Annotated in this window: 48 protein-coding genes and 1 pseudogene (1 of these 49 running past the window's edge); 37 read left to right on the top strand and 12 right to left on the bottom strand. The window is 39.2% G+C overall.

The window, feature by feature from the left end; all coding sequences use genetic code 11:
• Positions 1–29 precede the first annotated feature (29 nt).
• Genes ADICYQ_RS26065 through ADICYQ_RS26070 form a run of 3 tightly spaced genes read right to left on the bottom strand, consistent with a single transcriptional unit; the run spans position 30 to position 750 of the window.
• Complete coding sequence (locus ADICYQ_RS26065) at positions 30–320, bottom strand: sulfatase/phosphatase domain-containing protein (RefSeq protein ID WP_020890299.1); 291 nt, start codon at positions 318–320, stop codon at positions 30–32.
• Complete coding sequence (locus tag ADICYQ_RS30310) at positions 268–450, bottom strand: hypothetical protein (RefSeq protein ID WP_369073255.1); 183 nt, start codon at positions 448–450, stop codon at positions 268–270. The genes ADICYQ_RS26065 and ADICYQ_RS30310 overlap by 53 nt, the downstream gene beginning before the upstream one ends.
• A gap of 51 nt (positions 451–501) precedes the next feature.
• Positions 502–750 (bottom strand): hypothetical protein, encoded by a 249-nt coding sequence (locus tag ADICYQ_RS26070; RefSeq protein ID WP_020890300.1) that lies wholly within the window; start codon positions 748–750, stop codon positions 502–504.
• A gap of 167 nt (positions 751–917) precedes the next feature.
• Here ADICYQ_RS26070 and ADICYQ_RS13440 point away from each other — a divergent pair, with 167 nt between their 5' ends.
• Both ADICYQ_RS13440 and ADICYQ_RS13445 read left to right on the top strand, forming a co-directional pair.
• Positions 918–1892: an NAD(P)-dependent alcohol dehydrogenase gene (locus ADICYQ_RS13440; RefSeq protein WP_020890302.1), complete on the top strand. Its 975-nt coding sequence runs from the start codon at positions 918–920 to the stop codon at positions 1890–1892.
• A 389-nt stretch (positions 1893–2281) separates the two neighbouring features.
• Complete coding sequence (locus ADICYQ_RS13445; RefSeq protein ID WP_020890303.1) at positions 2282–2680, top strand: GlcG/HbpS family heme-binding protein; 399 nt, start codon at positions 2282–2284, stop codon at positions 2678–2680.
• Between the two features lie 140 nt (positions 2681–2820).
• On the opposite strand, the gene ADICYQ_RS13450 is transcribed toward ADICYQ_RS13445, so the two are convergent.
• Positions 2821–3699 carry an AraC family transcriptional regulator gene (locus tag ADICYQ_RS13450; RefSeq protein ID WP_020890304.1) on the bottom strand — a complete coding sequence of 293 codons (879 nt, stop codon included), beginning with the start codon at positions 3697–3699 and terminating at the stop codon, positions 2821–2823.
• Between the two features lie 154 nt (positions 3700–3853).
• Between ADICYQ_RS13450 and ADICYQ_RS13455 the strand changes: the two are divergent.
• The 6 genes and pseudogenes from ADICYQ_RS13455 (at position 3854) to ADICYQ_RS13480 (ending at position 14724) form a co-directional block, all read left to right on the top strand.
• Positions 3854–7350: pseudogene (locus ADICYQ_RS13455) on the top strand (PVC-type heme-binding CxxCH protein).
• Positions 7351–7372: 22 nt separating this feature from the next.
• Positions 7373–8233 (top strand): sugar phosphate isomerase/epimerase family protein, encoded by an 861-nt coding sequence (locus ADICYQ_RS13460; RefSeq protein WP_020890307.1) that lies wholly within the window; start codon positions 7373–7375, stop codon positions 8231–8233.
• A 38-nt stretch (positions 8234–8271) separates the two neighbouring features.
• Positions 8272–9384: a Gfo/Idh/MocA family oxidoreductase gene (locus ADICYQ_RS13465; RefSeq protein ID WP_020890308.1), complete on the top strand. Its 1113-nt coding sequence runs from the start codon at positions 8272–8274 to the stop codon at positions 9382–9384.
• A gap of 717 nt (positions 9385–10101) precedes the next feature.
• The gene (locus tag ADICYQ_RS13470) at positions 10102–11571 is read left to right on the top strand and encodes a potassium/proton antiporter (RefSeq protein WP_020890310.1); all 1470 of its coding nucleotides are present in this window, start codon (positions 10102–10104) and stop codon (positions 11569–11571) included.
• Positions 11572–12350: 779 nt separating this feature from the next.
• The gene (locus tag ADICYQ_RS26075; RefSeq protein ID WP_020890312.1) at positions 12351–14327 is read left to right on the top strand and encodes a sensor histidine kinase; all 1977 of its coding nucleotides are present in this window, start codon (positions 12351–12353) and stop codon (positions 14325–14327) included.
• Positions 14320–14724: a response regulator gene (locus ADICYQ_RS13480; protein ID WP_020890313.1), complete on the top strand. Its 405-nt coding sequence runs from the start codon at positions 14320–14322 to the stop codon at positions 14722–14724. The genes ADICYQ_RS26075 and ADICYQ_RS13480 overlap by 8 nt, the downstream gene beginning before the upstream one ends.
• A gap of 331 nt (positions 14725–15055) precedes the next feature.
• Here ADICYQ_RS13480 and ADICYQ_RS13485 read toward each other — a convergent pair whose 3' ends face one another.
• Positions 15056–16480: a sulfatase family protein gene (locus tag ADICYQ_RS13485; RefSeq protein ID WP_020890314.1), complete on the bottom strand. Its 1425-nt coding sequence runs from the start codon at positions 16478–16480 to the stop codon at positions 15056–15058.
• A 400-nt stretch (positions 16481–16880) separates the two neighbouring features.
• Between ADICYQ_RS13485 and ADICYQ_RS31235 the strand changes: the two genes are divergently transcribed.
• The 3 genes from ADICYQ_RS31235 to ADICYQ_RS13495 all read left to right on the top strand — a co-directional run bounded on the left by ADICYQ_RS31235 (position 16881) and on the right by ADICYQ_RS13495 (position 18768).
• The gene (locus ADICYQ_RS31235; RefSeq protein ID WP_020890315.1) at positions 16881–17036 is read left to right on the top strand and encodes a hypothetical protein; all 156 of its coding nucleotides are present in this window, start codon (positions 16881–16883) and stop codon (positions 17034–17036) included.
• A complete protein-coding gene (locus ADICYQ_RS13490; RefSeq protein WP_020890316.1) occupies positions 17030–18442 on the top strand; it encodes a protein adenylyltransferase SelO in 1413 nt (470 codons plus the stop codon). Before ADICYQ_RS31235 ends, ADICYQ_RS13490 begins: the two co-directional genes overlap by 7 nt.
• A gap of 68 nt (positions 18443–18510) precedes the next feature.
• Positions 18511–18768 carry a hypothetical protein gene (locus tag ADICYQ_RS13495; protein ID WP_020890317.1) on the top strand — a complete coding sequence of 86 codons (258 nt, stop codon included), beginning with the start codon at positions 18511–18513 and terminating at the stop codon, positions 18766–18768.
• A 46-nt stretch (positions 18769–18814) separates the two neighbouring features.
• Here the strand turns inward: ADICYQ_RS13495 and ADICYQ_RS13500 are convergent, their stop codons facing one another.
• The 6 genes from ADICYQ_RS13500 to ADICYQ_RS13525 all read right to left on the bottom strand — a co-directional run bounded on the left by ADICYQ_RS13500 (position 18815) and on the right by ADICYQ_RS13525 (position 28765).
• Positions 18815–20152, bottom strand: coding sequence for a sulfatase family protein (locus tag ADICYQ_RS13500; protein WP_051160213.1), 1338 nt, complete (start codon positions 20150–20152; stop codon positions 18815–18817).
• A 25-nt stretch (positions 20153–20177) separates the two neighbouring features.
• A complete protein-coding gene (locus tag ADICYQ_RS13505) occupies positions 20178–21656 on the bottom strand; it encodes a RagB/SusD family nutrient uptake outer membrane protein (RefSeq protein WP_040416264.1) in 1479 nt (492 codons plus the stop codon).
• A 44-nt stretch (positions 21657–21700) separates the two neighbouring features.
• Entirely contained in the window at positions 21701–25132 is a 3432-nt protein-coding gene (locus ADICYQ_RS13510; RefSeq protein WP_235114645.1) for a SusC/RagA family TonB-linked outer membrane protein, read from the bottom strand.
• A 157-nt stretch (positions 25133–25289) separates the two neighbouring features.
• The gene (locus ADICYQ_RS13515) at positions 25290–26270 is read right to left on the bottom strand and encodes a FecR family protein (protein WP_040416266.1); all 981 of its coding nucleotides are present in this window, start codon (positions 26268–26270) and stop codon (positions 25290–25292) included.
• 297 nt (positions 26271–26567) lie between these two features.
• On the bottom strand, positions 26568–27137 hold the full coding sequence (locus ADICYQ_RS13520) for an RNA polymerase sigma factor (RefSeq protein ID WP_020890322.1): 570 nt from the start codon (positions 27135–27137) through the stop codon (positions 26568–26570).
• 299 nt (positions 27138–27436) lie between these two features.
• Positions 27437–28765, bottom strand: coding sequence for a Gfo/Idh/MocA family protein (locus tag ADICYQ_RS13525; RefSeq protein WP_020890323.1), 1329 nt, complete (start codon positions 28763–28765; stop codon positions 27437–27439).
• 330 nt (positions 28766–29095) lie between these two features.
• Between ADICYQ_RS13525 and ADICYQ_RS27145 the strand changes: the two genes are divergently transcribed.
• The 23 genes from ADICYQ_RS27145 to ADICYQ_RS13625 all read left to right on the top strand — a co-directional run bounded on the left by ADICYQ_RS27145 (position 29096) and on the right by ADICYQ_RS13625 (position 51357).
• Positions 29096–29575 (top strand): hypothetical protein, encoded by a 480-nt coding sequence (locus ADICYQ_RS27145; RefSeq protein WP_051160214.1) that lies wholly within the window; start codon positions 29096–29098, stop codon positions 29573–29575.
• Positions 29562–30092: a 3-keto-disaccharide hydrolase gene (locus ADICYQ_RS27150; protein ID WP_020890325.1), complete on the top strand. Its 531-nt coding sequence runs from the start codon at positions 29562–29564 to the stop codon at positions 30090–30092. The genes ADICYQ_RS27145 and ADICYQ_RS27150 overlap by 14 nt, the downstream gene beginning before the upstream one ends.
• Before the next feature lie 360 nt (positions 30093–30452).
• Positions 30453–31559 (top strand): PepSY-associated TM helix domain-containing protein, encoded by a 1107-nt coding sequence (locus ADICYQ_RS13535; protein WP_020890327.1) that lies wholly within the window; start codon positions 30453–30455, stop codon positions 31557–31559.
• Between the two features lie 198 nt (positions 31560–31757).
• Positions 31758–32099 carry a zinc ribbon domain-containing protein YjdM gene (locus ADICYQ_RS13540; RefSeq protein ID WP_020890328.1) on the top strand — a complete coding sequence of 114 codons (342 nt, stop codon included), beginning with the start codon at positions 31758–31760 and terminating at the stop codon, positions 32097–32099.
• Between the two features lie 678 nt (positions 32100–32777).
• On the top strand, positions 32778–34640 hold the full coding sequence (locus tag ADICYQ_RS13545) for a DEAD/DEAH box helicase (RefSeq protein ID WP_020890330.1): 1863 nt from the start codon (positions 32778–32780) through the stop codon (positions 34638–34640).
• Positions 34525–35220, top strand: coding sequence for a DEAD/DEAH box helicase family protein (locus ADICYQ_RS28630; protein ID WP_235114660.1), 696 nt, complete (start codon positions 34525–34527; stop codon positions 35218–35220). Before ADICYQ_RS13545 ends, ADICYQ_RS28630 begins: the two co-directional genes overlap by 116 nt.
• An 86-nt stretch (positions 35221–35306) precedes the next feature.
• Positions 35307–36434, top strand: a complete 1128-nt coding sequence (locus ADICYQ_RS13550) for a PQQ-dependent sugar dehydrogenase (RefSeq protein ID WP_020890332.1) — start codon at positions 35307–35309, stop codon at positions 36432–36434.
• Positions 36435–36527: 93 nt separating this feature from the next.
• Entirely contained in the window at positions 36528–38198 is a 1671-nt protein-coding gene (gene betA, locus ADICYQ_RS13555) for a choline dehydrogenase (RefSeq protein WP_020890333.1), read from the top strand.
• Entirely contained in the window at positions 38195–39673 is a 1479-nt protein-coding gene (locus tag ADICYQ_RS13560) for an aldehyde dehydrogenase family protein (RefSeq protein WP_020890334.1), read from the top strand. Before betA ends, ADICYQ_RS13560 begins: the two co-directional genes overlap by 4 nt.
• 72 nt (positions 39674–39745) lie before the next feature.
• Positions 39746–41227 carry a high affinity choline transporter 1 gene (locus ADICYQ_RS13565; protein WP_262485373.1) on the top strand — a complete coding sequence of 494 codons (1482 nt, stop codon included), beginning with the start codon at positions 39746–39748 and terminating at the stop codon, positions 41225–41227.
• A complete protein-coding gene (locus ADICYQ_RS28635; protein ID WP_020890336.1) occupies positions 41211–41723 on the top strand; it encodes a nucleoside hydrolase in 513 nt (170 codons plus the stop codon). The genes ADICYQ_RS13565 and ADICYQ_RS28635 overlap by 17 nt, the downstream gene beginning before the upstream one ends.
• Before the next feature lie 14 nt (positions 41724–41737).
• Positions 41738–42175 carry a nucleoside hydrolase gene (locus ADICYQ_RS28640; protein ID WP_020890337.1) on the top strand — a complete coding sequence of 146 codons (438 nt, stop codon included), beginning with the start codon at positions 41738–41740 and terminating at the stop codon, positions 42173–42175.
• A gap of 84 nt (positions 42176–42259) precedes the next feature.
• Positions 42260–43900, top strand: a complete 1641-nt coding sequence (locus ADICYQ_RS13575; protein ID WP_020890338.1) for an acetolactate synthase large subunit — start codon at positions 42260–42262, stop codon at positions 43898–43900.
• Complete coding sequence (locus tag ADICYQ_RS13580) at positions 43897–45294, top strand: aldehyde dehydrogenase family protein (protein ID WP_020890339.1); 1398 nt, start codon at positions 43897–43899, stop codon at positions 45292–45294. Before ADICYQ_RS13575 ends, ADICYQ_RS13580 begins: the two co-directional genes overlap by 4 nt.
• Before the next feature lie 181 nt (positions 45295–45475).
• On the top strand, positions 45476–46075 hold the full coding sequence (locus ADICYQ_RS13585) for a YdeI/OmpD-associated family protein (protein ID WP_020890340.1): 600 nt from the start codon (positions 45476–45478) through the stop codon (positions 46073–46075).
• Positions 46076–46120: 45 nt separating this feature from the next.
• Positions 46121–46765, top strand: coding sequence for a YdeI/OmpD-associated family protein (locus ADICYQ_RS13590; protein WP_020890341.1), 645 nt, complete (start codon positions 46121–46123; stop codon positions 46763–46765).
• Between the two features lie 37 nt (positions 46766–46802).
• Complete coding sequence (locus ADICYQ_RS13595; RefSeq protein ID WP_020890342.1) at positions 46803–47345, top strand: DUF1697 domain-containing protein; 543 nt, start codon at positions 46803–46805, stop codon at positions 47343–47345.
• 138 nt (positions 47346–47483) lie between these two features.
• Entirely contained in the window at positions 47484–48299 is an 816-nt protein-coding gene (locus ADICYQ_RS13600; protein ID WP_020890343.1) for an alpha/beta hydrolase, read from the top strand.
• Between the two features lie 156 nt (positions 48300–48455).
• Positions 48456–49037 carry an O-methyltransferase gene (locus ADICYQ_RS13605; RefSeq protein WP_020890344.1) on the top strand — a complete coding sequence of 194 codons (582 nt, stop codon included), beginning with the start codon at positions 48456–48458 and terminating at the stop codon, positions 49035–49037.
• Positions 49038–49161: 124 nt separating this feature from the next.
• Positions 49162–49620, top strand: coding sequence for a DUF1569 domain-containing protein (locus ADICYQ_RS13610; protein ID WP_020890345.1), 459 nt, complete (start codon positions 49162–49164; stop codon positions 49618–49620).
• 142 nt (positions 49621–49762) lie between these two features.
• Positions 49763–50164, top strand: coding sequence for a hypothetical protein (locus ADICYQ_RS13615; RefSeq protein WP_200861898.1), 402 nt, complete (start codon positions 49763–49765; stop codon positions 50162–50164).
• A 90-nt stretch (positions 50165–50254) separates the two neighbouring features.
• Positions 50255–50620 (top strand): DUF1801 domain-containing protein, encoded by a 366-nt coding sequence (locus ADICYQ_RS13620; protein ID WP_040416269.1) that lies wholly within the window; start codon positions 50255–50257, stop codon positions 50618–50620.
• A gap of 224 nt (positions 50621–50844) precedes the next feature.
• The gene (locus tag ADICYQ_RS13625) at positions 50845–51357 is read left to right on the top strand and encodes a hypothetical protein (protein ID WP_146947179.1); all 513 of its coding nucleotides are present in this window, start codon (positions 50845–50847) and stop codon (positions 51355–51357) included.
• A gap of 104 nt (positions 51358–51461) precedes the next feature.
• Here ADICYQ_RS13625 and ADICYQ_RS13630 read toward each other — a convergent pair whose 3' ends face one another.
• Complete coding sequence (locus tag ADICYQ_RS13630) at positions 51462–52349, bottom strand: LamG domain-containing protein (RefSeq protein WP_020890351.1); 888 nt, start codon at positions 52347–52349, stop codon at positions 51462–51464.
• 257 nt (positions 52350–52606) lie between these two features.
• Between ADICYQ_RS13630 and ADICYQ_RS13635 the strand changes: the two genes are divergently transcribed.
• The 3 genes from ADICYQ_RS13635 to ADICYQ_RS29770 form a co-directional block, all read left to right on the top strand.
• Complete coding sequence (locus ADICYQ_RS13635; RefSeq protein ID WP_020890352.1) at positions 52607–54160, top strand: sulfatase family protein; 1554 nt, start codon at positions 52607–52609, stop codon at positions 54158–54160.
• A gap of 21 nt (positions 54161–54181) precedes the next feature.
• A complete protein-coding gene (locus ADICYQ_RS26090) occupies positions 54182–57280 on the top strand; it encodes a PVC-type heme-binding CxxCH protein (RefSeq protein WP_316929308.1) in 3099 nt (1032 codons plus the stop codon).
• 181 nt (positions 57281–57461) lie between these two features.
• A protein-coding gene (locus ADICYQ_RS29770) for a c-type cytochrome (protein ID WP_020890355.1) crosses the window boundary here: on the top strand, positions 57462–57671 show its start. The gene runs 357 nt beyond the window's last position; only the first 210 of its 567 coding nucleotides appear in the window; the start codon lies at positions 57462–57464; its stop codon lies beyond the right edge, outside the window.

The raw sequence follows: 57671 nt of genomic DNA on the forward strand, positions 1-57671 counted from the left end.
ACTATAGCTCCTTTTTCGGGAGTATTCATTTACTGGACGAAGGGCTTTGTAAATTCATAATAACGGATGTATTTGAAATGCTTATCTCTTACTGCGCGTTGCATGTCATAGCGCTCGTCCATACGGTCCCTGGAAGCATATACATAATCTCTTGCCGGTCTTAGATCAGTGCCAAGGAAAGCCCTTCTTTGCATGTTTTCTGGTATGAAAATGCCTGCTAGGTTTAAAACGGTAGGCGCCAAATCTACAAAAATAACCAATTCATCTTCAGCTTTTCCAGCACTTTGGGGGAACCAAATGGCGATAGGCTTCCGGCGCATATACGATTAAAGGTATTTTTAAACCTGTGTCATACAGCCACCTTTTATGCATTGGCACACCAGCGCCATGGTCGGGATAAAACAAGAAAATGGTGTTGTCTACTAAATCGCCTTCTTTTAATTCGTCCACAATAGCTGCAACATAATTATCAAGCGCTGTAATATTGTTATAATACCTGGTCTACAATTCATTGACTATTTCAGTATTTGGAAAATAGGTTGGAAGACGAACCGCTCCTGATTTTATTAATTGGTCTTCGGGTTTTGCTTCAACTACATCCAAATGCTTTGCTTTCAGATTTGTTGCACTTTCATGCGTACCTGTAAAGTTTAAAACTGCGAAAAACGGTTGGTCCTTGTTTTTTCTGTTTCTCCAATGCGCATTTTTACCTGACTCATTCCAAATAATTAGATTAAAATGCCATTGCAAAATATATATTGGTGCCTTTCATTGATTTTCTTTTGAAAAGAACAATTAATGGAGATTGTTTTCCTAAATATTCGTGTTTTGGCTATCTTACTTTTTTAAAGTTTGAATTGGTAATAGGAAGAGGCTGACATGCTATTTAACCTAACCTAAAATGCATTAGCTTAACTATGAAAGTCCTCATTTTTGAAAGATATGGTTTACCTGAAAAGGTATTAAAATTAAGTGAGCAAGTAACTCCAGTGCCAAAGGACAATGAAATCCTGGTGAAAGTCCATTGTACAGCGATCAATGACTACGACTGGAGCTTGGTCAGGGGAAAGCCATTTTTGTACCGCCTTATGTTTGGATTGACCAAGCCAAAATCGAAAATCATGGGAATGGAATTGTCTGGAACAGTGGTTCAGGTGGGTGCTGAGGTACAAGATTTCGCTGTTGGAGATGAAGTATTTGGAGACATTTCCAATTATGGGTTTGGAACTTTTGCAGCCTACATCAGCATCAATGCTAAAGCGCTTGTACGCAAGCCAAAATCCATGTCATTTGAATCAGCAGCAGCCCTGCCTCATGCTTCTTTGTTGGCCCTTCAGGGCTTAAGAGATATTGGCAAGATAAAAAAAGGCATGAAAGTACTGATAAACGGTGCTGGAGGAGGCGTTGGAACTTTGGCTTTACAGCTGGCAAAGATTTATGCTTGTGAGGTAACAGGCGTAGACAATAGGGAAAAACTAGCAATGCTCAGGGCTTTGGGATATGATCATGTTATCGACTATAAAGTGGAAGATTTCACCAAAAATGGTCTTCAATATGATTTAATCCTCGATTGCAAAACCAACAAATCCCCATTCTCTTACCATCGCTCCTTGAAACCTGAGGGCAACTACGTCAGTATCGGAGGTAACCTTATTGATCTGATAACTACCTTGATTTGGGGTAAGCTGCTGCAACCTTTTTCCAACAAAAAATTAAATATTCTAAGCCTTAAGCCCAATGCTGGTTTAGAAGAAATCGCAGGACTCTATGCCAAAAAACAGCTCAAACCTGTTATAGATGGTCCTTATCCCTTGGAGTCTGCCGCAGAAAAGCTACAGCTCTTTGGAGAGGGAAAACATATAGGAAAGGTAATTATCACCATTCACCCATAGTCACTACTAGGTTGCAAAAAAATGATCCTCTTTCAAGCCATTTTAGAAACCGACAGCTAAAATAAACTCCTATGGTAGGCCATTGACCTTAGCCTCTAGTTATCCTTACAACATCCCCACATTTTTACCATTCATTATTTTCATTTGATTTTTTGCTTTCTTATCAATTTTCAGCCTGGTATTTTTTCAAAAACAACCCTTTGGCTGAATAATAAACTTAAGTTTTAAAAGAAGTTTTGTATTAAGTTTTAAGTGCCATTGTCTCTTATAAACTTAAAGCTATGTGATTTTTGAGCGTTATTTATAAGCCCATTTTATAAATTATTCCTATATTTATTTGTTATTAAACAAAGCCAATTTTACTTAATTATTATTTAAACCCAAAATATATGAATATTACATTAGCTGATGCTGAAAAAATCATAACCGCCGCCAAGAAGAAAGCCAAGGCCATTGATACTAAAATGAATATCGCAGTAGTAGACGCAGGAGCCAATCTTCTTGCTTTTGCACGGATGGATGGAGCTTGGTTAGGTTCATTGGACATTTCCATAAAAAAGGCCAAAACAGCTCGTTTTTTTGACATGAACACTGGAGCAATAGGTGAGTTGTCACAACCAGGTGGGTCCTTATACAATATTGAGAATTCCAACAATGGACTCATCACTTTCCCTGGTGGTGTACCTTTAAAAAATAGCGCAGGGGACGTTGTTGGTGCAATTGGCGTCAGCGGAAGTGCTGTCGAAAATGACCATGCCGTAGCTGAAGCAGGAGCAAAAGCTTTATAAAGCTAAAATTTATTTTTGCCGGGAAATTTGCGAGAATTTCCCCGGCATTGTTTTACTTTATCATCGTTTCAATTCAATTTTCTTTTACAGACTAATCTACCAGATTCATCTCTTTCCACGATTAATTGAGGCCCTTTAGGTTATTCAAATGTCTTTTGAAAGTCCTTCTTATAGGATTTAGGAGTCATCCCCATTCTTTCTTTAAATTGCCGGTTAAAATTAGAAAGCGTATTGAACCCGCTTTCATAACTTACTTCACTGATATTAAGATTTTCGGTAGGTAACAGTTTACAAGCATGACTGATCCGGACTTCTGACAAAAAATCTGAAAAGGATTTATTCATCCTTGATTTAAAATAACGGGAAAAGGAACTGCTCGTCATGTTTATCATTGCAGCCACTTCTTCCTGTTTAATATCGTGTTGAAACTGGTCCATTACAAATTCATATACCCTACTCATTCGGTCCTTTTCAGATTCTTTATTGGCATTGGTATATCCTGCCTGAACAATCGGCTTGACTTCATTTGACCTGGAAATGAGCAATAATATTTCAAGCAGTCCGATAATTCTTTCCAAACCTTTCTTATGCACCAAATTTATCAATTGCATCTTGATCAGTTCATTGGTTTCCCCCATTATCTCCAGCCCAAGTGAAGCTCTTTTGAGCAAGGCATGCAACTCTTCATATTCCTCTTTTTCACCTAAATATTTTGGGCCTAAAAAATCTTCAGGAAAATAGACCACTATTCCCCTAGTCTTAAGCTTACTCTCCTTTTCGAAATATTCTTGGTCATTCCTCCACAGATGGGGTAAATTAGGACCAGTAACCACCAGGTCATTAGGTTTGAATGGACGCATATCATCACCTATAAATCTGGTCCCTTTTCCTTCGAGAACCAAAAAAAGCTGATACTCTGGATGGAAATGCCAATTTTTATCAAAAGTTGGTGCTATCAGTTCTTTTACCACAAAAGCACTTTGCTCTGGGATGCGTGATTTTTGGAAAGCTTTTTTCAATAGTAATTTTTTTATGTTACATATTCCAATAAAAATAGTTATAAATGATAAAAAACAGTCATAATAAGATAAAAAACAGTAAGCATGATGACAATAAAACGCCCAAATTAGTATCTTGAATAAGTAGTACAATATTACCCAATCAACAATTACAATGAAGAACCCAGGGATAATTGCCATTGCCATGCTTATATGGATGTCATGTGGCACCAAGTCTAACAAGATTGAGCTATCCGATGAGCCCAGAAGGGCGGAAATATTATTCCTCGGTCACGAAAGCACACACCATGATTCAGAAAAGTTAATGTCAATCCTTGGCAAGCATTTATTCCAACAGGGAATCAATCTAAGCTATACAACCGATCCTTCTGATCTAAATGAAGAAAAATTACGGCTTTATGACGGCCTAATCATCTATGCCAATCATGAAATGATTTCAGATGAACAAGAGATAGCCCTTAAAAATTATATTGAAAGTGGAAAGGCACTGATACCCATTCACAGTGGTTCCTTTGTTTCCAAAATTCTAATTGGTTTATAGAAGCTGTAGGAGGACAATTTTCCACTCATGGAACAGGGGAATTCTCTACTACCATTACTGATCCCTCTCACCCGGTAATGGACGGCATTTCTATTTTCACAACCTGGGATGAGACCTATATCCACAGCCGGTTAAATGATGACATGACCATATTAATGGAAAGGGCTGAAGGAGACAAGAAAGAACCCTATACCTGGGTAAGAGAACAAGGAAAAGGACGCGTTTTTTATACTGCCTATGGTCATGACGAAAGAACGTGGAATCAACCTGAATTTCAAAAACTAGTTGCGAATGGTGTATTATGGGCGATAGGAGATAAAGTGGCGGAGCAGGTAGCTGAATTTGATATTCCCCAGCCTCAATTTGAAGACGCTATTATTCCAAACTATGAAAACAAAGATCCTGCACCAAGATACCAACTTCCACTTTCTCCCGAAAAATCAATGAAATTGGTACAGGTTCCTGTGGGATTTGAATTACAGCTTTTTGCCTCAGAGCCAGACATTATCAACCCAATGGCCATTGCCTGGGATGATAGGGGTCGTCTTTATGCGATTGAAACAGCTGACTACCCCAATGAGGTAAGGCAAAATGGTGGCAATGATAAAATCAAGATTCTGGAGGACACCGATGGTGATGGAAAGGCTGATAAAATCACTGTTTTTGCAGACGGCTTGAATATCCCAACCAGTATGGTCTATGTCAATGGAGGTATATTACTTTCTATGGCACCAGATTTCATATTTCTAAAAGACACCGATGGGGACGACAAGGCAGATATAAGGGAAACCGTTATTACCGGCTGGGGTAAAAGTGATACCCATGCAGGCCCTTCTAATTTAAAATATGGATTCGACAATAAGATTTGGGGTGTTTTAGGCTACTCCGGTTTTAAAGGAGAAACAGAAGGAAAAGCCTTATCCTTTAGTCAAGGAGTGTACCGTTTTTCTCCTGATGGAACGAACCTGGAATTTCTTGGCAATACCAGTAACAACACCTGGGGTTTAGGCTTCACTGAAGATTTCAACACTTTTATTTCTACAGCAAATGGCCAGCACAGTGCTTATTTGGCTATGCCCAATAAATTTGTAAAACGACCTGTTAATGGTGGTTCGGTCAATGCCGTTCATGGTATAGACAGCCATTATGATATGCCGCACCTTACTCCTTTTTTACGTCAGGTGGATTGGCATGGTAGCTACACTGCCGCTGCAGGACACAATTTCTACACTGCAAGGAATTTCCCTAAAGCTTACTGGAACAGGATAGCCTTTGTAGCTGAACCTACGGGACGGGTATTACACAATGCCATCATAGAACCTAAAGGTTCAGGTTTTAAAGAGAAAAATGGCTTTAATCTATTGGCAAGTTCAGACGAATGGTTTTCCCCTGTACATGCTGAAGTAGGCCCTGATGGTGCCGTCTGGATCGCAGATTGGTACAACTTTATCATCCAGCACAATCCTACACCAAAAGGATTTGAAAATGGGGAAGGCAATGCCTACATCAATCCACTCCGAGATTCCAAACATGGAAGAATTTATCGCTTGATTTACAAAGGAGGGGAATACAAAACGATGAACATTGATCCTTCCATTAATAAAGACCTTGTTAGTGGCTTGAAAAGTGACAATATGTTTTGGAGGATGACCGCTCAGAAGCTAATTGTAGAAAATAACAATACCTCGATAATTGAAGATCTTCTTCAACTTATAGCTAACCAATCTCTAGATGAAATCGGTTTAAATTCTCCAGCCGTTCATGCCTTGTGGACCCTGCATGGGTTGGACGCACTTGATGGTAGCAATACTAAGGCTATTGATGCCGTGATAAAAGCTTTAAAGCATCCTGCTGCAGGTGTGAGAAAAAGTGCCATTCGGGTATTACCAAAAAGCGAGGCGACTCTACTAGCAATTTTGAATGCCAATCTCATCAATGATGAAAATCTTAATACCAGAAAGGAGGCATTGCTTGCCATTGCAGAAATGCCCATTTCTGCTGATGTTTCAGGTTTCCTTTTATCAGCCAGTCAAGACGAGAAAAATGCTTCGGATGAATACCTTCCTCAAGCATTGTTTGCTGCAGTAATCACACATCCATTCGCCTTCGATGCATCTTCAACAGCGCTTAATCAGATTGACAAAGTAGATTCTTTATTGACATTGGAAGAGCGGGTAGGCAAAAGCCTTATTGAGGAACAATACAGTTTAGATAGAAAGTCTGGGGTTCCATTTCCACCACAAATAGCGGGAAAAGAAATTCGCATCCAAGCCACAATAAGCAAGTCCGATGAAGCTCTGGAAGGGATAATCATGGCGCAGGGTAACAAGACCAATGGCTATAGTTTGTATATACTTAATAATAACATTTACTGGTTGGTAAAACAAAATGGCAAAACCTACCAGGCTGTTTTCAACGGCAAAATACCCGATCAGCAATTTGTATTGAACGCAAGCCTGGAGAATCGTGGAAAGATGGCATTAAGCATTGATGACAATCAGGTTTCAAAAAGCAAAGCAGCGGGTCTTTTCACCAAGGATTTTGATCAGGAAAGGGTTAGAATAGGTCATGACAATATGGGTACTTCCCAAGTAGGTAATTACAAGGATCGCTTTTATTTTAACGGAAGAATAAATCCCAGGTCTTCCTACCTAAACCTTAAACTTCCAATAGAAGGTGATGAACCTGAAACTACCGAGCCAGAACAAGGTCAGGCTCAAACAAACAATGTAGGTTCAGTTACCATCAAAATGGGGGTAATTGCACATGAAATGAAATTTGATAAGGCCACTTTCAAAGTAAAGGCAGGACAGCAGGTCACGATTGATTTCGTGAACAATGACTTTATGCAACACAACCTACTGGTAGGGAAATCGGGAAGTTTAGAAACCATAGGCAAGGCTGCGGATGCATTGGCGAGAGACCCAAATGGCATCAAAATGAATTTCGTGCCAAAAATACCCGAAATAATTGCTGCAACTCCTCTGGTTGATCCGGAAGGAAATGAAAGCCTTGTTTTTACTGCTCCCACCACACCGGGAGAATACCCTTTCCTTTGTACTGTTCCTGGACATTGGAGAATTATGAATGGAATTATGATTGTTGAATAAGATTTTAAACAAAAAATAAACAATGGCTTTAGACATTAAATTGGCAGTCAGTACCTGGTTGTGGACCTCCCCTTTTAGCTCCGACACCATATCCCTTTTTCCTAAAATAAAGCAAATGGGCTTTGATGCAGTGGAGATCCCAGTAGAGGATCCTTCTATAATTAATACAGAGATAGTAGAAAAGGCATTAAAAGACAATGGACTCAGCCCTATTATTTGTGCTGCTTTTGGACCAAGTCGGGACCTAACGCATGATGACCCTGGTTTTCATAAAACCAGTTTTGATTATATACAGGCCTGTTTTGATATAAGTGCTTCCTTAGGAGCTGAATTTGTGGCTGGCCCCATGTATTCTGCTGTAGGAAAGGCTCGGTTGGTCTCTCCAGAACAAAAGAAAATCGAATGGGATAGGGCTGTAAATAATTTGCACAAGGTTTGTCAGATGGCAGAAAAATCAGGTCAGAAAATTGCTTTGGAGGCTTTAAATCGATTTGAAACGGATCTGATCAACACAACTTCCGACTTGATGCAATTAATTTCTGACATCAACCATCCAGCTGCCAGGGTATTATTGGATGGGTTTCACATGAATATTGAAGAGCCCAGCATTGAAGCTGCAATTCTGCAGGCAGGTGAAAAGTTGATACATGTTCAGGTGTCGGAAAACAACCGTGGAACTCCCGGTACGGGCCAAACAAGGTGGGACGACTTTAAATCTGGACTTGAGAAGGTCAATTATCAAGGTGTGGTCACCATTGAGAGTTTTACTCCTGAAATAAAAGAGCTGGCCGGAGCAGTTTGCATATGGCGACCTTTGGCAGAGAGTCAGGATAAATTTGCTTCTGAAGGGTTCAATTTTCTAAAAAATTGGGCCAAAAACTAATAAAATTCAATCGTTTAACCCAAATAATTTGTTGACACATGAATAAAAAATTGAACATAGCGATCATAGGATTGGGATTTGGTGCAGAGTTTATTCCGATTTACCAAAAACATCCCTTGGCCAATATTTATGCTATTTGCCAGCGGAACAAAGAAAAACTTGACGAAATTGGAGATGCTTTCGGTATTGCCAAAAGATACACCGACTATGATGAACTGCTAAAAGACCCCAATATCGATGCAGTTCACATTAACACCCCCATCCAGGCACATGCGGAACAATCCCTTAAAGCATTAAGGGCTGGCAAACATGTAGCCTGTACGGTACCCATGGCCACCACGGTAGAGGAATGTCGCCAAATCGTAGCCGAAACCAAAAGAACAGGCCTTACCTATATGATGATGGAGACTGTGATTTACAGCCGGGAATTTCTTTTTGTAAAAGAAATGTACGAAAGTGGCGCTATGGGTAAATTGCAATTTTTACGTGCGAGTCATCAACAAGAAATGGCTGGCTGGCCTGGGTATTGGGAAGGCCTTCCTCCTATGCACTATGCCACGCATTGTGTCGGGCCAGTTCTGGCTTTGCCAAAAGCAGAAGCTGAATATGTCTCCTGTTTTGGATCAGGTAGGATCGATGAAAACCTGATTGAAAAATACGGCTCTCCATTTGCGGTAGAGAGTTGCCATATCAAATTAAAAGATTCGGATCTTTCAGCCGAAGTTACCCGCTCACTTTTCAATACCGCACGTCAATACCGAGAGAGTTTTGACGCTTATGGATCTGAGAAATCCTTTGAATGGACCTTAATCGAAAACGAAGACAGTGTGGTACATACAGGAGAAATACCTGAAAAGGTTAAAATCCCAGATTATGCCCACCTACTTCCAGAAGAAATTGCCCCCTTTACTACTGCAGGAGTATATGATGATGATGACAACCAGCACCTTTCTTTTATTCAAGGAGCTGGACATGGAGGATCACATCCGCATCTTGTACATGAATTTATAGCTGCATTACAGGAAGACAGAGCACCTTATCCAAACGCCCGGCAATCTGCCAACATAACTTGTGTAGGTATTTTAGCCCATGAATCAGCTATGAAAGGGGGCGAAAAAATCAAACTTCCTGATTTTACTTTCAATAAATAATCCCTCCTATTTCATCTTTCAGGCCCGGATTTCAATCAATCCGGGTCATTTTTTTGAATAGATTACCTTAGAATTGATTCTACCACAGCTGGTCAATTCCAAGAGATAAGATTGGTTTTTGGCACGATAAATTATCGGAGATTAAATATATTAGGACTATTCTATTTTTCTACTCCACCTTGATATTGAAACAGACGTAAAACCAGGCATACGCTTTAAAGTAACATTAACTCAAGTAAAACCTCAATTACAATTTTTTGGTTTTAAGACTTTATTTTTCTCGTCAACTATTATTTAAATTAATTGCGGTAAACCTTCTAAGAATTCTTATTTTTGCTATTAACAAGGATAACTCAACAGGTTTCATTGTGAAGGTCTCAATTCAAAAATAGAGGCGTTGAAATACCAGGTGCTAACACTTCTTATGTGAAACCGAAAACAGCGACGGTGAATCGAAATTAATGTGGTTTCAACAGGTTATAAAAAGGATAGTATTTAATTATACTGGGTTCAATCACCTCAACGGCTTTGGGGATAAAAGTGAAAGGAGTGTGATAGGCAAGCCCTTCAACTTCATTTCAGAAACAAAATAAAAAATTACTGAGTTCTAGCGGCTAATTCTTTTCTAGGAGTATTTATGAACACCCTTGAATAGGGGCTTTCAATCCTATAATAATAGCTGTCTGCCAAATATTTTATAGTAAAAATTAAGGTTGGATGAATATAACCATTGAGAATATAATACTGATAGGCTCTGTACTATTATTAATAAGCATTATTGCAGGAAAACCAAGTTACCGCTTCGGAATACCTACATTATTGCTCTTTCTTACCATTGGTATGTTAGCTGGCTCAGAAGGCATAGGTGGCATCTATTTTGACAATCCTGAAATCGCACAATTTATAGGCATTGTGTCCCTTAACTTTATACTTTTTTCCGGTGGATTAGATACAAGATGGCCTTCAGTAAAGCCGGTTTTGAAAGAAGGAATAGCATTGTCTACAATGGGCGTTTTGCTAACTGCTTTAGGTTTAGGCTATTTTGTCCATTTGATCACAGATTTTACCTTGTTTGAGAGTTTGCTACTGGGTGCCATAGTCTCTTCCACAGATGCGGCTGCAGTTTTTTCCATCCTCCGAGGTAAAAACCTTGCCTTAAAGAAAAACCTCCGCCCTACCCTGGAATTAGAAAGTGGAAGTAATGACCCAATGGCCTATGTGCTAACAATTGCATTTTTATCTCTAGTGCAACAACCTGACAAAGGGGTGCTCTCCATTATTCCTTTGTTTCTATTACAAATGATAATAGGAGCAATTTCTGGTCTCCTTTTTGGTAAACTTAGTAAATGGATAATCAACAAGATTAAGCTTGATTTTGAAGGGCTTTATCCAGTGCTTACCATAGCCCTTATGTTTATTACCTTCTCAGCTACCGATTCACTGTATGGCAATGGCTTCCTCGCCATTTACATATGCTCTGTCTACCTTGGAAATCAAAATCTAATTCATAAAAAGACTATTTTACGGATGTTTGATGGATTAGCCTGGTTGATGCAAATTGTTTTGTTTTTGACCTTGGGACTATTGGTTTTTCCTTCTCAAATAATCCCATACATAGGTCTCGGCTTAATCATTTCACTTTTCCTAATACTTGTAGCCAGGCCCCTGGCTGTATTTATTTCCCTTATACCCTTTAAAATGAAATTAAGGCGAAGGTTTTACATTTCTTGGGTTGGTTTAAGAGGTGCTGTACCCATTGTGTTCGCTACTTATCCTTTGTTAGCTGGCATTGACAAGGCCAATATTATCTTCAATATCGTCTTTTTTGTTGCGATAAGTTCGGTATTAATACAAGGTACAACCATTTCCTTAGTCGCTAAATGGTTGAAAGTTGGCTTACCAGAAGGTGCCAAAAAACCTACCCCAAGTGAGGAGTTTCTGGAAGAACATCCCAAAACAATTTTAAAAGAAATAATTCTCAAAAAAGATACCGATGCCATAGGGAGACAAATTGTAGATTTAAATTTCCCTAAAAATGCCATTATCGCAATGATCGAAAGGGATGAAAACTATTTGATGCCAAATGGTTCGACCACGTTGGAGGTCAATGATAAATTGGTTGTGTTGACTGATAAATTAGAAAACATCAAAGAAGTGTACAAATCCCTTAAAATTCAGGAAGAATAAAGCTTATTCGAATAAAAGGGTGAAAGAAGAATTCAGGCAGGACCCAGTTTAAAAAACCCCAATTTCTTAATACTTAAAGCATCCTATAAGAATTACCGAACAGGTTATCGCCATTTCTATAGCATGATTCAAGTTAAAAAAAGGATGCTAAATGTATTAACTTCTCTTTAATTAAAAGTTTAGATAAAATATTTTTTCACTTCCTGATTTAGCAGCACAATCAAATTTGTAAATATTGCAGCCATCTTTTCTGAACATAACTAATTAGGAAGATACAAAACGCCCTTGCTCAATTGATTCAAAATAAAGGATTAGGGGGAAATAGGCCTACTATTTCATTGGTTAAATATTACTCGACGTCAAATACCGAAGTGGTTCTTTCCTATGCCCGAATCAGGGATTTATCATTTAATCAGTCCAATTCCCTTTATTTGAAAGCTTTAACTGATCGAATCAAGCATTTAAAATATCAGTTTAATATCAGAAATCTAAAATATTAACTTAATAAATGGTATATTTTGAGAGTATCATGTATCATAAAAGATTGTTCTATTAAAAAAATAAAATAAAGAAGTGCTTTCATTTAAATAATAGATCCAAATGATCGCTTTCAAAACATGAACCTAGTCAATAAGATGCTATTAATTTAAAATTGAGCTAAAAATTGAATTCCTTATTTTACAATGAAACATTCACCCTAAAATAGAAGTCAGAGCCAATCAAGAATAAAAACTTTTTAATAGAAAAACAGTTACGATCATATTATATTTTTAAAACCTATGCCAATATCCATTTTTAAAAAACTTAATTTAGATAAAATTGAAAAGATATTCATTTCAATTTTTCTGGTGTTAAGCCTGGGGGTAATTATTGGCTGGTTTGTCGGGATTTATGAATTATTGGGCATAACACCTGAAGCTGCAGGTGCCACAATGAAATTTAATACTGCTATAATTATTCTTTTATCTGGTGTACTAATGTTCATCTGTCGAGAAAAAAAGACCAGATTTCGTGGCATCTACAAAATATTGGCCAGTATTTTAATTTTTATCGGTGTTATTACAATAGGTGAATACCTTGGTATGTCCTTCATTTCAATTGACAATATTTTTGTCACAGACGTTTTCTCAAAGAGTAATCCTGGCAGAATGTCCCCAGCAACTGCCATATGTTCAATATTACTTGGTATTGGATTCTTAGGAAACTTGTATCCAGATAGGATCTTTGGGAAAATAGGATTGTTAGCATTCACGTCAACAGCGATTCTAGCACTAGTAGGTATCATTTCTTTTATTTTGCTTATACCTATGGCAAACAAAACTTCGCTGTTTCAAACGATGTCAATTAATACTTCAATCCTATTTTTACTAATCTCTACTTTACAATTGTTTAAAAATCAAAATTCTCCTATTTACCAAATATTGACTGGAGATTTTGAGGGAAGCAAACTTGCCCGTAAAATTTTTCCCTCTCTTATTATATTTCCAATTGTATCGAGCTATCTGCTAATTGTTGGCATACATCAAAACATCATAACAATAGATTTCGGGCTGGTAGCCTATGCCGCCATATTCATACCGGTGGGCATAATATACTTGATATTCACAGCCTTGGGACTAAATAAAACAGATGAAGAAAGACAAAAATTGGCAATGGAATTGCAAAAAAACAATAGCTATTATCTCAAACGTTTCAAAGAAGGCGTAGATCAGGTCTCTAGTGTTTCACTAATGGACACCAATAAGGTGATAACCTACGTTAATGATTCTTTTTGTAAAACTACTCAATATTCAAGGGAAGAACATGTAGGAAATACACTTGAACTTCTGGATTCTGGTCATCACCAGGAACAGTTTTTTATACAGATGTGGGAAACCATTGAGTCAGGCGAAATTTGGGTGGGTGAAATAAAGAACAAGGCAAAGGATGGCTCTTTTTATTGGGTGTTTACTGCCATCATTCCCTTTAAGAATGATAAAGATAAAATTACTGAATACATGTCTATTAGCCAAGACATTACGGAACGAAAGGAAGCTGAGGAATTGAAAATGGACTATGTCAAGAAGCTTGAATACAAAAACAAAGAGCTCGAACAATTTGCCTATGTTGCCAGCCATGATCTTCAGGAACCATTAAGGACTGTAATTAATTATACAGACCTATTGACTAAAAGACGTGCAGAACATTTCGATGAATTAGGGTTAAAAAGTTTACAATTTATACAAGAGGCGACAGTTCGCATGAGCCAGTTAATCAAAAGCTTGTTGGATTATAATCGCATAGACAACGATAACAATCTAACGCTCGTAGATTGTAACGAATTGATAAATGGTATAGAAATTGAGCTAAGTAAGGAAATCAAGGATACGGAAACAACAATTATAGTAGAAAAACTGCCTTCGATTAATGGCTATGAATCCACTTTAAGAATGCTTTTTCAAAATTTAATTACCAATGCGATTAAATTTCGTAAAGAAGGAATCAAACCATTAATAACAATCTCAGCAATTCGAGATGGAATTGGTTGGGAATTTTCTGTAAAGGACAATGGCATAGGTATTTCTAGTGAACACAAAGAAAAGATTTTTGTTATCTTCCAACAGTTACACAATAAAAACAAATATGAGGGGTCCGGAATCGGACTGTCACATTGTAGAAAAATTGTAGATTTGCATGGAGGTAAAATCTGGGTGGAGTCAAAGCTAAATGAAGGAAGTATTTTTAAATTCACAATAAGAACCAAGGGTCATGAATAAAAAAGTTAACTGCATATTATTAATAGATGATGATGAACCTACAAACTTTTTGCATAAAATCATTATAGATGACAGTGGTTTAGCAAATAAGGTTGTGGCCGTGCAAAGTGGCTATGAAGCGTTAGAATATTTAGAGAATAAAGAAGATGGTGAGTACCCTCAGCCGGACCTTATTTTCCTTGATATTAATATGCCGGCAATGAATGGCTGGGAATTTTTGGAAGAATACAATAAGCTGGACGAAGGCATTAAAGGCAAAGTGGTAGTCGTGATGTTAACAACCTCTATTAATCCGGATGACAAAAAGAAAGCACTTAGTAAAGGGTTTATCAATGGATTTTTAAGCAAACCACTTTCAAAGGAAATGCTTGAAAAACTAATTGACAGTGAGCTTTAATTTTCATCATTTGAGAATATGACTTTGGTTTCATGAAGGTAAAACCTTCTATTATGGCTTATTAGACCATGAATGCTAATTTTAGGGTTTCCATTTTAAACAGCAATAGAAATACTTAGCTATTGCTGTTTAATTTCCGGTTTTTTCGCCCTTGTTTAGTGTGATGGATATTTGCGATGATACTTTTAAAAAGGTATAGATAATTTTGTTTTTTTTCGGCATCAAATGCTCCTCTACCCTATTTTATTGCCATTCATCCTTTTTCATATGTCAAATAACCGATCCCAAATAATAAAAACATCAGCTACTTAGGTTTAAATAACCAATTGATTTATTCTCTATAATCCATTCCTTTTCTACTGTTCTCAACAGATGTTAACCATTCTGACAATTCAGATTCTAATTGCTCTGCTACCTCTGGAAATTCGTTAATAATATTGTTCTTTTCTGATTCGTCCTTCAGCAAATCATAGAGTTCAAAATTCTCCAGATTTTCATCAGCTATAAGTTTGTACTGATGGGTGACCCATGATACATTTGGTGTGCATATAAAACCCATTGGTTTTGGTCTTTCTTTCACATTTCCTTCTATTGCATCCAATATACTAATGCCGTCTAATGGCCTCTCCTTTGGATATTCTATACCTAAAACATCCAGAATCGTAGGCAAATAATCACTGGTGAATGCTGGGAAATCTATTTTTCTGCCGCCTTCTATTTTGTTCTTCCAAATTACAAAAGCCGGCACCCTCACTCCGCCTTCATACAAACTCCTCTTTCTTTCCCGAAACAAGCCTGCACTACCTGGCGTCCCCTCTTCAGGGCCATTGTCACTGCAAAAGAAAATAATTGTTTCTTCTTCAATCCCAGCCTTTACTAAAGCATCCCATAATCGCCCAATTTGCCTATCCATCGCGGTAATGGATCCATAATACAATTGTTGCTGTAGATCCATGTCCGCATAAAGGCTCCTGTCTAAACTGTCACTGACTACCGGTAAATGAGGGGTATGAAACCAAATTGTGGAAAAGAATGGCTGTTCCATTTTAACGGAATTTTCAATAAATGGCAGCACACGATCCATGATAACGCGAGAATCATCTCCTTGCACATTACTGGTATCCATTAGATTTTCTCCCTTCCAATAAACGGTGCCGTAATTATTTGTGGAATCATGGTTTTCTACCGCTCTCCAGCCGTATCGCATGCTTTCTCCTGCTATGAATTCTTTTGGAGAGACCATAGGGTCATACGTTGGGACTTTTGACTCTGTACAAAAAAAGGAGTCATAACCATGTTCAGATGGAATGGTGTAATCCTTGTGAAATTTTTCTTTGCCTCCTCTATTGGCATCGGGGATAGTTTTGGTAAGTGTACCGAGGTGCCACTTTCCAAAATGCCCCGTTGCATATCCTTCCTCCTTTAAAAGTTCTGAAATGGTGATCTCCTCTTGCTTCATGTGACCAGTATTGGCATAGGGTATATCCATTCTTAATGGGTTTCTACCTGTAATTAAACTTGCCCTGGTGGGTGAGCAAACTGCCGAGGCCGAATAAAACCTATTAAAAACAACTCCATTGGAAGCAAGATCGTCCAAAAAAGGCGTCTTTATTGCTGTATTCCCATTAAAGCCTGCATCATACCAACCTTGGTCATCTGTCATGATTAAAATAATATTTGGCTTTTTCTCAGGGCTTTGACAAGAGGCAAAACCAAACATCCCTAATACAAATAAAACGCTCAGTCGGTTATTCATGGTATTGTAAATTGAATCAATTGCTAGAAAATTTAACTATTCAATATACTTACTTTATGCCGATAATAATATCAATCGCACCTTGAAACAAAATTTGCGCTAGTCAAACACCTTTTACAGCAAAACCACCAATTTTGATATTTTCCTTTAAATCCCCATCCCTACATACTTATTGGAAAATCATCAGTGAAAAAGATTAGCGGTATTTTAGGGATAAAAAATTGACAGCTATTTTCTTTCAACAAAGCTTTCTAAACCATACCTAGAACTACTTTTAAGCTTTAACCGTTGGTGTTTATAGAAAAGCGCTGAACTCAAAAATAGCGAAGAATAAATTACGCTTATCGGGTTAAAAAAACCGTTCAGTTTTTAAAATCCAGATGGTTTAATCTAATAAAAAATGAAACTCAACATAAAAAATACCTTCATAGAAGAATTACCGGCAGACCCTGTTTTAGACAACAATCGAAGACAAGTTAAAGAAGCTTGTTTTTCTTATGTTACGCCCAAAAAACAGCGAAACCAAAGCTTTTACACGTTTCTAATGAAATGCTGAAAAACTTAGGTTTAACAGAAGCAGATAGCAAAACCACCGACTTTTTAAATGTGTTGACAGGAAATACTGTAATGGAAAACACAAAACCTTATGCCATGTGCTATGGTGGCCATCAGTTTGGAAACTGGGCAGGTCAATTGGGTGACGGTAGGGCTATTAATTTATTTGAGGTAGAAAATGATCAAAAACAATGGACCGTTCAGCTTAAAGGAGCAGGTGCAACACCTTACTCAAGGACAGCCGATGGATTGGCTGTATTGCGTTCCTCCATCCGTGAGTATTTATGCAGTGAGGCCATGCACCACCTTGGCATACCAACCACCAGAGCATTATCACTAGCATTAACAGGTGACGAAGTAATGCGTGATGTACTGTACAATGGCAATGCGGAATATGAAAAAGGGGCTGTGGTTAGCCGTATTTCGCCCAGTTTTGTACGCTTTGGAAGTTTTGAGATATTTGCTTCAAGACAAGATACAGCCACACTAAAAACATTAGTAGACTACACCATAAATCACCACTTCCCTCATTTGGGCACTCCTTCGAAAGCCGTTTATATTGCTTTTTTTAATGAAGTAGTACAACGTACACTGAGCATGATTATCGATTGGCAGCGTGTTGGCTTTGTACATGGAGTGATGAATACTGATAACATGTCCATTTTGGGTTTGACCATAGATTATGGCCCATATGGCTGGTTAGAGGGTTTTGAAGAAGGTTGGACCCCAAACACAACCGACATGCAGCACAAGCGATACAGATACGGCAACCAACCCAATATAGGGCTATGGAATTTATACCAACTGGCCAATGCTTTGTATCCCCTGGTGGAGGAAGTGGAACCTCTAGAGGCTGCCTTAAATCAATACAGAGCTGATTTTGAGCTGGGTTCGATTCAAATGATGCGCAACAAGATTGGCTTAAAAACTGAAAAGCAACAGGACAAATCGTTGATTAAGGATTTGGAAACCCTTTTACAACTGACGGAAACCGATATGACGATTTTCTTTAGAAATTTGGCAGCCTTTAAAAAAGACAACCCGAATGAAGGCCTGGAATGGATTAAAGAGGCATTTTACTCTCCCACAGAAGTGACCGATACCATTAAGCAACAATGGAAAGATTGGTTTCAACATTACGCTACCCGTTTGCAATTGGAAACGGTCTCGGATTCGGAACGGAAAAAAGCTATGAACGCAGTAAATCCGAAATATGTACTTCGCAATTACATGGCGCAACTGGCCATTGACGATGCAGACAAAGGTGATTATGCACTTATAGATGAATTGTACCAATTACTAAAAAAACCCTATGCCGAGCAACCTGAAAATGAAAAATGGTTTGCCAAAAGACCTGAATGGGCAAGGCATAAAGTGGGTTGCTCCATGCTATCGTGTAGCTCATAATAGGTAAATATAGCAATGGATGGGTTAAGTCAAGGTTTTGGTAACCACTGATCTAAATAGGTAAAACTATGCTATTGGAATATATTCACAAACTTCCTATTGGGTTTTCAGAGGTGCTTTATGCAGATAAAAAGTATGGCCTTACCAGGACAGATTTTAATAAGGGAAAAAGTATAAAAATCTATGCTGAAGAATTAGGTGGCACCAATTTTATCAGTTTAAATTATTACGTAACCTCAAGTAAGGAATTTTTAAAACCCTGTGAAATGCCCGAAGAAAAAGTTATTCATTTTTTGAAAAACCTAAGTGTACTTCCATTAGGTTAAAAATCAAAAAAGCTGGAAAGGTTGAATTCCCTTTCCAGCTTTAGCATTATTTTCCCCACCAATTATCCAGTGAAGCGGTAAGTTTTTTCACCACATCCGGATGCTTGTTTGCGAGGTTATTCTCTTCCAATGGATCCTTTAGAATATTGTAAAGCAACACTTCCTGCGTATCCTCATTGGCCACCCCAGGGACAATAATCTTCCAGGGACTGGTAATAAGAATTCTGCTCTCCAAGGTTTCTTCCGGGACATCCACCCCTTTCATGTCATGAGAAAAATCCATACTGTAAATTTCTTTCCTCTTCTTCAATGCTTTCTTATCCATCACATTGATTCCGTGCATATCCGGCAGTGGATCCAAGCCAACAGCAGCCATAGTTGTTACGGCCATATCAATGCTACTTGTCAAATTGGAATGGTCCATCTTGGGTTTAATTTTACCCGGCCATTTGTAAATAATAGGTGTTCTAATTCCCATATCCTGTGGCGCTTGTTTGGAACCTTTAACAAATTTATTAGGCACATTTGGATCTTGTATCCAGCCGTTGTCTGTTACAAAAACCACCAGGGTGTTTTCAGAAAGCCCCTTTTCCTCCACCCTGTCCAGGAGCTGTCCAACAGTAATGTCAAACCATTCACACATAGCCCAATAGGCAGCAACTGACTTGGTAGGTGCTAAAGGCAAGTACTTCTGGAGTAATGAATCTGGTGGATTGTGTGGAGAATGAGGTAAAAATGGCGCATACCATACAAAGAATGGTTTGTCTTCATCAATTGCATGATCCATAAAATCGAATATAGGATCCATACCTTCCCGGCCTATTTTAAGCCCTTCATCTCCATGTCTTCCACCTCGGCTTGGATCACCATGTGTCATTCCATCCGTAAATCCACCTTCTTTGTAGTTTCCTCCCCACCATTTTCCGGCCTGAAAAGAAAGGTATCCCAATTTTTTCAAAACCATTGGTATGGTAGGATGTTTCTGAAATTCATCAAGGTAATCCTTGTAAAGTCTGGACCTTGCGATTTGCCAATTGTTATTGTAACGCTTCCCCTCAAATTTAAATTCGGGATCATTCCCTGAAATACCATGTTGGTAAGGGTATAATCCAGTAATGATACTGGCTAAGGACGGACTACACAGTGGAGCTGTCACATAGCCTCTGGTGAATGTATGTCCTTCACCCGCCAGCTTGTCTATATTTGGCGTCTCAATATGAGGATGACCTGTGAATCCGTAATCATTCCACGACTGATCATCGGAAAGAATATAGATAATATTGGGTTTTTCACCCTGTGCAAATGAGGTTACTTTGGTCATTGAAACCAATAGAAACACCATAAACACACATTTAAAAGGATAACTCCTAAATACTTTTTCCATCGTAAATTATTTTGGTTTTTGTTAATTAATAGCCTGTATTTTGGTCCAATCTATTGATTAAAATCTGCTCAGCAGGTATGGGCGCCAATAATTTATTTGCTGTCACATTAAAGGATGCATCAAATAGGAAAGGTTTCATTTCTTTTTCCCTGATTCCATGAGCCGACATGACCTCCACAGCTTTTCCACTTCTCTTTAAATCATACCATCTTTGGTTTTCGAAACAGAATTCCACCTGACGTTCTTTCAAAATCAACGCTTCTAAACTTGTTTGATCATAACCTATAAGCGCATCAGTCAGGCCAGCTCTTTCTCTAACCATTTCCACATAAGGAATGGCCTCTCCTGTTCTACCAAGCCCATTCAATGCCTCTGCATACATCAGCAACACATCTGAATAGCGCAATACGGGCATATTGTCACCACATCTATCATCAGGCGCAGAAACTGGCGGTTTGAATTTACCAATATAGGACAACTCTCTAATTTCACCGTCCCAATCAGGGCCTGTCCAGGTATTAATGGAAACAGCTTTCCTTTTATCACCCTCTTCGAAGGCGTTTATAAGATCCACTGTGGGCATATTCCAGCCTGCAGACACCATACTAATATTCGGCCTGTTTGTGATTTCTCCTTCAGAACTCCATGGAGCAAACATAAAAATATACCGATTGGCAAGTTCACTATTATTTTCAGAGTACTGAATAGCGAAAAGCGTTTCCGTAAAATCCGGATTGGAAGGATCATACAAATCAGCATAATCCATCAATAAACTGTACTGATTCGCATCTATCACTTCTTTGAGGACACTTGCGGCATCTGTATAATTGTTTTGGGTAAGATAAACCTTACCTAAAAGCGCTTGAGCGGCATATTTGTTCGCTCTGCCATCTTCATGAACCGCCGTGGCATTGGAGAAATGAGCTGCTGCGCTTTCCAGGTCGTTAATGATTTGTTGGTAAACCTGCTCTTCTGAAGACCTGTCTATATTCACAGCTTCTTGCGCCGTAATGGGGGTAATCACCAAAGGAACTCCTCCGTATTGTCTCACCAAATTGAAATAATAAAGGGCTCTTAAGAACAAGGCTTCCCCTTCTGATCTGTCCTTATAAGCTTCATTAGACCAGGATACACCCTCCCTATCAATTTCTGATAACAACTTATTACATCTTGTGATGCCATTGTAGGATTCATCCCAGAATTGACCATAACCACGGTTGTCAGAAGTGATGATAAACTGGTCAATCACACCTCTTACTGCTTCACCCGTTCTGATATTGTACTGAAAACTCGTATTGTCTGATATCAATTCTGCCAGCACCCAATGTAAATCTTTTTCGTAATTTCTCATGGGCACATAGCACCCGTTGGCCAACAGGATAAACTCCTCCTGGGTCTGATAGAAATTGCCTTCATTTAAAGTTGTCTCCGGGAAGATTTCCAGAAAATCCTCTGAACAAGAGCTCATTCCCAAAAAGACAAGTATATATAGTAACTTTTTCATGTCTGAATAATTTTTGTGAATCTCAGGTTTGAATTCAAATGCGTTTAAAAAGATAGATTAATACCTATGGAGGTGGTTCTTGAGAGCGGATAAGAAGTCATGTCAAACCCAGGAACCAAGGTATTGTTTTGGTTAGCTGCCTGCCCTTCAGGATTGGCACCTTTATAATTGGTAAACATGGCCAGATTTTGAACCGTCATGTAGATCCTTGATCCTTTTACCACCTTCAAACGCTCGAGAAAATCACTTGGCAGGGTATATCCCAAAGTAAGATTGGAAATTCTCACATAGGAAGCATCTTCTACCCATAAACTTGACACCCTGTGTCCCCAACTAGGTCTGACTTGAGGAATGCCTGAGTGAATGCCATCTCCAGGATTTTCTGTGCTTCTCCAACGATTTTCCCAGTCTTTGTCCACATTGAAAAAGCCCTGGAGGTTATCTGTCGTCTGGCGCAAACCATTCATTACCTGTCCACCACTTTGACCATTGACAATTATGCCCAAGTCAATGTTTTTGTAAGCAAAATTATTGGTGAAACCGAAAATAAAGTCAGGGTGAGGGTTTCCAATAATGGTATAATCCAAAACATCATTTATCAAACCATCCCCATTGACATCCCTATACTTCACATTTCCTTCGTAAACCTGAGGTGTTTTTACAATATCAGGATTCTCCATGTCCGCAGGGGTATAAACTCCCTCCAAGACAAAACCATAAAACTGCCCGATGGGCTGACCGACAACGGAAACGTGGGTAGGGTTGCCATCATTATTTCCTGCCAGGATTCTCACCGTATTGTCATTTAGAGACATTACTTTGTTCCTATTAAAGGCAATATTCGCATTGACATCCCAACTGAAGGTTCCGACATAAGGAGAACCACCCAAGGCGATTTCTAGCCCCATATTTCTAACATTCCCTTGGTTGATGGTTTGAGAATTAAATCCTGTAATGGTAGGAATGACATCATTCAGCAACATATTATTGCTCTCTCTTCGGTACAAGTCAATCAATAAACTAAGTCTGCTTTCCAGGAATTGAAAATCCAGCCCCAGGTCAAACTGCTTGGATTCCTCCCATGTCAAAAATGGATTGGCTAGCCCTACAGTGGAAGCAGTTACTTGATTGTTGCCAAAAACATATGATCCTGCACTAATGGAAGCAAGGTGAGCATAGTTACCAATATTATTGTTGCCACTTTTACCATAACTTCCCCGGATTTTAAACTCATCCACCCAGTTGATATTTTGGAAGAAATCTTCCTCTGAAACTCTCCATGCTGCCGCAATGGAAGGGAACATAGCAAAGCGGTTTTGATTGCCAAACCTTGAAGAACCATCAGAACGGAAGGTAGCTGTTAAAAGGTATTTGTCTTTCAAAGCATAATTCACTCTTCCCAAATAAGAAATCATACTCCATTCGTTGATTGCTTCCCCCCAGTTATCAATATTTTGAGCAGCATTAATGGTCGTTATCAAGTCGTTTGGAAAAGGGCTTGCGCCCAACGAAATACTATTGGAAGTAAACTTCTGCGTGGTATATCCAAGCAAAGCATTGATTCGGTGGTCACCTCTGGTTAAGTCATAATTAACGGTATTCTCTATTAGCCAATCGAAGCTATTGCTTCTCGAATTGGAAGAATAACCGGTCCCCGCAGTTGGAGGTCTGTTGGAAGCACCAATTGTACTTGGAACATATTGCTCGAACTTTGACACTTCAAAAATGGTATTCAAGGAAGACCTAAATCTTAAATTCGGCAAAATTTCCAATTCAGCAAAAGCCAAACCAAGGTTCTGAAAAGTGTTTTGCTGCATTTTCATCTCCTGCAAAGCAAATAAAGGATTCACAAAACTCCAGGCAGAGTGAAAACGGCTTTGAGGCGCTACGATGTACGGTTTAATGTTTCCATTGGCATCATAGGGTGTAGATATAGGGTTCGCCCAAATACTTACTCCCAAAATATCACTTCTATTTAGATTGGTACTCGCCCTGTCTTGTTTGATAAAGGTGGGTTGAATGGATGCCCCAATTTTAAGTTTGTTGGTGACATTGCTTTCAATCCCCAGGTTACTACTAAATCTTTCTATGCCGGTATGCTTCAATACCCCCTCCTGCTTGAAATAACCTAAGCTAAAATTAATTCTGGAATCCTTCGTTCCTTTTTGCATGCTAAAATTATGGTCCTGAATCTTAGCCGTTTGTAGTACGAGGTCATACCAGTCTGTTCCTTGACCTGAAAGTGCATCCAAATCCCTGTATTCCTCAGGATAATCCGCCAAGGTTGGTTCTCTACCTTCAGTTTGCCTAACTCCTATATCAATTCTATCTCGTTGGAATTGTGCAAATTCTCTTTGATTCAAAAGTTGTGGCCTGCCTTTTTGAGGAGCTTGCTGCACACCTACCATAGAGGAGAAATTGATAGTTGTCTGATCAAGCTCACCTTTTTTGGTAGTAATCATAATTACGCCATTGGCCCCTCTCGAGCCATAAATAGCTGTCGAAGAAGCATCTTTAAGAATGGTTATTGACTCAATATTATTTGGATCTATAAACATCAAAGGGTTTAGGGTTTGATTCATCCCTGAAGAATAGGGCATTCCATCGATGACATAGAGCGGTTCATTGCCTGCCCCAAGGGATCCACTCCCCCGGATTTTCACTGAGGTACCTGCTCCTGGTGCTCCTGATACTTGCTGGATTTGTACACCTGCCACTTGTCCCACCATTTTCTGGTCTAAGGAAGAAACAGGTAAATTTTTGATTGCTTTCTGATTCACCGATGAAACGGCTCCTGTTACATCTTCTTTTTTCTGGGTACCATATCCTACTACAACCACCTCTTCCAATGCAGCCTGATCATCCATCAAGGTAATTGAATAACTGGTTTGATTGCCTACAGTGAAGGTTTGGCTTTTATAACCAATAAAAGAAATTTGAATCAATGCCCCAGTGTCTGCATTCAAAGAGAACTTCCCATCAAGATCAGTGACTGTTCCGGTGGTGGTACCATCAATAATTACAGTTGCACCAGGAATGGGGTTTCCGCCTTCATCCACCACAGTTCCATTGATAGGTACAAACACATCCTCCGAATCGTTTAATACGGAAGTAAAATCTGACACCTTCTCCTCCTTATTTTCGGTCACAAGGCCGGGCTTTACATATATTGTATTGTTTACTCTTTTAAACTCAAATGCTGTAACCTGTGCCAGGTGTTGAAGGACCTCTTTAAGGTTGCTTTCCTCATAAGAAAAGGTAAATCGATTGTTATCCTTGACTACTTTTTGATTGTAAGTAAAGTTAAAAAGGGTTTTTTCTTGTATTAGCCCCAATACCTCTTTAAAAGTATTCGATTGAACGCTTATACTTAGGCTAACATCCTCTAAATTTTGGCTTTTTGAGGTGGTCGCCATTAGAAATTGCATTGCAATCACCTGTACAAGGAAGGCATATAAAAGCCTCTTTGATACCATGATCAATAGTTTTAGTAAATTAATTTCCATAATTTTAAATGCTTAAAATTCTTTTCGGGTTAGTTAATTGATGAGTGTTTTGAGCTGGATCCAGAACTGTTACAGCAGTTGCTGGATCCTTTTCTTATTCGCTGATTATTACATAGGCTTTTAAGATTTATTTACAATTTTTAAGATCTATTGTTATTGTTTTGGTACTTATATCCGTTTCGTATTCAAAATCCAATATGTGCCGAAGCCCCAACAAGATCGTTTCTATTCGCTCTCCGCTGTAAGCACCAGTAATGACACATTCAATCTCTTTTTGTGGCATTTCCACATCAATATTGACTCCATAGGCACGCTCCAAAATTGAGAAAACAGAAGCGACTTTCTCTTCTTCAAATATCAATTTTCTAGTATGCCAACCAATAAAGAAATCTGGATTCACCTCCTTCACCTGTATTTGACCCGTATTTATAATTGCCTGTTGTCCTGGGTTTAATTCCACGCCTTCATTGGATTTCAAATTGGCAACTTTGACCTTACCACTTGTTACAGTAATTTCAGGTTGATGATGGGTATTCACATTAAAGGAGGTTCCTAAAACAGTAATCTCAGAGGTGCCGGTAACCACTTTAAAGGGTTTCTTTGGATTTGGCTTGATATCAAAAAAAGCTTCTCCTTTCAAATGCACAATGCGCATCTCTTCAGCAAAAGCCTCGGGGAATTCAAGGCTACTATTTTCATTCAAACGTACCTTACTACCATCTGAAAGTGTAACTGTTGACCGCATTCCCTGCTCGGTCCTTTTCACCAACATCGGGATTTCAGCTGGTTGACTTGACATTTCCCATACAGCCAAACCTACCAAAGCAAAGAAGAAAAGTACAGCAGCAAATTTTCTAACCAGCAGGAATACACTCCTCCCAGTTGAATTTCGTCTTCCTGCGACTTCTATTTTTTTCCACACATTTGATTTTGCTGCACTCATTCCATCTTGAGAAGGAGTTTTACCCAAATGTGCCAATTCATCCAATATTGAATCAAATTGCCCATTCCTTTTGGGGTCTAATTTCCCAGACCTGTACCTTTTTGCCCACTTAATTAATTGCTTCAATTGCATAAAACTCCAAAGGGTTATATAGGGAAGTACCATAATACCGAAGGATCAGCTAGTCGGAAGTGAAAAAAAATCAATAATTTTTCGTTTAGTATATATTAAGTGCAGCGTTTGGATTAAATAAGGGATCCAACAGGAATATTAAGCTACTAGAATTTGATAATAGGGCCTTCGTGAAACAATTCCCCTATGCCTCATTCAAATGGTGTTTTAACTGAATGGCTTCTTCTGTGTTTCTGAAAAATGGAGTAGTTCGTTAACCAAATCAACATCGCCTTTCTGAAAGGTTTATCAATCGAAATCAGGTTAATAGATAAAGAAAGGAGCGTTAACTCAATACCAACTGACCAGGCAAATTACGATGAACTCTATGGATTGCCTTAGAAGGTACAAGGCTTTTTTGATGTGATTTTCAACCGTGAAAACAGAAATCCCTAATTTTTCAGAAATCTGCTTGTTACTTAAATAACTAAATCTGCTAAGCTTAAAAACATTTCTGCATTTTTGTGGCAATTTTTGAATCCCACTTTCCAGCAGCTTACGTGTATCCCTTTCTTCAAGATATTCATCAGTAGAACAAATACCCTTTGTGTTTTCAATAAAATCCAACTGCTCTTTATTCCATTTATTTTTTCGAATTTCTTTCGCTATCTGATTCCTTGCAGCGCCAAAAAGATAAGGAAGCAAGGTAGGATGATTCAAGCTTGGTGGTTTTTTCCATAACGAAATAAAGATGTTTTGAACAACATCTTCTGCAGTCTCTCTGTCTTGCATCACCTTGAATACATATCGAAAAACAGCGTCAAAATGACGCTGATAGAGCACTTCAAAGGCCTGATGGTTTTGACGTTCTCCAATCAACTTTAGCAGTTCTTGGTCATTATGGGTTATTATACTAGTCAATTTTGGGTTTTCACTACAAGTGATACGCTAATTAAAAGAATAAAAGGCACATTCCAAACAAAGATTTATAGAAGGCATGATTAAGCCCCTATTTATTTATCCAGATTTAAAATCTGTATTGAATCAGAGTGGTTTAACATGAAATAGGCATTGCGATTATAGCACCTAAAGAAACCAATTATACATCAATCCAAGTGATAGATGAGGCTATAAATTGTACTAAGAGTGGATCCTGAAATAATACTATTTGACTACAAACAGCTTTATCCTTCAATAGGATAGCTTAAAAACGAATTATTCTAAATTTTAGGTAATTCCCATGGCCCATCGTAATTAGGAATGATGAATTGATTCGCTGCTTTATTTCCATCAAAACTGCCTGCGACTTCATTCCAATCAAGCATGTGGGTACCAGACCTAACAGCAATATTTCCCATATGGGCATATAGGGCAACGTTTCTCCCCATTTCAACTGTGCATTTGGTTGCATTTCTATTTCTTATACAATGTAAAAAATCCAGCACATGGATTTCCATGTCACTTTTCCCTCCAAAATTAAAACCTTCCTTGGCTGTTTTTGTCGCCTGCTCACTTTCACCTTTATCTCCTTGCCGGATACTCCAATCACCTCTATCCGCCAAAATAACGCCATTGTCCCCTATGAATTCTACCCCATAGGCTTTGTCATATGGGCCTGTCTGTATTCCGGCAGTATGTGACCAATGGATCATGTAATCATCCATGGGATAATTAACATCCATTACCTCATAAGTTTCCCGGCTATAAGCATCCATATTATAATTGGCACCGGAAGCGAGTACAGTTCTAGGTTCATGGGAAATATTCTTAGCCCACAGTGCCATGTCCAACAAATGAACGCCCCAATCTGTCATTAAGCCTCCTCCATAATCCCAGAAATGCCGCCAGCTACCATGCACATGGCTGGGATTATAGGCTCTTTTTGCTGCAGGTCCCTGCCAAAACGCATAATCCAACTCTTCTGGAACTGGCTGATCAGGTACTTTCCCCGACCCCATTCCATATGGGAAATTCGCCCAAACATTCACTTTCTTAATTTCCCCAATGCCTCCAGCATGAATGTGTTGCATGGCACTGTTCCATACTTCTCCACTCCGTTGCTGTTGACCAACCTGCACCACGCTATTGTATTTATTGGCTGCATCAACCATTACATTACACTCCGCAATACTGTTGGCCAGGGGTTTTTCAACATATACATCTTTTCCTGCTTGGCATGCATACACCATCATCAAGCAATGCCAATGGTCTGGCGTACCAATGATAACAGCATCTATTTCATCGTTTTCAAGCAATTTTCTAAAATCTCCGTATCCTTTCGGGATCTGTCCGAATTCTTTCCTTACATCTGCTATCCTGTTTTCTAGAATATTTTTATCCACATCACAAATCCCCAAGCAGTTTACCTGACCGGTTTTCATTAGGTGACTTAAAATATTAAAGCCCTTATTTTTTGCGCCAATCAAGCCAATATTAATCTTATCGTTTGCAGAAAATTTAGGAGTGGCAAAAGAATTTGGGTGAATAAGCCCCATTCCTGCTACTGTTAAAGTACTGTTTTTGAGAAAAGCTCTTCTGGATTGCTTCATAGTATTCAGGGTTTATAAATTGAATATAAATATTATATGGAATTAATGCCAAAATTTATTATTTAAGCAATGGTTTTAACTGAATAACGAACGTATAAATTAAGTATTTCTATCTTGACAAGCGTTTAGTATATAAAAAAACAGGTTATTATTAAAGAATTGTTTTTAAGGGAAAAATCATAATTTTAAATAATAAAGCAATTTTACCTACCAGGATAACAAAATTTTAATTCTGGAAAAAAGTCTAAGAATAGAAATATTTTTTTACATTCAATATTTAGTCTCCTTTTTGGGATTAAACCTTAAGTAACAACTCAAAAACAACCCAAGATGAAACATATTACAAGTGCTCTCCTATTTCTCTTTATTGCCATTAGTAGCTTTGGCAGCAGCCTTTCAAAGAACCAAATGGCCAACCCATTTTTAGGCATGTGGGGCCTGGAGGTTGAAGGCGGAGGTGTCGGTTGGCTTCACGTTAATGAAGACCAGGGCTTTCTAGATGCTGAACTGCTTTGGATAGGAGGAAGTGTTTTGCCTGTTTCAAATGTTTATCTGGCAGATGAAAACACACTCGTGGTCACTAGAACCAATATTTCAAAGAAAAGCGATGAACGAAGCCATACCATAACCAATACCCTTAGAATTGTAAAGACTGGAAACACCTTAAAAGGAACCATGTCAGGCCCTCGAAGAGATGGGGAATATGTGGCAAATTTCACTGGTTTCCTCATGCCAACAATGCCAGCTAAACCAGATCTTTCAAAAGTGACTTATGGCAAATCCATAGCATTGTTCAATGAAAAAACTTAGATGGCTGGGAATTGATGAATCCCAAACAAAAAATGGTTTTAAAGTGGTAAATGGAATCTTGGTAAATGACCCAGTACAGCCTGAAAATGGTAAACACATCTCTTATGGAAATATCCGCACCAATCAGGAATTTGAAGATTTTAACCTTAAGCTAGAAGTAAATGTACCTAAGGGAAATAACAGTGGTGTCTATCTAAGAGGAATTTATGAAATTCAGGTGGTAGACTCTTATGGAAATGACCTGGATTCGCACAATATGGGCGCTTTGTACAGCCGTATTGAACCCAGCCAGGCTGCAGAAAAACCAGCGGGTGAATGGCAAACAATGGACATTACCTTAGTAGATCGTCACGTAACGGTGATCCTAAACGGTAAAAAAATCATTGACAACCAACCCGCATGGGGACCAACTGGTGGCGCCATGAGTGCAGATGTTTTATCTTCAGGCCCTATCTATTTGCAAGGTGATCATGGGAATGTAAGCTATCGCAATATCGTATTGACCCCTGTAAAATAAACAGCCTTAATCGTTCTATTTCCAAGGTGGAAAATGCAATAAAAACCACAGGCTTTTTCCTGTGGTTTTTGTATTTAATCAGGGTTTGAGGGTTGTGCTATTGTAAAATGCTTTTCATCAAACTAAAATTGCTACACCGTGATTTTGAGATTCTACGCTTAATCGAAAGAAAAGCCATGTGTAAATAGATTTTATTAAAATAATATTTAAATTCAAGGCTTTAAACTCGGACTCTATCAATGGCCTCGTCCTTCTAGTCCTGATAAGTAGCTATAAATCAATTCCACCACATGATAAAGCGGTCATAGGATCTCTCGGGTCAAAATTAATCACTCCAATCACATTAAATTTTATTTCCTGATGTCCATTAGAAAAATCCTTGCCAAAATACACCTGATAATTGGCTTGGGTACTGGAATTCTATTCTCTGTTGTAGCACTATCCGGAGCTTTATATACCTGGGAACCTGAAGTTAGTCGGATTATCTATCAGCATGAAGTGGAGAAGCAATCCAAACCTTTTGTTCCTGTAACAGCATTAATAAATACTATGAAACAAGCCTTCCCTGAAGGCGATTTCCGTACTGCACTATACCGCGATCAAGAAAGTAGCATTGAAGTATTATTATATGTACCAGGAACTTATTACCTGGCCCAAATCAATCCCTATACAGCTGAGCTCATTCATTTACAAGACATGAAACAAGGATGGCTCAACCATTTGAAAAACTTACATCGCAATCTTTTACTTGGCGACATTGGCAGAGAAATCGTTCACTGGGTGACTTTATTGGCACTGCCAATGCTAATTTCCGGACTGGTATTGTGGTGGCCAATTCGAGGCTGGCCAAAAAAAGAGAAATTTTACATTAAATGGTCCGTTTCTCCAAAGAAGTTGAATTATGACCTACACAATATCCTGGGCTTCTATGCCACATGGATTCTTATTTTCAGTGTTGTCACAGGGCTTTTTTGGGGTTTTGAGATTGTTAAAGATATAAGCAAAGAAATTAGTGGGGAAAATGAAATAAGCTACGAAACCCCTACTTCTAAGATTTCAACTACCAATCAAACTTCAGATTCCAACGAAATTCTAAACAGCCTGATTAAAAAATACCATTCTGAATTTTCAAATTCCCAGGTAAGGATTGGTATCCCACATCGTAAAGATGAAGCCATCCATCTTTCAGTCATTGATCCCAATAAAGGAATAAATGCCGTCGATCATTTTTATCATGATCGATATAGCGGTGAACCCATTCAGGGTGAATTTTTAAATGGATTATCTAATGAAAGAAGTACATTTAATTTAATAAACGGAATGGTTTATGACATTCATTTGGGTGGAATAATGGGACTTCCCGGAAGAATTCTTGTGTTTTTAGCATCCCTTATTGGCGCTTCACTACCCATTACTGGCTTTATATTCTGGCTAAGCAAAAATAAGAATGGCCAAAAAACCATTTAAGTAACTGATCACTATATACTAACAATCAAACCTTCTGAATAGTCGCGTCCAATCGAGCTAAGATCTAAGTACCTGCTGATCCTTCTAAATATTGCTATTAATGATAAAAATTAGCCCTAAATTGAATGATTTCATAATAATGACATCGAAAAATTGAATTTTTTTGCCTTATTTGCAGAAAATATTAATCTCAAAAATATGTCACAATTCCCACCTTGTCCAAAATGTCAATCAACATTTGCCTATTCCACAGGAGGCCCTTTATTAACCTGTCCAGAATGCGCCTATGAATGGAACCCCGAAGAAACAGTTTCTGAGGACTCCGGAATAGAGGTAAAAGATGCAAATGGAAATGCCTTAGTGAATGGTGATTCTGTTATAGTATTGAAAAATTTACCAGTTAAAGGGTATCCTCAACCAATAAAAGCGGGGACTAAAGTTAAAAACATTCGTCTAACGGACGGTGATCATAATATAGACTGTAAAATTGCAGGTTTTGGGTCCATGGCTTTAAAGTCTGAATTTGTAAAGAAAGGGTAAACCCTTTTAATACCACTCAAAATGACTTGAACCAATAATATGGCACAAATTCTATTTGATTAATCTCATGAAGGCCTTTTAGTTTAAGAAGCGTCTTGTATCAAGATTTACAATTGGATTTGTGCCATTGGTCTAAGCATTTTGCCCCAACAAGTTTCAACCTCAGGATACTTGTAGCGTTAGGGATACTATCATTTTTTTAATATTTCAATCTCAAGCCCTTATTTTTTCAGGACAGAAAAAGCCTAAATCGCATTAAAGTACACTTCCTAAAATTTAAAACGGGAGGAAATGTTTTTCAGCTATAACTAAGCAAGGGCATAATTTAATTTTGCTGCAAAGGAATAGCATCCGTTTAAGGCTATTATTACAGTTAAATCAGTCCATAACTTAAGCGTTCTTCTAAGAATTTTCTTACTGACAAAGCTTTTGGGATAATTCTTGTTATGCCTTTTGTTACCCGGCCATATTAGAACAAAACAATTGATCTTAATTGGTGTTTTTCATATAGCTAACGGTAATTGGTTTTAAGAAGACCTGAGTATATTCAAGTGTGGCTGTGTACTGATAATAATTTATAGCACCCTTATCTATGGCATACAACAAATATTGCTTGTTTCAGGTTAAGTCCCTTTTGATTTATAAGAGAAGTACCGCACTTTATAGGAGTTAGGAGATATGAAAAAAGACTGGGTAAAGGATTGGTATTCCCTGAAAGAAAGAACGCCACATGATTTTCAAAAAGCTTGTCTCAAAAATTACAGCGCAGGAAAAAGTGGCTTATTAAATGCCCCTACAGGCAGTGGCAAAACAATGGCCCTCTGGATGCCTATTTTAAATGAATATGTAAACCAATACCCAGACAGCTGGACAAAGCCTAGAAAGAATGGCTTACAAGTAATTTGGATAACACCGCTCCGAGCACTTGCCCAAGACCTCAGCCAAGCCATGAAAGAAGTCTGTCAGGAAACTGGCTTGCCATGGAGGGTTGCTGTACGAAATGGAGACACCTCTACCGCCCAAAGGCAACAACAAAAAAGAGCCATGCCCGAGTGTCTGATTACGACACCTGAAAGCCTCCATTTACTCATCGCTCAAAAAGGTAGTAAAGATTTATTTCAAAATCTTAAAGCAATTATTGTTGACGAATGGCATGAATTATTGGCCAACAAGCGAGGGGTTCAAGTGCAGCTTGCCATAAGTTATTTGAGGACCGTTGTAAATACACCACTTAAAGTATGGGGAATATCTGCCACCATAGGCAACCTGTCCCAGGCACACACAGTGCTGTTAGGCCCTCAGACTCCTTTACTAATCATAAAAAGCAAGCTTAAGAAGAAGATAAAGGTAACTTCTGTTTTACCTGATGAAGTTGAAAAATATCCATGGGCAGGGCATTTGGGCGTTAAGCTATTGCCTAAAATTATTCCAATAATAGAAAACAGCCAAACCGTATTGCTCTTTACAAATACACGATCCCAAACGGAAATCTGGTACCAAAAAATATTAGAAGCCAAGCCAGACTGGGCAGGAATAATGGCCATGCATCATGGATCTTTAGATCCTAAGGTGCGGGAATGGGTGGAAAGTGCACTTCATGAGAAAAAATTAAAGCTTGTTGTCTGTACTAGTAGTTTAGACCTTGGTGTAGATTTCAGACCTGTAGACACAATTATTCAGGTCGGAGGACCAAAAGGCGTCACCAGATTTGTTCAGCGGGCAGGACGTTCTGGTCATTCCCCCGGAGCTACCAGCAAAATTTTCTTTGTCCCTACCCATTCTTTGGAATTGATAGAAGCCAGTGCCTTGAGAAAAGCCATAAGCCAGGGAGAATTTGAAGACCAAATCCCTATGGAAGCATGCTATGATGTAGGCGTCCAGTTTATGGTCACACTTGCATTAGGTGATGGGTTTGTATCAGAAAAGGCCTACCTAATTATAAAAAGCTGCTTTGCCTATCGCAACCTTACAAGAGAACAATATGATTGGATGTTAGCTTTCATAACTGTTGGAGGAAAGGCATTGGGAAGCTATGCGGAATTTTCAAAAGTAAACCTGTCAGAAGAAGGGCTTTATCGGGTAACTGATAGAAAAATAGCAATGCGTCACAGGCTCTCGATTGGCACGATTGTAAGTGACCCGATGATCCAGGTAAAGTTCATTACAGGTGGCTATATAGGTTCAGTGGAGGAGAGCTTTATTACCAAACTAAAGCCCGGTGACTCTTTTTGGTTTGCAGGACGAAATCTTGAATTCCTTAAAATAAAGGAAATGAAAGCCCTGGTACGACTGTCAAAAAGAAAAAGGAACGATTCCCAGATGGATGGGTGGAAGAATGCCATTGTCTTCAAGACTTGCGGAAATGATACGGCAAGAGTTACAAAAAGCGGCCTCAGACCAATTAGACTCAATAGAATTGAAAACCATTCTACCCATTTTAGCACTTCAAAAAACCATTTCAAGAATACCCGATCAAGACTCCTTACTGATCGAAAAATGTCAAAGCAAAGAAGGCTATCACCTGTTTTTCTATCCTTTTGAAGGAAGATTTGTTCACGAGGTACTCGCTGCTTTAATCGCCTACAGAATCAGTGTAAGCCATCCCATAAGCATCAGCATTACCATGAATGATTATGGATTTGAATTGCTTTCAGAAAGCCCAATCCCTATTGAGGAGAATTTAGAAGAGGACTTATTCCGAAGGGAAAATTTGATGGATGACATCTTCGCAAGTATTAATGAAAGTGAAATGGGTAAAAGGCGTTTCAGAGAAATTGCGGCCATAGCTGGCTTGGTTTTTCAAGGATACCCAGGCAAGAGTATCCCTACAAGACATCTACAAGCTAGTTCAGGGATTATTTATGGTGTATTTGAAAGTTACGATCCTGACAACTTGTTACTTGAACAAGCCCGAAATGAAGTAGTCCAATTACAAATGGAAAAAAATCGATTGTATCAGGTAATTGAACGCATTAACAAACATGAGATCCACCTTATAAACACAAAAAAAATCAGCCCTTTTGCCTTCCCCATAATGGTGGATAGACTAAGCCGAAACAATATAAGCTCTGAAAATCTGACCGACCGAATCCTTAGACTTCAAGTTGAACTGCTAGATTAAAACTTGTTTTGGAGCATTTTTAAATTTAAATTGGCCTTTTAAATACCAAAATAAATCTAACCTATTCCATTATTTACTTAGTCCTTATGAAATCATTATTACTTACCCTTTTGGTGATCAGTTCGTACATGACCTGTATGGGTCAAACACCACCCAATGGCCCGGAAGTCACAGAACCTGAATGGAAAGCATATGACATCGAAACAGTAGTCGATGGCTTTAAGATCCCATGGGGAATGGCTTTTTTACCTGATGGAAGTATGTTCATCACAGAGAAATCTGGTGATTTGGTACATTTCAAAAATGGACAAAAAACCAGTATTAAAGGATTGCCTGAAATTTGGGCAAAAGGACAAGGAGGACTACTTGATGTTGCATTGCATCCTGACTTTAAAAACAATAAGTGGGTTTACATTTCCTACACCTCATCAAGAGGACCTGAAAAAGGAGCCCATACGGCCATAGGCCGAGGTCAATTAGAAGGTAGTGAATTGATTAATTTTGAAAGATTATATAAAGCAACACCCAATACAGAAGCTGGCCAACATTATGGGGCTAGAATCGCTTTTGACAAAGAGGGTTACTTGTATTTCTCCATAGGAGAAAGAGGTGAGAAATTTGAAAACCCACAAGACATCACTCGTGATGGTGGAAAGGTTTATCGACTTTTCGATGATGGAAGAGTACCAGAAGACAATCCTTTTTACAACCAGTCAGATGCCAAAAAGGCAATTTACTCTTATGGCCACAGAAACCCACAAGGTATGGCTATTCATCCTAAGACAGGCGCTGTATGGGTAAATGAGCACGGCCCTAGAGGTGGTGATGAAATCAACATTGTTAAGAAAGGAGCTAATTTTGGCTGGCCTGAAATCACTTACGGTATTAATTATGACGGTACAATGTTAAGTGAAGAAACTTCTAAACCAGGAATGGAACAACCATTGTATTATTGGGTACCATCCATTGCACCAAGTGGTTTAGCTTTTATAACTGGAAGTAAATACCCTAAATGGGAAGGTGATGTTTTATCAGGATCTTTGAAATTTGGTTATTTAGAAAAACTTACTTTAGAGAACAATAAAGTTACTAAAAGAGAAAAAATTATTGATGGATTGGGCAGAATTAGAAATGTCGTACTCGGCCCAGACGGAATAATTTATGCCGGAATAGACGGTAAAGGGATAGTCAAAATTGTCCCAAAAGGAAAATAAAATCAAATTGCTCAAAAGATGGCAATTGCTGCTAAAAATTAACTTTTAGCAGCAATTGCTTTTTATGACAAATCAATTGTCAAACATTACAGAATGTCAGAAGAAAAATATGATTTTATAATAATTGGTGGAGGTTCTGCAGGTTCCGTACTGGCCAATAGGTTAAGTAAAGACCCTTCAAATAAAGTGCTTGTATTAGAAGCAGGAAGACCTGACCATGGTTGGGATTTCCGAATTCATATGCCCGCAGCGCTTACCTACCCCCTAACCAATAATTATTACAATTGGGGTTACGAATCCGAGCCAGAACCGCATATGAACAATCGGAGGATATTTCAACCCCGGGGAAAAGTATTGGGTGGTTCAAGTGTCATCAACGGAATGATTTTCATTCGTGGAAATGCCATGGATTATGAAAAATGGGGCAAGGAAAAAGGGCTGGAAAAATGGGATTATTCCCATTGTCTTCCTTATTTCAAACGACTTGAAAACCGACTTATTGGCGGTGACACTTACAGGGGTGATAAAGGTCCCCTATACCTGACCACACCTAAATGTGACAACCCATTATTCAAAGCCTTTTTTGAATCTGTTCAAGAAGCTGGATATCCACTGACAGACGATGTCAACGGATATCAGCAAGAAGGATTTGGAAAGTTTGATGCCACCATCTATAAAGGTAAAAGATGGAATGCTGCAAGGGCCTATGTTCACCCTATTAAAGACCGTAAAAACTTAACGATTCACCTAAAGTCAACTGTAAGCAAAATCTTGTTTGAAGGCACTACTGCCATCGGGGTGGATTATGTTAAAAACGGAAAAAATGTAAAAGCTTACGGCGGAAAAGTTATTTGTTGTGGTGGAGCCATTAATACCCCACAAGTGCTACAACTTTCGGGTATAGGCAATGCCACTGAACTAAAGAAATTAGGCATACCTGTAGTAGCAGACCTCAAAGGCGTAGGTGAGAATTTACAAGACCACCTGGAAGTGTATGTACAATGGGCAGCTAAAAAACCTGTCAGTCTTTACCCTTCATTAAAATTTTATAACCAACCAAAAATAGGCCTTGAGTGGCTGTTTAAAGGAACTGGTGTGGGCGCAAGCAATCATTTTGAGGCTGGAGGATTTATCCGTGGAAATGATACCGTTGCTTACCCTAATTTACAGTATCACTTTTTACCAATTGCCATTCGATACGATGGTTCTGCACCAAATGAAGGCCATGGATTTCAACTACATGTGGGCCCAATGAATACGGATGTCAAAGGCCATGTAAAAATAAAATCTTCGGATCCGGGAATGTATCCCAGCATAAAATTCAACTACCTTTCCACCGAACAGGAAAAGAAAGAGTGGATAGAAGCAATCAGGGTTACAAGAAAGCTAATCAATCAAACTGCTTTTGATGAGTTAAGGGGAAAAGAATTGTCCCCAGGCGCTAGTGTAGAAACAGATGAGGAAATCCTTGACTTTGTCGCTAGAGAGGGCGAAAGTGCCTATCACCCTAGCTGCACAGCCAAAATGGGCTATGATGACATGTCCGTAGTAGATGCCAATTTAAAAGTCCATGGCGTAGACAACCTATATGTGGTAGATGCTTCTGTAATGCCTCATATTACCAATGGCAATATCTATGCTCCAGTCCTTATGATTGCCGAAAAAGCAGCCGACATACTTCTTGGAAATAGCCCTGAGGCTCCCCAAGATGTCCCTTATTACAAATACCTTCCAGAAAAAGAACAAAACCAATCTTCCAATTGATCAAAACTACAAAACTATATATAGACGGTTTCTGGCAAGATGCCATTTCAAAAGAAGTCAGAACCATTTACAACCCATTTGACAATCAACCTTTAGCTACAGTAGCTGAAGGCGACAGAGAGGACGCACAAAATGCCATTAAAAGTGCGAAAGCTGCTTTTGAATCTGTAGCGTGGCGAAATCTTTCTGCGACTGAACGAGGAAGGATGGTCTATACTTTAGGAGACCTTATTGAGAAGAATAAAGAAGAACTAGCAGCGTTAGAAACTTTAAATACTGGAAAAACCCTTGCTGAAAGCCTCTGGGACATGGAGGATATAGCAGGAATATTTAGGTATTATGGAGGGCTTGCTGACAAAAATGAAGGTGATACCATCGCCAGTCCAAATCCCGATAGTAAAAGCCTATTGGTAAAGGAACCGATAGGTGTTGTGGGCATGATTTGCCCCTGGAACTACCCCCTTCTTCAGGCGGCATGGAAAATAGCGCCTGCACTTGCTGCTGGATGCACCATGGTGATTAAACCAAGTGAATTCACGCCATTAACTACCCTTTTGTGGGCCAGTTTGGCAGAGGAAGTAGGATTTCCCAAAGGGGTCATCAATATTGTTCTAGGTCCGGGACAAACTATAGGCGCAGAGCTTGCCGAAAACTGGGAGGTGGACATGGTCTCTTTCACAGGAGGAGTAGTTACTGGTAAAAAAATAATGCAAGCAGCTGCAGGTAATGTCAAAAAAGTTGCGCTGGAACTTGGGGGTAAAAACCCTCATATTCTTTTTGAAGATGGAGATTGGGAGACCGCTATAGATTTTATATTGAATGGTGTATTTTTCCATGCAGGCCAAATTTGCTCTGCAGGCACCAGAGTAATGGTGGCCTCCTCTATTCATGACGAGGTGGTAAAACATCTGGAAGAGAGGATAAGTAAAATTCGTCTCGGAAACGGAATGGATAAGGATACACAAATGGGTCCTCTAATTTCCCAGGCCCAATTGGATAAAGTGACAAATCACGTCCAAAAAGCCATTAAGGAAGGTGCTGAACTAGTGGTTGGAGGAAAGAAACCTACCGACCCAGCATTAATAAACGGTTTCTTCTATGAGCCTACATTGCTTACTGGCTGCACTGCCGATATGGCGATTGTAAAAGAAGAAGTGTTTGGCCCTGTAATACATGTAGAAAAATTCGACACGGAAGATGAAGCCATTAAAAAAGCAAATGACACCATTTACGGTTTATCAGCTGGTTTCTGGACCCGTGATACTCAAAGAATAGACAGGGTATCAAAAGCCCTTCGATTTGGAACCATCTGGGTCAATGACTTCAATGTCTATTTTGTACAAGCACCTTGGGGTGGCTACAAACAATCAGGCCAAGGCCGAGAGCTTGGCCATGCCGGACTGGAAGAGTTTCAAGAAGTAAAACATATTTATCAAAATTTCAACCCCTCGCCTTTAAACTGGTTCGGAAATTAAACCACCAAAGTCATCGATACCAAGACCTTAGGAATCCTCATAACAGTAATATTTTATTTAATTATTCTATACATTGGATATTATGCCAGTAAAAAAGAATCCGGCGACCAAACATCGCAAGGACTTTTACTAGCTGGTCGCCGAATGCCCGCCTGGATCGGGATTTTCACCATGACCGCAACATGGGTAGGTGGTGGATACCTCATAGGTACTAGTGAAGCCGTGTATGATAGTGCTAGAGGACTAGTCTGGGCGCAAGCTCCTTGGGGCTATGCCTTAAGTTTAATATTGGGGGGCTTGTTCTTTGCTAAAAAAATCCGAAGTTTTGGGTATACCACCTTCATCGATGTTTTCGAACATAAATACGGCAAAAAAACCGCTGCAATATTATTTATTCCTGCACTAATAGGGGAGATTTTCTGGAGTGCCGCTATCCTGGCTGCATTGGGCATAACCTTCGCCACCATTTTTGAATTGGACCTGGAAACATCCATTATGGTTTCGGCAAGTATCGCTATAGGCTATACCATGATGGGAGGATTATGGTCAGTAGCTTATACGGATGTAGTCCAACTTATTTTTATAATAGTAGGCTTGGGCATCTCTATTCCATTCGCTTTGGATAAAATCGGAGGGATAGATGCTGCATTGACCATTTATGACCAACAGATAGCAAACGGATTCACCTTATTCCCAAGTCTAAACGCCTTTACTGGAAATGATCCGGCATGGGGAAATAGTATATGGGTGTGGCTGGATTTTGCATTGCTTTTGATCATGGGAGGAATTCCCTGGCAGGTATATTTTCAGCGGGTCTTGTCTTCAAATTCGGATAGGTCAGCGGTCAGGTTGTCCATTTTGGGAGGTATATGTTGTGCTTTAATGGCCATCCCTGCGATACTTATTGGCGTTGCAGGTGTTGGTTTTGATTGGACGCAATCTACCTTAGGGGTAGCCCCTGAGCCAACCATGGTCTTACCCTATGTATTGCTGGAAATGACTCCTCCAATCGTAGCGGCATTGGGATTAGGTGCCGTCGCGGCAGCTGTTATGTCTTCAGTAGATTCTTCCATATTATCTGCCGCTTCAATGTTTACCTGGAATTTTTACAGAACATTGATCAACCCTTCCTGCACGGACAAACAAATCAAAGGCTCAATCAGATTGGCCATATTGGTAATTGGTATTATTTCTACCTGGCTTGCCTTAACACTTCAAAGTGTATACGAGCTATGGTACCTCTGTGCCGATCTCGTATATGTCGTATTATTCCCTCAATTGGTGATGGCATTGTACTTTAAAAAGGCAAATAAAAATGGAGCCATTGCAGGGATAATCATTAGCTTGTTATTAAGATTTGGTGGTGGTGAACCCATCTTTGGGATTTCTCCTTTCTTACCTTACCCGATGGAGGATCCTATTGCAGGAATTCAATTTCCATTTAGAACATTCGCCATGGTTTGCGGTTTAATAACTATTCCAATAGTGTCATTGCTTTTTCCTGACAAAAATCAGATTGATAAACCCACTTTAATAAATGATTCATCGAATTAAAATACTCATTCTTCTATATTTTGCTATTACAATACCACTAAAAGCGCAGGTACCCATCATCCTCGATGCGGATTTAGATTCTGACGTAGATGATGTCGGCGCTTTAGCAATGCTCCATACCTTGGAGGATAATCAACGTATCAATATTTTAGGTGTGGTAGTCACCAGTGATGACATAGATGCTGCTGCATGTGCCGCAGCAATCAACACTTATTACGGTAGGCCTGATATACCGATTGCCGTTGAAAAAGGGGTTGCTCTCAGGAGTTTCTCAAAGTACACGAAAACATTGGCGACAACATTTCCACATCCTCTAAAGGAAGGTAGACAGCCTGAGGATGCCACTCAACTGTATCGGAGATTGCTTGCAAATTCTCCTGACAATAGTGTGATTATCATAAGTATTGGCCATTTGACAAATGTGCGTAATTTATTGGAATCCAAGCCTGATGACATTAGCCCATTGGACGGCAAGGAGCTGATCAAAAAAAGGTGAAACTTTGGTCCTGTATGGGTGGACAATTCCCAAAAGGAAAAGAAGCCAATTTTTACCGTCCTGACCCAGTGTCTACTCAAGTTTCAGTAAAGAACTGGCCAGGAGAAGTGATTTTTTCTGGCTGGGAAATAGGTAATGACATCATCACTGGTGCTGATTTTCTTAAAAATGCATTAAGTGTTGACCATCCTGTTAGCCTTGCCTATAAATTATTTAATGACTACTCAGGAAGACAAAGCTGGGACCAGACATCCATACTTGTTGCGCTTTCAGAAAAAGAATATTGGAAAATGAGCCCCAAAGGCAACGTGCTCGTTAATAAAGATGGGAGCAATACCTGGCAAGAAGATCCTGAAGGGTTACATCGATACCTGATTGAATCTTTACCTCCTTCTGAAATTGCGAAAATAATTGATGCATTAATGATCGGCATATATAGGCCTGGTTTTTGATGCACTCTCTGCTCTATGAATTGTTTATTTCAAGAGCGCTTTTATTAATCTTGAATTTGAGCCCCAAAACAAAACCTAAACTGTATGAAAGCATCTGATTTATTTGTAAAAGCACTGGAAAAAGAAGGTGTAGAATATATTTTTGGCCTTCCAGGAGAGGAAAACCTTGATATTCTAGAGTCTTTAAACCACTCAAAAATAAAATTAATTTTAACAAGACATGAGCAGGGAGCCGGATTTATGGCGGCTACTTATGGAAGGCTTACAGGAAAACCAGGCGTATGTTTGGCCACATTAGGTCCTGGTGCTACCAACTTGTTTACTCCAGGAGCTTACGCACAATTGGGTGCAATGCCAATGCTCATGATTACGGGACAAAAGCCCATTAAGAAAAGCAAGCAAGCGCGCTTTCAGATAATTGATGTGGTCGATATGATGAGACCGATAACCAAATACACCAAGCAAATCGTAGATGGAAACGTTATCGCCTCTAACATCCGTGAAGCTTTTCGTTTGGCAACAGAAGAACGACCAGGAGCAGTTCACCTTGAACTCCCTGAAGATATTGCCCGAGAAGAAGTTGATGACCATGTTTTCGAGGTAGTTGGTCATTTATCGCCAAAACCGGATGATGCTGCGATTTTTGCCGCAGCAGAAATGATTCAAAACGCTAAAATGCCATTATTGCTTATCGGTGCCGGAGCCAACAGAACCGTTATATGCAAGGCACTAGCTGAGTTCGTTGATAAAACGGGAATCTATTTTTTCACTACCCAAATGGGAAAAGGAGTAATAGACGAAAGACATCCGCAATATCTCGGTACAGCTGCGCTTTCCAGCAATGATTTTGTACATGCGGCAATTGATGAATCTGACCTTATCATTAATGTAGGCCATGACGTAATTGAAAAACCCCCTTTCTTCATGAAACAAGGTGGGAAGAAAGTAATCCACGTCAATTTTTCTCCTGCAGAAGTAGATCCGGTCTATTTCCCACAACTCAATGTGGTCGGTGATATCACTAGTTCTGTGGAGAAATTATCCGAAGCAGTAAAACCTTCAAAAGGCTGGGATTTTAATTTCTACAAAAAGGTGAAAACCGAAGTTTCGGAACATCTTGGAAAATACTTTGAGGACGAACGCTTCCCTACCCTACCCCAAAGATTGGTAAATTCATTGCGGAATAAACTTGGTGAAAAAGATGTGATTACGCTTGACAACGGCGTTTATAAAATATGGTTTGCAAGAAATTACACCTGCTACCATCCCAACACCCTTTTGCTAGACAATGCATTGGCAACCATGGGAGCAGGACTTCCATCAGCCATGTGCGTCAAATTGCTTAACCCCGACAAAAAGGTCGTTGCCATCTGTGGTGATGGAGGATTTATGATGAATTCGCAGGAACTAGAAACGGCTGTTCGTCTGGGACTCAATATGGTGGTAATCATCCTCAATGATGAATCCTATGGTATGATCAAATGGAAACAAAAGGACATGGGATTTAAGGATTTCGGGTTAGATTTTAAGAATCCGGACTTTGTCCAATATGCCAATAGTTATGGGGCCCATGGCCATCGCCCAGAAAGTGACAAAGATTTACAAGAGATTCTAGATAAAGCGCTTAATAGTCCGGGGGTACACGTGATTGACCTAAAAGTTGATTACTCTTTAAACCACCCGATTTTAAATGTAATGTTGAAAGAAAAAATTTCGAAGTTATGAATGACCAACTGAAAGTATATTCACCTTATGACAATACGCTAATAGGAACATTACCTATGGCCAATGCAGATGAGTTGGAACAAAAAATAGTTACCGCTCATTCAATTTTTCAGGACAGAAATCAATGGATTCCACCTCATAAGCGGATCGCTATATTAGAAAAAGCGAGGGAATTAATGGAAGCTAAGGTAGAAGACTTAACCAATACCGCTGCTCAAGAAGGTGGAAAGCCTTACCAAGACTCCAAAGTAGAAGTTAAAAGAGCTATAAATGGGTTGAAAATCGCCACTGAAGAAATCTCTCATATGAAAGGCGGCCAAATTCCAATGGGAATTACCGAATCTTCAGTGAACAGATTGGCCTTTACCATTCGTGAACCGATTGGGGTTGTCGCTTCTTTGTCTGCATTTAATCACCCTTTGAACTTGATTGTTCATCAGGTGATAACAGCCTTCGCTGCAGGTTGTCCGGTGATTGTCAAACCTGCCAGTAAAACGCCTTATTCCTGCCTGGCATTAGTAGAAATACTAGAAGAAGCTGGTGTACCGAATGGATGGGTTCAAACCATTAATTGTAGCAATGAACTTTCCGAAAAATTAATAAGTGATCAGCGTATAAATTTCCTATCCTTTATTGGATCTGCCAAGGTTGGATGGTCGCTAAAATCCAAAATGGCGCCAGGAACAAGGTGTGCATTGGAACATGGAGGGGCGGCACCTGTGATCGTAGAAGCAGACGCTGTAATGGAAGACATGTTACCATTATTGGTGAAGGGTGGCTTTTACCATGCAGGACAAGTATGCGTTTCTGTCCAAAAGGTATTTGCCCATCGATCCATTGCAGAAAAACTGGCAAAAGACATCGCCGCAGCTGCTAAAAAATTAAAAGTAGGTGATCCTTTATCAAAGGACACAGAAGTTGGACCTCTGATCCAAACCGGAGAAGTAGACCGTGTAGATGAATGGGTGAAAGAAGCCGTTTCCGGTGGTGCTGAGTTGCTATGTGGCGGTAAAAAAATCAGTGATACTTGTTACGAACCTACGGTATTGCTCAATCCATCAAATGATGCCAAGGTCTCAAAACTAGAAATTTTTGGCCCTGTAGTATGTGTTTACGCCTATGATGATAGGGATGAAGCCATTGCACTTGCCAACAGCCTTGAATTTCACTTTCAAGCTGCTGTCTTCACAAAGGATTTAGACGTCGCCTTAGATACGGTTCATAAATTAAATGCTACTGCTGTTATGGTAAATGACCATACCGCCTTTAGAGTAGATTGGATGCCTTTTGGTGGAAGAGATGCTTCAGGTGAAGGTATGGGAGGAATCCCCTACTCTATGCATGAGATGACCCGTGAAAAACTAATGGTCTTTAAAAGTAAGTTTTTACCATAATCAATATTTATTCTTTTAGTAAAAAAGGCTTTTCAAATGATTTGAAAAGCCTTTTTATTTCAACCTAGTATCAGTAATAAAGGCATATTCGAGCAAAATAAAGGTCAATCGAAATTATTTTTTGCATGCGTAAGGATATTGTGATATTTTAGAGTACACTTATTATAAATCAGCTGTTGCTATGAATACTGATGTGGATTTTTATTTCGCCAAGGGCAAAAAGTGGCAAACAGAAATGACCCTGTTAAGAAAGGTCATTTTAGAATTTCCCCTGACTGAGGAATTAAAATGGGGTGTTCCCTGCTATACGATGCCCTCGAATACCTCTGAAAAGAAGCAAAATAATGTGCTTTTGATTCATGCTTTCAAAGAGTATTGTGCAGTTTTATTTATCAAAGGCGCAATTTTAAAAGACCCAGACAAGCTCCTTGTACAGCAAACTGAAAATGTACAGGCAGGAAGGCAAATAAGATTTACGAATGAAGAGGAAGTATTAAAGCTTACTCCCGCCTTAAAAGTCTTGATTAAAGAAGCCATCTCAGTAGAGAAAGAAGGTTTAAAAATACCAAAGAAGAAAACCAGCGAATATACCATCCCGATTGAGTTTCAGGAGGAACTGGATAAAGACCCAAATCTACAAGCTGGCTTTAAATCGCTCACCCCAGGAAGACAAAGGGGATATCTATTGTTCTTCTCATCGGCCAAGCAATCAAAGACCCGATCCACAAGAATAGAAAAATTCAGGGACAAGATCCTTAATGGAAAAGGCTTGGATGATTAAAAAACCATTTGCCACAAATAAGATCAGTAAAACGAAAAGGAATCCATGAACTTAGGTGTTGACCATTATTTAAAAGATGGGTGTGGTCGTTGTCCATTGGGGGCAACTCCCGACTGTAAGGTGAATAACTGGAAGGAGGAGATGATATATTTAAGGAAAATCATCCTTAGTTGTGGCTTAACAGAGCAGGTAAAATGGGGTGTTCCTTGTTATACTATCCCTGTGACTGAAAGCAATAAAACAGAAAGCAATATTTTGATAATGAGTGCACTGAAAGACTATTGCACAATAAGCTTTTTTAAAGGTGCACTGCTTACGAATGTAGACAGTATGCTTGAAAAACCTGGAGAGAACACCCAAGCAGCACGATTAATCAAGTTCACCGGTATTGAACAAATATTGGTTAATGAGGAGCAAATTCGAACTTGGATTTTTGAAGCAGTAGCCGTAGAAAAGTCAGAATTAAAGGTGGAAATGAACAAAACGGCCATGGAGACCATACCCGGAGAATTAAAGTTGAAATTTATGGAGGAACCTGACTTTAAACTGGCTTTCAATGCATTGACTCCGGGAAGACAGAGAGGCTATATTTTGTATTTTTCACAACCAAAGCAATCAAAAACCCGGGTATCACGAATAGAAAAATACAGCCCCAAAATTCTGGATGGAAAAGGAATGCAGGACAAATAAGTCGATCCAGATTAAATTAAGAATATAACAAAAAACCATGGAGAAGAAAGTTGCGATTTTAAGAGGAATAAACGTTGGTGGGAAAAGGAAAATCTTAATGGCGGACCTAAAATCCTTGTTTGAAGATTTGGGCTATAAAGAGGTCTTGACCTATATTCAAAGTGGAAATGTCATCTTCACTTCTGAAAATAAAACTACCGAAATCGAAATGGCCGATTTAATCGAGCAATCAATTAAAAGTGAGTTCGGCTTCGATGTTCCGGTTATTGTGAGAACTGCCCAAGAGTTAAACAACACTTTTAAAAACAACCCCTATTATGGACAAGCTGATACCGATATTTCCAAGCTTCACATAACATTCCTAAACAAGGAACCTGAAAAGGAAAACCTAGAGAAAATTCAAGCCTTGGATTTTAATCCAGACAAATTCGCAGTTGAAGGAAAGGATATTTTCATTTATTGTGATGGGAAATACCATCAATCTAAACTGACAAATAATTTTTTCGAGGGAAAACTACAAACCCGTGCAACAACCAGAAATTTAAAAACTGTTGCAAAACTTTGTGAATTAAGCCAGTAAGCCCTTACCCATGAAAGTGGGCATGAACGTACTGCTAACGAATTCCTTAATTAATTTAAGTAATTTAGAAATTCAATTGTCATATCAATGAAAAATCTAGCATTTATAATTTCCCCAAATAATTAACCGACTAAACTCATGAAAAGAATTGTACTGGTTCTATGTTTTGCTTTTACGGCAATACTTACAAACGCACAAGAAACCAATTATGAAACCGTAACAAATATCCCTTACTATGAGAATGAACTAAGAAAAACAGATACTTACTTGTCTGAACGATGTGTTCTGGATATTTACTACCCAAAAGACGTTGAGAATTTTGCTACAGTAGTATGGTTTCATGGGGGAGGAATTACAAATGGTGAAAAAGAAATCCCTGAAGCCTTAAAAAACAAAGGTATAGCTATAATTGGTGTTAATTATAGATTTTCTCCAAAGGTAAAAGCCCCCGAATACATTAAGGATGCGGCAGCAGCGGTTGCCTGGACCTTTGAAAACATAGCCGATTATGGTGGCGACCCCTCACGTATATTTGTCTCTGGACATTCTGCAGGTGGGTATTTGGCAAGTATGATCGGTTTGGACAAATCTTATTTAAAAACACATGGAATTGACGCAAATGATATTGCCGGATTGATACCATTTAGCGGCCACACGATTACGCATTTCACGGTGCGTGGAGAACAGGGGATCCCAGGAGAACAACCTACCATTGATAAATATGCCCCTTTATTTCATGTTCGTAAGGATGCTCCTCCCCTTTTACTCATCACTGGTGACCGTGAACTTGAGTTATTAGGTCGATATGAAGAGAATGCCTACTTAATGCGGATGATGAAAGTAGTGGGACATAAAGAAACTGTGCTTTATGAAATGGATGGATACGGGCATGGAATGACCCACCCAGCTTTTCCATTATTAATCAACGAGATTAAAAGAATTTCGGAAAAATAGTTGAAAGAATTAGCTCCAATATCCCTTCGGGATCGACTACAAGGCTTGGAAAAGATAGTTGAAAAGTCTTTTCCAGGCAGTCTTAAAGAAAAGGCTTCTGAATTTTAGGGAAAAGAATGATAAATAACCCCTATTCAAAAGATTAGATCTAAACCTATGAACCAAGCTCATTTTACAGACATACCTTCCGTCTATTCCAGGATCTTAGATAAATCAAAGGAAATTGGCTTTACCATGCCTTCTGATTTATTCATTGGTAGTTTATTAAAAACGCTTATATCTTCCAGGCAGAAAGCTAATGTATTAGAACTCGGTACAGGGATAGGCTTGTCTTTGGCTTGGATGGTAGATGGTTTGGATAAAGATTCTGTACTAACCAGCATCGATAACGATCCTGAATTAACAAAAATTGCAAATGGCTTTTTTGGTGAGGATCCGAGGCTTTCAATCCTTTGTGAAGATGGGGAAAATTGGATAAACAACTATTCAGGTCCTCAATTCGATTTGATTTTTGCAGATGCATGGCCAGGTAAATACAGCCAGATTGATGAAATCTTGTCTTTGGTAAAAGTAGGGGGCTTGTACATAGTTGATGACATGAACTTTCAGGAAAACTGGCCAATAGGACATGCGGAAAAGGCTGAAAACTTAATTAAATACCTTGAGAAAAGAGAAGACTTTAACCTAACCAAAATGAATTGGTCAACTGGTGTAATTCTCATGACAAAAATAAAATAGCGCTAGGGAAAACATTAATATTTCGAATATAAAACCTATCCAAATACCGAAAGAAATAACATTTAAGGAACTCCCTTTGGTCTAAAAATCGTAAATAGCACATTCAAACTTTAAGGACTTTAAAATGGCTTTACCCAATGTATTTAATAGAAGTGTGACAGATGAAATGATTGCACGAATCAATAAGCTGCAAGCTGACACAAAACCTGATTGGGGTAAAATGTCGGCTCCTCAAATGCTTGCCCACTGCAACGTCACTTATGAAATGCTGTACGAGGACAAACATCCCAAACCAAATTTTTTCATGAAGTTCATTTTAAAGACTTTCGTAAAAAACATTGTTGTAGGCGAGAAACCATACAAACGCAATTCCCAAACAGCTCCGGCTTTCTTGATAACTGATTCCAGGGATTTTGATTTAGAACGTAAAAGACTTATTGATTACCTGAATCAAACACAGCAACTAGGTGAAAACAGCTTTGATAACAAGGAATCTCATTCATTTGGCAAGCTTAGCAAAGTAGAATGGAACAATATGTTTTACAAGCATCTTGACCACCACATGACGCAATTTGGGGTTTAAATAATTTCACCAAATGCATTGTTGCCACAATCTATCGGCCCGACCAAAATGAGTTGGTCCAGGTAAAGGAATTTAATCCCTTCAGCAACTTTCAATTGAGGAAACATCATTTGAATTGCCAAATCCTTATAAATTTGGGTAGGTGAAAGTTTCTATTACCTGTTATAAAGAAGTTGGTAAGGCAAAGAATAATTTAAAGATGGTAAGACCTACAAATAAAAATCTTTTACCTTTCCCTGACTTTGTTAAGCGAGTTTTCAGTTATGGATCCATTGCTTTTGCTATTCTTATAGTATCCCTGGGAATAGGCATACTTGGATACCACTATATAGGTGAGTTGGAATGGATCGACAGTTTGTACAATGCATCCATGATTTTGACTGGAATGGGACCTATTGATGAAATGTCTACTGATGCTGCCAAGTTTTTTGCTTCTGGGTATGCCCTTTTCAGCGGTGTGATATTTCTAAGTACTGTCGCCATTTTTTTTGCACCTTTTGCGCACAGGCTGATGCATTTATTACATATTGAGTCAATTGATTAAGACTTAAAAAATGAAATACGCTATAATCATTCGATCCGTACAAAAAATTTATCCCATACTATTTAAGCCATCCATCAACCCTCTGGCCAATTGAAGAAAATAGATTCCTTTTACCACAACACACCTGAACCTGAGAGAAGTGTTTATTTTGCATTAAGTAATTTTATACTTTCAATGGATGCAAATATCAGCACTGATTTGAAATACGGCATGCCCTTTTTTAGCTATAAGAATAAAATGTGTTGTTACCTGTGGAAAGACAAGAAAACAAATGGGCCCTATATTGGGATTGTTGAGGGAAATAGAATTCACCACCCCCAACTTGAAAAAGGCAATCGAAGTCGGATGAAGATTTTACGCGTTGACCCGAACCTGGACATTGACATTGAAACCATTGGCGAGATACTTAGAAGCATGATTGCCCTATATAAAGATGGGACCATCAAAACCAAATAAGTGTAGTATTTGGTTTTCGGTAGGGAATTTTTTGTAGCAGAAATAGCTAAGCTATTGTCCTGAAATATAATTTATATTATTCAGCATACGACTCTTTATCTCATAATTAAACCGATAAAATTAAAGCCATTAAAAAGATAAAGTTTTCACTATACATTTCTATTTCCCACAGGAATAACCTATTATAGTAGTTAATTCTACCAGCTACCCAAAAAGGACGAAACATGCACTTATATAATTATAAGCGAAGAGACCTTCGCAACGGCATACACTTATTGGGTGCTATCCTACTATTGACTAGCATTTTCGTCTTATTAAGTCCCGTTTTCATTGAGACAGGGGGGGAATTGCAGAAAACCCTTTGGGTTGGTATCAGTGCATTTATCGCCGGACTCCTTATTATCAATACCTATGAGGGTACATTGATTGACTTGAATGAAAAGAAGATTAAAGAGTACTTCTCTTTTTGCGGTTTTAAAACTGGGGATTGGAAAAAGCTTCCGCCAGTCAAAGCCATTAAATTAGTACCCATTGAGCAAAAAACAACCAATCTACCTAATGGAATAAGTCCGACCTTTAGCACCATTAAATCCAGTTATGAAATCATCCTCTTTTTTTCTCCTGAATATCCTACCTATACCTTTTCCTATACCGATAAATCTGTAGCTAAAAAGAAGTTGAAATTACTTTCGGAAAAGCTTTTGGCAGATGAAATCGAGACATTCCCATCAATGTGAAGAGGCTAAATACAATAAAATCTTAATTTAGGAAATAGATTAAAGTACCTGACAAATACCCATGTTGAATTTAAGGCAAAATAAATTAGACCATTTGAACTGCCTTAATCCGCTTTTGCCGTGAAGCCATTTTCAACCATTGTTTGCTGAAAAATCTCACCTATCTCCTTCTCATCTAAAACCCTGTCAAAAACAGCCAAGCCTCCAATTTGTCCATTGAAAAAATTCCCCATTCCTCTCGATAGGACTACAGCCCCTACCGTAAAATCGGAACCATTGTTTCCCATGCCTTCTTCAAATAGATAGGGGTTTTTGGAATGAACCAATCCATCAGGAATGCCTTCAAATCCTTTGGTGTTTTTGATAGGCTCAGGCGCTCTTTCTTGAAATTCACCATCCAAATAGGCTTTTATAAATTCACCGTCATAGGTAAAAGCGATGTAGTGCCATTTCCCTTTTGTCAATTCCTGCTTACTTGCTGCATAGTCACAACTGAAAGGGAAAGGCGGCGTTGGACCTCCTGTATAAGAAATATGACCGCATACCTGAGAGCCACCATTGTAATGCGGGAGGTCTACGAAAAGTCCATATTGGCGCTTGCCTCCATCCGTGTATTCATTCCACATTCCACCGACAAATCCAGTTTTTCCTTCCCACTTTACCCAGGCCATTACTGTAACACCTTGATTTTTACCATGAATATTGAGTTCACCCGTATTTTCATGAGGCAAAGAGAAAAAAGCCTCATTTTCCATTCTGGCTGAATATCCTGACAAAGGCCCTTCAGCTACTCTTTCCACTTTTCCATTCATTTCCTTGAGTGGAAATTCTCCCTTACCTACAGCCAATCTTTCCTGACCTGCCTCTTCTTCAAAACCCCAGGCGGCTACAAGGCCGTCCCTTTCTTGAAGTTGGGTCAAGTGATTGCTTTCCTTACAGCTGAGTAGAAAAAGAGACGAAAACAAAAAATAAGCGAATTGAGGAAATTTCATGATGGATACATTATTAGTTGATCAAATATAACAAAGGCACTCGATACCACAAAGGCTATCCACAATCTCAAACGCTTTCTATATTTCATTTCACTTCTTGCAATTTACAGCAGAAAAAATTGACAATATATTTTGTAATAATATTTTACTACCAACAATTCCTATATTACCCAATAATCTATATATTGTTTACTTCTTTAAATATTTGTAATTGAAGAGATAAAATTTAACAATATGAGAAGACAACTTTACCTGTCTTGGATGATGAAGCCCTTTATTTTTTCTTGTTTTTTGTACTGGCCTCATGCTCTGAAAAACCAAAAACAGAAGAAGAAACACCTAAGCAACCTAATATACTATTCATATTCACAGATGACCATGCCTTTCAAGCCATAAGTGCCTATAAAAGTCGTCTTGCAGAATTGGCTCCCACTCCTAATATTGATCGGATAGCAACCAACGGAATCCTTTTTAATAAAGCCTATGTAACCAATTCCATATGTGCTCCTTCAAGGGCTTCAGTTCTCACAGGGACGCATAGCCATGTCAATGGGCATAGAACAAATGCAGATACATTTGATGGCAGTCAAATCACATTCCCTAAGCTTCTTAGAGAAAACGGTTATAACACTGCGTTGATAGGAAAGTGGCACTTGAAATCTGTACCCACAGGTTTTGACCATTGGGAAATTCTTCCCAGACAAGGGCACTATTACAATCCTGATGTAATCTCTGCTACAGACACTACGGTAGCAGAGGGCTATGTTACGGATATTATCACAGACAAATCTTTGAATTGGCTGTCTGAAAACCAAGATAGTGGCAAGCCATTTATGCTCATGCTTCAGCACAAAGCACCTCACCGAAAATGGGAAAAAAGTCCTGAGCATTTAGCTCTTTATGAAGACCTAACCTTCCCCGAACCAGATAACTTATTTGATGATTATGCTACCAGAGGTACCGCAGCCAAAACACAAGACATGAGCCTAAATAAAACCATGGATTTGGCTTCTGATTTAAAGATTTGGACAGATGAAAATAAAAAAGGTCCAGTATTCAACCGTACCTACGGACGGATGAATGACTCACAACGCGCCAATTGGGACGCCACTTATGATCCTATTATAGCCGATTTTCAAGCTAAAAACCTCAAGGGTGATGATTTGGTCCGATGGAAATACCAAAGGTACATGAAGGATTATCTGGCCACTATCCGATCAGTGGATGACAATGTAGGACGCGTTTTAGACTATCTTGAAGAAAATGGGCTCAGCGAAAACACTTTGGTGGTTTATACTTCAGATCAGGGCTTTTACTTGGGAGAACACGGTTGGTTTGACAAGCGTTTTATGTATGAAGAATCCTTCAGAACTCCCCTGTTGATGCAATGGCCCGGGAAAATCCCGAAAGGAATCACTAACGATAAACTGGTTTCTAACCTTGATTTTGCCCAGACATTTCTGGAGCTGGCAGAAGTACCTGCCCCTGACCGTATGCAAGGTCGAAGTTTAGCGCCTTTAATGATGGGGAATACTCCAGAAGATTGGCGAGACTATTTGTATTACCATTACTATGAATTCCCTGCTGTTCATAGTGTTAGAAAACACGAAGGTGTTACAAGTGAAAGGTATAAATTAATGCATTTTTATGAATTGGACGAATGGGAGCTCTATGACCTTGTAGAAGATCCAATGGAAATGAAAAACATTTACACGGAACCTGCCTATGATTCCATTAAGATTGCCATGACAGATCGCTTGAAACGTATCAAGACTCAATATGGAGTCATCGTACCCAAAAGCAATTATTAAGTCAATACAAAGCCCAAAGCCATGCGAATAACCTACCCTCTAGTTCTAATTGTGTTCATTGTTTTCGGTTGTGGACAAAACAATAAAAATGAAGAAGCGAAAGCATTAACCGGAGCTGATAGCCTGGTAATCCAACTTGATGATTCCAATGAACAAGTAAAAGTTTTTAGGAAAGGAGAATTGGACCAACCCCTACTGACGCAGGTGGTGGAAACAGATTTCAGACCCTACATCCACCCAATAATAGCTCCAGATGGTAAAGGCATACTGACAGAAAAAAGCCCCAATCACCACAAGCACCAAACGGGTATCTATTGGGGATTTACCAGGGTAAATCAAAGGGACTTTTTCCATAACCCAGGAGCAGACTATTGGAGAAAAATAGCTGTGAACATATTGGAAGAAGAAGGTGAAAATGTATCCTGGCAAACGGTCTATGAAATGCTGGACAGCTTAGGCAATCCTTTAATGACAGAAACGCAAACCTGGACATTAAAAGCGCAAGGGGAAGAATACCTTTTGGATCTGGAATGGAAAGGTCAGGCAGAGCAAGACATTACCATAGGCAAATATGACTATGGAGGACTATTTGTAAGAATGCCATGGAAAGACGGGATGACAGCCGAAATCACCAATACTGCCCGCCAAGTAAATGAAATGGCCGAAGGTAAACCTTCCATGTGGGTAAATGTGGGAATGCAGGTAGAAGGTAGAGAAAACATGGCCAATATTGCCTTATTTGATCACCCTGACAACAAAAGCTACCCACAAAAATGGCGGGTAGACAACCAATTTGGTATAGGCCCTTCTTATACCAGGGACGAAGATTGGAAAATTGATAGCGGTGCCCATGAGCTCATCAAACATCGGTTATATTTTTACACCAAAGAATTCAATGATGTAGCCGTCACTGAGGCCTGGGCAGAATATACAGATAGACAAGGCAAGTACAATACTGCCTCATTATGGCAATTGGCCAGAGACGAAGGAAGGAAAGCCAAATTTCTCAACCCGCAGGAAGCAGTAGCCGAAATGACAATAAAACCTGGTTTTAAGGTCAATGTATTTGCTTCGGAACCTATGATCACCCAACCCATGGCTTTTTGTTGGGATGATAAGGGAAGATTATGGATAGCCGAAAACAAGGATTATGAATCACGCCAACATGGTTTTTCAAATAGTGGGAATAGCCGCATTCTAATTTTGGAAGACAGCGATGGAGATGGCCAAGCGGATACAAAGAAAATCTTTATGGAAGGTCTGGCCTTCCCTGCTGCATTGGCGGTGGGTTTTGATGGCGTATATGTGGGAGCACCACCTAATCTCCTTTTTATTCCGGACAGAGATCAGGATGACAAAGCAGATGTAAATGAAATTGAGGTTTTACTTACTGGATGGGGCATCAGAGATCGACATGAAACCTTAAACAGCCTACATTGGGGGCCTGATGGCTGGCTATATGGTCTTCAAGGTTTTGCCACACCTTCCAAAATAAGAAAACCCACTGAGGAGGAAAAAACAAAGTTGTATTACCACAAAGACCCCTTCCCCGAAGACCTCCTTGAAGCAGATGGGGTAGACATTAATGGTGGGGTATGGAGGTATCATCCCACAAAACACAATTTTGAAGTAGTGGCTCACGGATTTAGTAATCCCTGGGGGATCGACTACGATGCCAAAGGCCAAATCATTATGTCAGCATGCGTAATACCCCACCTCTGGCATGTGGTCCCTGGCGGGATTTATCATAGACAGGGAGGACAACATTTTAATCCTTACATATATGAGGACATAAAAACAATCACCGATCACAGTCATCGTTCCGCCCACGGTGGCGCTCGAATCTACCAGTCAGATGCCTTTCCTGAGGAAGAAAGGGGGAAGGTTTTTATGGCCAATATCCACGAACATGCTGTTTTAACGGACAAGCTGGTACCAAGTGGTTCGGGCTTTATAGGCAAACATGCTGATAATTTCTTAATGGCCAATAATGCCCAGTGGGTAGGTTTTAGTATGGAAGTAGGCCCTGATGGCGGCGTTTATGTATTGGACTGGCATGATGCAGATATTTGTGGACAAGAAGTCCTAAACGGTGAAACAGGAAGGGTTTTTAGAATTATGCCTGAAAAGAGCTTGGCAGAAAACTGGAAAGGGCGGTATTCAGACCTCAATTTACTTTCTGATCTGGAACTGGTAGAATTGCAAAGCAGCAAGAGTGACTGGCATGCAAGAAGAGCCCGAGGTATCCTTCAGAAAAGAGCGTTTACAGGTGAATTAGAAGAAAATGCTATAAAAGCCTTAAAAGGACTGTTTGCCAATAAAGCACATCCCGACTTCAGGCTAAGGGCACTTTGGACGCTACATCAAACAGGCAGTTGGCAAACCGATGATCTGATTCAAAACCTAAGTGATACTGACCCCTACGTACGTTCCTGGTCAATTCAACTGCTTTGTGAAAGTAAAAACCCACCAGAAGAGGCCCGTAAATTGTTTTTGGAAATGGCCAAAAGTGATCCCTCCCCTACTGTACGGCTTTACCTGGCTTCGGCTTTACAACGGATTCCTGAAAACTGGAAATGGGACCTGGCCACTGATTTATTAACCAGAAAAGAGGACAGCAATGACCACAATATCCCCAAGTTAATTTGGTTTGGCATATCAGACCTTATTGAAAAGGATGCTGAAAGATTCTTAGCATTGGCCAATCATTCAGGAATTCCATTACTTACTGGCTACATGGCGAGAAGAGCAGTGGATGGGGACCAACTAAACCCTCTTGTTGCTATCATCCAGAAATCCACCTCCAATAAAACCTTATTACTTGAGGGTATGATCAGTGGAATGGAAGGAAGAACGGATTTAAGTGTGCCTGAAAATTGGAAAACACTGGAACGTCAATTAAAAGGCGACAATTCGACTGCCAAGCTTGCAGCCGACATTAGTGCACTCTTTGGTGATGCTGAAGCCACTCAAAAAGCCCTGGCCAATCTACAAAACAGTTCCGTAAGTAAGGAAGACAAAATAAAGTCCTTACAATTATTGGCCGCCAGACAAAAAATGAGCTTGCACCCTTACTACCTGAATTATTTAAAGACGGTGGTTTACGCACAACAGCTATAAAGTCGGCAGCAGCATTCGATAACGATGATTTGGGCAAAGCATTGATAAAAATGTACCCTAATGCTTCAACTGAGGAGCAAATAGCTATCCTCCAAACGCTGTCCGCACGACCCAGGTATGGCAACTTACTTTTGGACGAAATAAAAGCGGGGAATATCGTCAAAAAGAAATTCCGGTTACCTTGGCCAGGCAGCTTCACCGGGTAATAGGTAGCGGGTTTGTGGAATTTTGGGGTCCCATAGAGCATGTACCCAATGATGCGGCTGCATACGACCGCTACCGATCCATCCTTTCAACAGGTGCAATGGCGAAAGCAGACCTTAAGGCTGGAAAACAGCTTTTTACACAATCTTGTGGCACTTGTCACAAACTGTTTGGAGAGGGAGCTGAG

This window comes from Cyclobacterium qasimii M12-11B (assembly GCF_000427295.1).
GTDB classification, from domain to species: Bacteria; Bacteroidota; Bacteroidia; order Cytophagales; family Cyclobacteriaceae; genus Cyclobacterium; species Cyclobacterium qasimii.

What these genes read in the sequence shown, in the direction of transcription:
- ADICYQ_RS27150 (WP_020890325.1), top strand. Translation starts at nt 29,562, where the DNA reads ATGAAAAAACTTAGATGGCTGGGAATTGATGAATCCCAAACAAAAAAT.
- ADICYQ_RS13580 (WP_020890339.1), top strand. Translation starts at nt 43,897, where the DNA reads ATGAATGACCAACTGAAAGTATATTCACCTTATGACAATACGCTAATA.
- ADICYQ_RS27145 (WP_051160214.1), top strand. Translation starts at nt 29,096, where the DNA reads ATGAAACATATTACAAGTGCTCTCCTATTTCTCTTTATTGCCATTAGT.
- ADICYQ_RS26065 (WP_020890299.1), bottom strand. Translation starts at nt 320, where the DNA reads ATGCGCCGGAAGCCTATCGCCATTTGGTTCCCCCAAAGTGCTGGAAAA.
- ADICYQ_RS26075 (WP_020890312.1), top strand. Translation starts at nt 12,351, where the DNA reads ATGCCAATATCCATTTTTAAAAAACTTAATTTAGATAAAATTGAAAAG.
- ADICYQ_RS13600 (WP_020890343.1), top strand. Translation starts at nt 47,484, where the DNA reads ATGAAAAGAATTGTACTGGTTCTATGTTTTGCTTTTACGGCAATACTT.
- ADICYQ_RS28635 (WP_020890336.1), top strand. Translation starts at nt 41,211, where the DNA reads ATGATTCATCGAATTAAAATACTCATTCTTCTATATTTTGCTATTACA.
- ADICYQ_RS13525 (WP_020890323.1), bottom strand. Translation starts at nt 28,765, where the DNA reads ATGAAGCAATCCAGAAGAGCTTTTCTCAAAAACAGTACTTTAACAGTA.
- ADICYQ_RS13605 (WP_020890344.1), top strand. Translation starts at nt 48,456, where the DNA reads ATGAACCAAGCTCATTTTACAGACATACCTTCCGTCTATTCCAGGATC.
- ADICYQ_RS13535 (WP_020890327.1), top strand. Translation starts at nt 30,453, where the DNA reads ATGTCCATTAGAAAAATCCTTGCCAAAATACACCTGATAATTGGCTTG.
- betA (WP_020890333.1), top strand. Translation starts at nt 36,528, where the DNA reads ATGTCAGAAGAAAAATATGATTTTATAATAATTGGTGGAGGTTCTGCA.
- ADICYQ_RS13440 (WP_020890302.1), top strand. Translation starts at nt 918, where the DNA reads ATGAAAGTCCTCATTTTTGAAAGATATGGTTTACCTGAAAAGGTATTA.
- ADICYQ_RS13545 (WP_020890330.1), top strand. Translation starts at nt 32,778, where the DNA reads ATGAAAAAAGACTGGGTAAAGGATTGGTATTCCCTGAAAGAAAGAACG.
- ADICYQ_RS13480 (WP_020890313.1), top strand. Translation starts at nt 14,320, where the DNA reads ATGAATAAAAAAGTTAACTGCATATTATTAATAGATGATGATGAACCT.
- ADICYQ_RS13515 (WP_040416266.1), bottom strand. Translation starts at nt 26,270, where the DNA reads ATGGTACTTCCCTATATAACCCTTTGGAGTTTTATGCAATTGAAGCAA.
- ADICYQ_RS13445 (WP_020890303.1), top strand. Translation starts at nt 2,282, where the DNA reads ATGAATATTACATTAGCTGATGCTGAAAAAATCATAACCGCCGCCAAG.
- ADICYQ_RS13540 (WP_020890328.1), top strand. Translation starts at nt 31,758, where the DNA reads ATGTCACAATTCCCACCTTGTCCAAAATGTCAATCAACATTTGCCTAT.
- ADICYQ_RS13500 (WP_051160213.1), bottom strand. Translation starts at nt 20,152, where the DNA reads ATGGAAAAAGTATTTAGGAGTTATCCTTTTAAATGTGTGTTTATGGTG.
- ADICYQ_RS13625 (WP_146947179.1), top strand. Translation starts at nt 50,845, where the DNA reads ATGCACTTATATAATTATAAGCGAAGAGACCTTCGCAACGGCATACAC.
- ADICYQ_RS13490 (WP_020890316.1), top strand. Translation starts at nt 17,030, where the DNA reads ATGCTGAAAAACTTAGGTTTAACAGAAGCAGATAGCAAAACCACCGAC.
- ADICYQ_RS28640 (WP_020890337.1), top strand. Translation starts at nt 41,738, where the DNA reads ATGGGTGGACAATTCCCAAAAGGAAAAGAAGCCAATTTTTACCGTCCT.
- ADICYQ_RS31235 (WP_020890315.1), top strand. Translation starts at nt 16,881, where the DNA reads ATGAAACTCAACATAAAAAATACCTTCATAGAAGAATTACCGGCAGAC.
- ADICYQ_RS13610 (WP_020890345.1), top strand. Translation starts at nt 49,162, where the DNA reads ATGGCTTTACCCAATGTATTTAATAGAAGTGTGACAGATGAAATGATT.
- ADICYQ_RS13510 (WP_235114645.1), bottom strand. Translation starts at nt 25,132, where the DNA reads ATGGTATCAAAGAGGCTTTTATATGCCTTCCTTGTACAGGTGATTGCA.
- ADICYQ_RS13595 (WP_020890342.1), top strand. Translation starts at nt 46,803, where the DNA reads ATGGAGAAGAAAGTTGCGATTTTAAGAGGAATAAACGTTGGTGGGAAA.
- ADICYQ_RS13630 (WP_020890351.1), bottom strand. Translation starts at nt 52,349, where the DNA reads ATGAAATTTCCTCAATTCGCTTATTTTTTGTTTTCGTCTCTTTTTCTA.
- ADICYQ_RS13575 (WP_020890338.1), top strand. Translation starts at nt 42,260, where the DNA reads ATGAAAGCATCTGATTTATTTGTAAAAGCACTGGAAAAAGAAGGTGTA.
- ADICYQ_RS13585 (WP_020890340.1), top strand. Translation starts at nt 45,476, where the DNA reads ATGAATACTGATGTGGATTTTTATTTCGCCAAGGGCAAAAAGTGGCAA.
- ADICYQ_RS13485 (WP_020890314.1), bottom strand. Translation starts at nt 16,480, where the DNA reads ATGAATAACCGACTGAGCGTTTTATTTGTATTAGGGATGTTTGGTTTT.
- ADICYQ_RS13460 (WP_020890307.1), top strand. Translation starts at nt 7,373, where the DNA reads ATGGCTTTAGACATTAAATTGGCAGTCAGTACCTGGTTGTGGACCTCC.
- ADICYQ_RS13505 (WP_040416264.1), bottom strand. Translation starts at nt 21,656, where the DNA reads ATGAAAAAGTTACTATATATACTTGTCTTTTTGGGAATGAGCTCTTGT.
- ADICYQ_RS13495 (WP_020890317.1), top strand. Translation starts at nt 18,511, where the DNA reads ATGCTATTGGAATATATTCACAAACTTCCTATTGGGTTTTCAGAGGTG.
- ADICYQ_RS13550 (WP_020890332.1), top strand. Translation starts at nt 35,307, where the DNA reads ATGAAATCATTATTACTTACCCTTTTGGTGATCAGTTCGTACATGACC.
- ADICYQ_RS26090 (WP_316929308.1), top strand. Translation starts at nt 54,182, where the DNA reads ATGCGAATAACCTACCCTCTAGTTCTAATTGTGTTCATTGTTTTCGGT.
- ADICYQ_RS13465 (WP_020890308.1), top strand. Translation starts at nt 8,272, where the DNA reads ATGAATAAAAAATTGAACATAGCGATCATAGGATTGGGATTTGGTGCA.
- ADICYQ_RS13470 (WP_020890310.1), top strand. Translation starts at nt 10,102, where the DNA reads ATGAATATAACCATTGAGAATATAATACTGATAGGCTCTGTACTATTA.
- ADICYQ_RS13590 (WP_020890341.1), top strand. Translation starts at nt 46,121, where the DNA reads ATGAACTTAGGTGTTGACCATTATTTAAAAGATGGGTGTGGTCGTTGT.